We start from the raw sequence: 55074 nt of genomic DNA, 5'->3' as shown, positions 1-55074 counted from the left end.
GGATGCCGAGCGCCGCCTTCATTGCCGGACCGGATGCCCCTGCTTCGGGCACCCGGACGGCGCCGCCGAACGCGCGCAATCCGACTCTCTGACGTATCGCCCCACGGCTGGCATCACGGTAATCCGAAGGCGCGTCGAGCGATGCGAACCCCAACCCGCCGCGCAGTATTGCCGCGCCGATGTCTTCGCGCCCTTCAAGGCAAAACGCCGCAAACGACACGCCATCCTGCATGAACTGCCCGAAACAAGATAGCAGGCGCCCGTCGTATCGCGCTTTAAGCTCGCCCACGGCCCAACGTCCGCAGGCGAATCCATCGCCGCAAACAAGATTGTCGTTCACACTTTCGAGGCCGCGCAGTTGAACGACGGTGTCGCCCACGACGATCCGTGCGCCATCCAGAACCCGCGCGGGCCCACTGATGGCGCGGTCCCCGGCAACGACCGCCCCCGGCAGAGCAAGCGCCACCACGGGCATCAGGATCTTCAGCATTCTTAACATCGCATTAACGTGCGGCGGCGCCGCCGTCCGATCAATGCGTTTCTGAAGTCTTCGTTAACGTTGCCGGGTTTCCCAGTCCGGATGTATCCAGGGCGTTGCCGCTTCGGGCGGGAGCCGTCTGTCCAGCATGTGATCGGCGATCTTCTCGCCCACCATGATCGACGGCGCATTGAGGTTGCCGTTGGTGATGCGCGGGAAGATCGAGCTGTCCGCCACGCGCAATCCCTCCACGCCAATCACGCGCCCCACCGGATCGACCACGGCGTCGACGTCGTCGGCGCGTCCCATCCGGCAGGTGCCGCAGGGGTGATAGGCGCTTTCCACATGTTCCCGTATCACATCGTCAAGTTCGTCGTCGGTCTGTGCCGCCGCCCCCGGCTGAAGCTCGGCCCCGCGGAACGGTGCAAAGGCATCTTGCGCGAAGATTTCGCGCGTCAGCCGGATCGCTGTCCGGAAATCCTCCCAATCCTCCGGGCAACTCATGTAGTTGAACAGGATTTTCGGCGCCTCTTTTGGATCGGCAGACCGCAACGTCACCGCGCCACGCGATGGCGACCGCATCGGGCCGGTGTGCGCCTGAAAACCGTGCCCCTCCGGCGCGATGGCACCATCGTAGCGCACGGCGATCGGCAGGAAATGGTACTGGATGTCGGGATATTGCACTCCGGCGCGCGAGCGTATGAAACCCGCGCTTTCGAATTGGTTGGATGCGCCCGGCCCGGCCCGCCCGAACAGCCACTGCGCACCGACCCAGGCCTTGCCCCACAGGTTCCAGTACTTGGCCAGCGACACCGGCTGGGTGGCCGCCATCTGGACATAGAGTTCCAGATGATCCTGAAGGTTGCGCCCCACACCGGGCCTGTCCGCACGCACTTCGATGCCGTGGTCGGCCAGGTGCGCCGCAGGACCGATCCCCGACAGCATCAGGAGCTTCGGCGAATTGATCGCGCTGGCTGAAAGCACCACCTCGCGCCGGGCGTGGATCACCTCGGTCGCGCCGCCGCGCGATATCTCCACTCCGGTGGCCCGCCCGTCCTCAAAGACCACACGATGGGCCAGACCGCGAACTATGACCGCGCCCATCGCCTTTGCGGGCCGCAGGTAGGCCTTCGCTGCGGACCAGCGACTCCCCTTCCACACGGTCATGTCGAAGGCGCCGAAACCTTCCTGTTGTTCCCCGTTGTAGTCGCCAGTCTCCGGGTAGCCAGCCTGCCGCCCGGCCTCGACGAAGGCCCGGACCAGCGGGTTGTCCCGCCGCCCGCGCGTGACGTGCAGGGGCCCGCCGGAGCCGCGCCAGGCCGGATCGCCGCCATGACCGCCGTGGTGCCAGTCTTCCATGCGCCGGAAATAGGGCAGCACGTCAGAATACCCCCAGCCGTCTGCGCCTTGTTCGACCCAGTGTTCATAGTCCAGCGCATGGCCGCGCACGTAGATCATGCCGTTGATGGAGGACGATCCGCCCAGCACCTTGCCGCGCGGACAGGCCATCCTCCGACCGCCGAGGTGCGGCTCCGGCTCCGTCCGGAAACCCCAGTCGTAACGCTTCATGTTCATCGGAAAGCTGAGGGCGCCGGGCATGTTGATGAAAGGCCCCCAATCGGACCCGCCATGTTCGATCACGATGACCGAGTGCCCGGCTTCCACCAGCCGATACGTCAGCGCACAGCCCCCCGACCCCGCCCCCACAACGACATAATCCGCCAACATGGCCATCTTCCTTCAAGGCTTGCCGGTTTTCGACCGGCAAGGCCGGGCACCCCCGGCGGGGATGTGTTCAATCTAAAGACTTGGCACGTGCGGAACGCGCCTCGGGTGCCGCAAGGGACATCGAATGGACCAGCGCCCGGTGATCGTGCACGTGTTCTTCATCTCCGCCCCTCGGGCCGTCCCTTCATGAGGGCATGCGCCGCCCGGATCACCTCGTCCGCTGCGCCTTCGACGCCGGTACGGGACAGGGCCGCGCGCAGGTAAACACCGTCGATGAGGGCGCCGATCTGATCGGCGACGAGTTCGGGCGCGTCGCAGCGTTCACGGAGCGCATGGCGCAGGTTCGACCTGAGCCGTGCGTGATACATCGACAGGAGGCGCCGCGCATCCGGCTGGCTCTGCGCAAGACCGTAAAAGCTGAGCCAGGCCGAAACTGTCGCCGGTTCGAAGCAGCTTTTCGCGAAATTCGCCTCGATTACGGCCTCCAGCCGTCTGCCCGGTGCCGCAGCGGCCAGCGCGGCGCGCACTTCGGCGGCGTATTCGGAAAGGATGTGCCGCATGGCAGCCAGGAAGATGTCCGTCTTGCCGCCGAAATAGTGGTGCGCCAGTGCCGACGACATGCCGGCGCGCCTGGCGATCTGCCCGACGGTTACGTCAAGCGACCCCCGCGCCCCGATCTCTGCGACCGTGGCTGCCACCAGCGCTTTGCGCCGTATCGGTTCCTGTCCCAGCTTCGGCATGGGGCAGGGTTTGCCTTTTGTTGACTGATGAGTCAATCAAGAAGCGCTGGCCGGTGCGGGTGGCTCTGCTCGGGACGAGCGACCCGCCCGGCGTGCGTTGGTCGAAAGCCCATCCAAGACGCCCGGGGCGGATCGCATGGGGCAGTATATATCGGGCCTGTGCGAACGGTGCGTCGATGCAGGCCCGCCGACCAGCGTCGGCCTGTTCCGCAGGTCCGAAACTCAAACGCTGATGGTGCCCAGAACGCGGTTCTGCGGCAGGCGCGACACCTCGACGCCGATATCCGTGCGGCGCAGGTTGTAGCCGTAGCCCTTCATCCGGAACCGCCATTCCGCATCGGACAAGGCCTTGCCCCGTTCACGCAGCAAGAAGGCTTCGATCTCGGCCATGTTTTCGGTCAACTTGTTCTCTGCAAACATATCACTCTCTCCTGTAGCAAGTTTTCGCTACGTAAAGTGTTGCTCACATATTGCGGCGCGAATGCGCCCGCTCCGGGGATTTTTCGCGTTCGCGCGACAAAGGCCCGCAGATTACACCTTCGTTTCCGAAACGACCGGCGTGATCCGGCGCTTCAGAACGGCCTCGCGCCAAGTGATGAAGATCACCGCCAACATGATGACCGATCCACCCCCGACCACCCAAAGATCGACCGGTTCCGCGAAGAACATCGCGCCGATCAGCACGGACCAGACGAGTTGCAGGAAGGTCACCGGCTGCGTCACCGTCACGGGGGCCTCCACGAACGCAAGCGTCATGGCATAGTGACCGCCGGTCGCGAAACAGGCCACGCAGAACAGCACGGCCAACTCGCCCCAGGTGGGCCAGACCCAGACCGCAAAGGCCATGGGCGCAAGGCCGACGGTCACCGTCAGTGACATCATGGCGACCACGACCGCGGGGCGCACCTCGCTCGACAGGATCTTGGCCAGAAGGTAGGAGCCGGCGAACACGAGGGCCGTCACCAGCATGGCGTAGTGGCCGGGATCGAGTTCGCGAAACCCCGGCCGCAGGATCAGCATCGCCCCGACGAGGGCGGCGATGATCGCGGCAACCCGACGGACGGCAAGGCGCTCCCCCAGGAAAAACACGGCGAGCACGGTCACATAGACCGGGTTCAGGTAGTTCATCGCGGTGACTTCGGCGATCGGAATGCGTGTCATGGCGTAGAACCACAGCGCCACTCCGACCGTGTGCATGATGCCCCGCAACAGGAACAGGCCCCACAGCCTGCGCGTCAGTGTCGCCTCACGCAGATCCCGCCACATCGGGGCAAGAAAGACGAGCCCGAGCAAGTAGCGCAGGAAGGCGGCCTCCACCGCCGGGATCCTGTCGCCTAGCGCTTTCACCAATGCGGTGACGCCGACGAAGCACAGCCCCGTGACCGCCATCCAGAAGATGCCCACACCGGGCCGTGCCGTCTGTTCCATGCTGACAACATGTTTCTCACGGTCGGGAATGTCCATGCCTCACGCATGGCATTTCCCGAAGATGCGACTTCCGGTGCGGGGCAGTCCTGCAATGCGCCGTGGCCCGCCCGCACCACGCCGCGCAGTGTGCAAGACCATCGACCGGACGACGAAAAGGTCCGCCCTTCAAACGCTTGCCTGCCGCATGCCGTCTCAGTTCATCACTAGTGAAACCGCTATGATCAGCATCGTCGAGCCGACCAGGAGGTCGAGCACCCGCCATGCCGAGGGGCGCGCGAACCATGGCGCAAGGCTGCGGGCACCGTACCCCAGCCCAAAGAAGAAAACGAAGCTGGCCGCCATCGCCCCCGTGGCAAACGCCAGCCGGTCCGCATATTGCGCCGACACCGATCCCACCAGCACCACCGTGTCGAGATATACATGCGGATTGAGCCAGGTGAAGGCGAGGCAAGCCAGCACCGCGGCCTTCAGACTCTGCGCCCCCTCGCCGGCCCGAAGCGCCTCTCCGCCGCGCCACGCGGACAGCAGCGTCCGTGCGCCGTACCACGTCAGGAAAAGCGCGCCGAAGATCCGCATGGCCCATTCCAAGCCGGGCACCGCCCGTGTCAGCGCGCCAAAGCCAAGCACACCTGCCGCGATCAGCACGGCATCCGACAAGGCGCAGACCAGCACCACCGGCAGCACATGCACACCGCGCAATCCCTGCCGCAGGACAAAGGCGTTCTGTGCGCCAATCGCGAGGATCAGGGAAAAACCAAGGGCAAAGCCTGCCAATGCCGCGTCCATCCAGACCTCCGTCAGTTCGTGACCTTGCCTAACGCGGGTTGCGGGTGAAGGCGAGTTAATCCATTTTAATCTGATGAAGCACTTCTTAACAGGCGCCTGATGTACGACCCGGCACAGCTTTCGGCCCTTGAGGCGGTCCTGCGGCTTGGCGCGTTCGAGGCCGCCGCCGCCGAACTCAACGTCACGCCGTCGGCCATTTCCCAGCGAATACGGTCCCTTGAGGATCGGGTCGGCGCGCCGCTGGTGCTGCGCCAGTCCCCCGCCAGCGCGACAGAGACAGGCGCACGGCTTGCGCGCCACGCCCGGGAGTGCGCCCTGCTGGACGCGGCATTGGCCCGGGACCTCGGGCGCGCGTCGCAGGCGCGGGTGCGCATCGCGCTAAACGCCGACAGCCTCGACACATGGGCGATCCCCGCGCTGGCGCGCACCGATTTCCTGTACGACATCGCCATCGAGGACGAATCCGTCTCGGATCGGCGCCTTCGCGACGGGGACGTGACCGCCGCCATCACCTCGCGCGTTCAGCCGGTTCAAGGCTGCGACGCGGTTCCACTGGGTGTGATGCGCTACATTGCAACCTGCTCCCCCGCCTTCCGCGACAAGCATTTTCCCGAAGGGCTGACAGAGGACACGCTGAGCAAGGCGCCGATGGTCGACTATTCCGGCAAGGACGTTCTGCAAAGGCGCTGGCTGGCGGACCTCAACGGGCGGCCACTGTCACCACCGACCCACCATTTGCCCTCGACCCACGGTTTTGTCGAGGCGGCCCGCTGCGGGCTGGGCTGGGGTCTCAACCCGCTGCCACTGGTGGCAGACCTGCTTGAGAGCGGCGACCTGATCGCCATGGCGCCCGACCTCCCGCGCGACGTGCCGCTGTACTGGCAGGTGCGCAGCATAACCGCACCGGCGATCCGGCCGCTGACCCGCGCGCTGCGCCGTGCAGCGGCAGACGTGCTTCTTCCGATGCCCTGAAACGACAAACGCGCGCAGGGATGCCCCGCGCGCGCCGTGTGTTCCGAAAGATCCGCAAAGGATCAGGCGTCGAGCTGCTCCATGACCTCGTCGGAGGCCTCGAAGTTGGTGGTGACGCGCTGCACGTCGTCGTCCTCTTCCAGCGCATCGACCAGCTTCATGAGGGAGTTCATGCCGTCGAGATCCAGCTCGGTGGTCGTCGTCGGCTTCCACACCAGCTTTGTCGACTCCGACTCGCCAAGCGCCCCTTCCAGCGCGCTCGAAACATCGTTCAGGTCGGTGTCGGCGCAGTAGATCACGTGCCCGTCCTCGGACGACTCCACGTCTTCCGCCCCGGCCTCGATCGCCGCCATCATCACGTCGTCCGCGTCGCCGGCGGAGGCCGGGTAGACGATCTCGCCCTTGCGCTCGAACATGAACCCGACAGAGCCCGTCTCGCCCAGGTTGCCGCCGTTCTTGGAAAACAGCGACCGCACGTTCGACGCGGTGCGGTTGCGGTTGTCGGTCATCGTCTCGACGATCACCGCCACGCCGTTCGGGCCGTAGCCTTCGTAGCGGATTTCCTCGTAATCCTCCGCATCGCCGCCCACGGCCTTCTTGATCGCGCGTTCGATGTTGTCCTTGGGCATCGACTGCCCGCGGGCTTCCTTCACCGCCAGACGCAGGCGCGGGTTTTTCTCCGGGTCCGGGTCACCCATCTTCGCGGCGATGGTGATCTCCTTGGAGAGCTTGGAAAACACCTTGGCCCGGAGCTTGTCCTGACGGCCCTTGCGGTGCTGGATGTTTGCCCATTTGGAATGGCCGGCCATGATTGCGCCTCTCGTTCCCGACTGTTCGAAATCCGCGCCTCTATAAGCCATGCCCGACGCCTTGCCAAGGACGGCCATTGCGCCCGGTGACGCCCGCGCATAAGCCGGTTTGCATGGCACGATTCCTCCTTCTCCAGCTGCGCCCGGAAACCGAGGCCAGCGATGACGAATACCATGCCTTCCTCGACAAGGGCGGCCTTGCGGAGGGCCAGGTGCGCCGCATCCGTCTCGACCGGGAGGCGTTGCCCGAAGACCTGGACCCGGCCGACTATGCCGGCGTGATCGTCGGGGGCGGCCCCGGCTGCGTGTCCGACGCGCCGCAGGACAAGGACCCGGTGGAGGCGCGCATCGAAGCCGCCTGTCTTTCGCTCATGCCGAAGATCACCGGCGCCGACATTCCCTTCATGGGCTGTTGCTACGGCATCGGCATCCTCGCCCATCACCTCGGCGCCGAAGTCTCCAAGAAACGCTTCGGAGAGCCGGCGGGCGCCGTGACCTGCCATTTGACGGACGATGGCCGCCGCGATCCGCTGACCGCCACCCTGCCCGAGCAGTTCGACGCCTTCGTTGGTCACAAGGAGGCGGTCCAGCACCTGCCGAACGGCGCCGTGCACCTGTTGTCCTCCGCTCCCTGTCCCTACCAGATGATCCGCTACGGCGAGAACGTCTATGCCACCCAGTTCCATCCCGAAGCGGACGCTCGGGGCTTTGCGGCCCGGATCCGCATATACCGGCACAAGGGCTATTTCGCGCCGGAAACGGCGGACGACCTGATCGCCATGTGCCACGAGGCGGACGTGACCCAACCGCAACGCCTTCTTGCGGCCTTCGTCACCCGCTACGCCTGACGCGCGTCAGAGCGGCCAGAACATCGGGATGAACAGCGCCGCCAGCGCCCCGAGCCCGATGTTCAGCGGCAGGCCGACCCGCACGAAATCGGTGAACTTGTAGCCACCCGGCCCATAGACCAGCGTGTTGGTCTGGTATCCGATCGGCGTGGCGAAGCTGAGGCTTGCCGCGATCATCACCGCCACCACCAGCGGACGCGGATCGACGCCGATGGCGGTGCCCAGAGTCACGGCGATGGGCGTCATGACCACCGCCACTGCATTGTTCGAAACACTCTCCGTCAATACGCTGGTCATCAGGTAGACGGCCCAGACGACGGCCCATGCCGGAAGCTGTTCGACGTAGGGCGCGACGCCTCCGACGATCATCTGGACGGCGCCGGAATGCTCCAGCGCCGCACCGACCGCCAGCATCGCGAAGATCAGCGCCAGAAGCTGTCCCTCCACGAAGGAGAACGCCTCGTCCGCGTCGATGCAGCGGGTCAGCAGCACCAGAGCCACCGCCAGCACGGCCAGCGCGAGGATCGGCGCAAAACCCAATGCCGCCAGCAGCACGATGCCTGTCAGCGCCACCAGAGCGATGGGGGCATGACTGCGGCGGAAAGCGCGCGCCGAGGGCTGCGCCACGTCCACGAGCCCCATCTCGTCGGCCAACCGCTTGATGTCCTCGGCACTGCCTTCCAGCAGCAGAGTGTCCCCAACGCGCACGACAAGTTCGTCCAGTTGCCGGCCGATGTTCTGGTTTCGCCTGTGGACCGCCAGCGGATAGACCCCGAACCGACGGCGCAGGCGCAGACCGCCCAGCGACCGCCCCACCATCTTGCACCCCGGTGAAATGAGCACCTCGACGGTACTCGTCTCCTTGGCCGAGACCTGGTCGAGCCGTTTCAGCGACTTGTTGCTTTGCAGCGACAGAAGTTCGGCCATCGGGGTGCGCAGGACCACGCGGTCGCCGACCTCCAGCAACACGCCATCGAGGTTGCGGCGCAGCGATTCGTCGCCCCGGATCACGTCGACCAGCCGCACGCCTTCACGCTTGAACAGTTGCACACCCAGCACTTCGCGGCCGATCAGGTTGCTGTCCGGGGGGATCACCGCCTCGGTGAAGAACTTCATGCGGGATCGGTCCGAAAGCATTCCGGCCATGCTCATCCGGTCGGGCAGCAGCAGTGGCGCGACGAAGAACAGATAGAGCATGCCCGCCCCGACAAGGATCAGCGCCAGCGGCGTGACCTCGAAGATGGTGAACGGCTCCAGGCCCTGCGACCGGGCCACGCCATCGACCAGCAGGTTTGTCGACGTCCCGATCAGCGTCAGCGTACCGCCCATCATCGCGGCATAGCTCAGGGGGATCAGCAGCTTGGAGGGGGCAATGTTCATGACCTTGGCGATCTGGACGAACACGGGCAGCATGACCACCACCACCGGCGTGTTGTTCATCACCGCCGAGGCGAGCACAACGACCCCGAGGATCGCCGCCACAGCCCGCTTGGGACGTGCCGCGACCTGCGCCTGCGCATAGCCTGTAAAGGCATCGAGCGCGCCGGTGCGGACCAGCGCCCCCATGACGATGAACATCGCGGCGATGGTCCAGGGCGCCGGGTTCGACAGCACCGCAAGCGCTGCGTCGTAGGGCAACGCGCCAAACAACAGCAACGCGGCGACACCGCCGATGGCCGTCACCTCGGTCGGGTACGTCTCGCGCACGAAAAGCACGAACATCGCCACGACGACCGCGATCGTCGCCCAGGCCTGTGCCCCCTGACTCAAATCAATCCACTGCATCGCCGGCCCCTTGCTCTTGTGTCAGCCGATCCTCAACCCGACGCATTTTTACGGAGCGTCACGTCGGGTACAAGCGTCTTGGGGCGCGGCTGAACAAACGCCATGCCCAGAAGCATCACGGCCAAAGCGGCCCAGAACCAGCTTGAATAGCCCTCTCCGAGAAAGAGCATCGCCCAGGTCACGCCGAAAAGCGTGACAAGATAACTCACCTGCGCGGCAAAGACGCTGCCTGCAAAACCGACAAGCGCGACATAGCCGGTGTATGCGCCCGCGTGCAGCGCAGTGCTGGCCAGCAAGGCACGGTCCGGGGCCTCCAGCGGCCAGGGCGGCACGATGAACTGGCCCGTCCCCAGCGCCAGCGGAAAAGAGATCGCGGCGCCGATCAGGGAGGCGCCCGCCAGCACCTGCACCGGGTCCAGACCCGCCGTCCCCCAGCGCGCGACGATATTCGCCTCCGAAGCATAGCAGACAGAGGACACCAGTGCGACCGCAACCCAGAAAACCGCCACGTCGCCCCTGAGCCCGCCGTCCGGCAGGACCAGTAACGCCACGCCGGTCAGCCCAAGCACAAGGCCGAGAAGCCGGACCGGACGGAAGCTGTCCTGTCCCAGCGCCAGCGCGATCGGCAGCGAGATCATCGGCACCGAACTGAGGAGCATGGACACCACGCCCGATGGCAGATGCGCGATGGCCTGATAGCTGGTGATGCCGGGCAGGACCGACCCCACCACGGCGATGACCGCGCAGGTCTGCCATTGGTGCCGTTTCAGGCGCAGGCTCCGCCCGCGCAGCAGTGTGATCGCCGCCAGCAGCAGGCCGGTCAGCAAGGTCTGCCAGAAAATCAGGCCGAAGTGACGGTAGCCCTCGGATACGGCGATCTTGGAAAGCGGTTGTGTGCCGCCCCACGCCGCACCGATGACCACCAGCAAAAGGAACGGCCCGAGGCACTCGGTCACGGGAAGCAGGAGGGGCCGCGCGGGCGTCGGCACGTGCCTAGGGCCCCGACTGCGCCAGCCGTCCGCCCTGACGCACCATCGTGACAGAGACGGCCTTGCCGGTGCGGTCGTCGGTCTCCACGAACAGGCCGGACAGCGTGGCTTCGCCGCCCGCGGGCTCGAACCGGCCCTTCGCCATGCCGTTGACAAAGCGCCGGAGCGGCTCTGCCGGCTCCATTCCGATGACGGAATTGTAGTCCCCGCACATGCCCGCATCGGCCATGAAGGCCGTGCCGCCGGGCAGGATCTGCGCATCGCCCGTGGGCACGTGGGTGTGGGTGCCGACGACGATGCTGGCGCGTCCGTCGCAGAAATGCCCCATGCCCATCTTCTCGGACGTCGCCTCGCAATGCATGTCCACGAGGATCGCCTGCGCCTGCCCGCCCAGAGGATGGCGCTTCAGCACGTCCTCGACGGCGGAGAAGGGCGAATCGTAGTTGCGCGACATGAACACCTGCCCCAGCGCCTGCACCACCAGCACCTTGCGTCCGCGCGCGTCCTTGTAGAGCGCGGCCCCACGACCCGGAGCCGCGCGGGCAAAGTTGAGCGGACGCACGATGCGTGTGTCGCTTTCTATATGGGTCAGCATTTCCTTCTGGTCGAAGGCATGATCGCCCAGAGTGATGACATCCGCGCCCGCTTCGAAGATCGCGTTGGCATGGGCTGCGTTCAGCCCGGCCCCGTTCGTCGCGTTCTCGCCGTTGACGACCACGAAGTCGATCCGCCAGTCCTTTCGCAGGCCCGGAAGCCGGTCCGCGATCCCTTGCCGCCCGGCGCGGCCCATCACATCGCCCAAAAAGAGTATTCGCATGGGCAAAAGCCGTAAGACGCGGCGGCGGGAAAGTTAACCCCAGAAATGCGCAAAGGCAGGCGGCGCAAAGCCCCGCCCTACATCGGTCGCAGATTTTGGGCAGGGCCGGCGCATGACCGGCACGTGCGCCGCTGCGGCCAGCGAAGGTCATATCGCCAAACGGATGCCCGGGCCACACGGGGCCGGATCCGGACGCTTGCCAAGCCTTCCCTGTCCATCCCGGGCAGGCAAAGTCAGGCCGCCAGACCGCCGACGCGCTGGTTCGATTGCCCGCAGGCGCAGAGGTCTTCGGGTGCCATCGGCACCGCCGCCAACCGCGCCTCCGCTCAGCGGCAGGCCAGTGCGCCCTCCAGCGCGGCTGAGCCGTAACGTCCGAGATCGCGGGCGGAAAGGTAGCCCGCCTCCAGACGTACCGCCACCAACCGCGACCAGTCTCCGCTGGCCAGCACCATCTCGGGACCCCCACCGCAGTCCCGCAGGCCTCCGGCGATGTGATCCCAGCCGATGCGATGATTGGTCAGGTTCTCCAGGGCACCGATTTCCGTCAGCGTGTCGCCCTCAAGCCGCCAGACCCGCAGCACCTTCGCCAGATGCGGCCGGTCGACATAGGCCACCTCCAGCGTGCCATCGCCGTCGAGGTCCGCCGCCGCGACCGGCGCGAGCCAGCGGTGCGGCTGACCGATGAACGGGGTCGCGGCCAAAAGCCCTGCGCCGGTGTAAAGCGACAGTCGGGCGCCCCGGGACAGGTCGCTCTCGACAACCATGACGGCGCCGGGCGCGCGCGGATCCAGACCGATCAGCCGAGCCTCCACATCCTCGAAGACGCGGCTCTCGGGCAGCCGGATCACCGTCTCCTGCACATCCGTGCGCGCGCAGCCGGGGCAGCTGTCCACCCACAGGCGCAGCGTGCCCCATTCCACCGCGTCGCCAAGGACACCGTGGTCGTAGCGCGTCACCGGTTCTTCAAGCCGCGCATCCAGTATGGCGACGGGCGCGTCCGCGGCCACCGGGGCCCCCACCACAAGCGCCAGCATCGCCGCCGCGCCGCGGGCCGCACGCCTCAATCCGGAACAACGCGGACGCGGCGCCCCGGTCGCCAGGGACACCCGCCGTCGGGTCTCCCTGCCGGACCGGGCCGCGCCGGTCATCAGATCTGCTTCTCGGGCATCTGCACCACCAACCCGTCGAGCGCGTCGCTCACCTTGAGCTGACAGGTGAGGCGCGACCGGGCCAGATCGGGCTCGAAGGCGAAGTCCAGCATGTCCTCTTCCATGTCCTCGCGCGGGGGCAGCTTGTCGATCCAGTCCGGGTGCACGTACACGTGGCAGGTCGAACATGCGCAGGCTCCGCCGCAGTCGGCCTCGATGCCGGGGATGTTGTTGTCCCGCGCGCCTTCCATCACGGTCAGACCGTTCGGCACGTCGACCACGTGCTCTGTCCCGTTGTGCTCGATGTAGGTGATTTTCGCCATTTCACCGCTCCGTTTGTCATCCATCGCAGCATACCTAGACACCCATGCGCCGCGCCGCCAGCCCCGTTTTGCGAACCGGCGCGCCCGGTCGGGGCATCGTGAAGCCCTGCCGCACCGCGAACGTCGCGGACAGGCTTGGCGGCGGGCCAGAGATGTTCCATATATGTTCCCATGACATGGCCACGCCCCCCCTCCGCGACCCCGGCCCGCCTCCTGCGGGAAGTGCCCAACGGCGCGCGGGTGACCGTGGCGGGTCTGGTGATCCTCCGCCAGCGCCCCGGCACGGCGAAGGGCGTGATCTTCGTCACTCTCGAAGACGAGACCGGCGTCATCAACATCGTCGTCTGGCGCACCCTCTACGAACGCTTTCGGCGCGCGGTGATCGCCGGCCGCATGCTGCGCGTCACCGGCAGGATACAGCGCGAGAACGACGTGACCCATATCGTCTCCGAACACATCGAGGACATCTCTCCCCTGCTCGACCGCTTGCTGGACCCAGACCTTCCGCCTTTGCCCGACCGCGCCCACCGGGGCGGGTGACGTCTGCATGCAGACGGCACCCGCGTCCCTTCGGCCACAGGCCATTTCCCACGGCGGGCGAGCGCTTTGATTTCTGACGCGGCTGACTTATAAATGGCCTACGACGACGACCCCGTCCAAGAGGGCCCGAGCAGTCATGACCCGTTTCACCGTCGCCCTGGGCCTTCTGGTCCTCGCCGCGGCCTGCACACATACCGCGTCCGAGAGCGCCTCTCGCGATGCGTTCGAAGATGTGCAACCCGTGGCCCTGTCGCCGGTGTCCCTGCCCGCCCCCGTCATCGCGCTGTCGGACGGCCGATGCCAAGCCCGCGAAACGCTGCCCGCAGTCTATGAACAGGTCATGGGAGAAGTGCAGGTCGTGCAGGCCGAAATCGCGCCGGACGGCACCGTGCTGCGCCCGCCTGTCTATCGCAGGGCCCCCGTGCCCAAGGTCGTCCGCCCCCGCAGCGACGTGATCTTCGACGCGGTGTGCGGCCATCAGATGACCCCGGACTTCATCGCCTCGCTGCAGCGGGCGCTCGCGGCACGCGACTATTTCGCGGGCAACGTCTCTGGCTGGATCGACGCGCCGACCTCTGCCGCGATCCGCAAGTACCAGTCGGAACGCGGCCTCGAAAGCGCGCAGTTGTCGCTGGAAACCGCCCGCAGCCTCGGGCTCATCACCGTCGATGCGGCCCCCGCCCCCGGCGACGTCTGATCCTGCGGGGCGCAACGCCCCCTTGGCATCGGCCCCCGCCCCGCGCAGGCTGAAGCTGACAAGCCAAGGGAGGCAGACATGCAGGGCACCATCGGATTGATCGGAACCGGAATGCTGGGAGAGGCCATCGCACGCGGCTGGCTCGACGCCGGACTGCCGCCCGAAAGGCTCCTCTTCGCCAACCGCAGCGGGAAGGCGCCCCTGCCCGGGATCGAGGTGACCACGCCCGGCGACCTTGCCCGGCGCTGCGAAACCATCCTGCTGTGCATTCCGCCCGCCGCCCTGCCCGGCCTCGACCTTGCGGCCCCGGATGCATTGGTCCTGTCGGTGATCGCGGGGGCCACCCGGGCGCGGCTTCAGGAAACGACAGGCAGCCCGCGCGTCATCCGGGCAATGTCGAGCCCCGCCGCGGCCCGGCGCCTTGCCTATACCCCCTGGATCGGCAGCGCCGCGATCACCGAGGCCGACCGCACACAGGCCAACGCCGTTTTCTCTGCCATCGGCCGTACGGACGAAATCGGGGACGAGGCGCACATCGACCTGTTCACCGCCTTGACCGGGCCTGTCCCGGGCTTCGCGGCCCTGTTCGCCAGCGCCATGGCCCGCCACGCGGTGTCCCAAGGCGTGCCGCCCGATATCGCCGACCGCGCGGTCCGGCAGCTCTTCCTTTCGGCGGGCGAAATGCTGGCCCATGATGCGCACACGGCAGACGCTCATGTGGAGGGGATGATCGCCTACGCTGGCACAACCGCCGCCGGGTTTCTATCGATGCGCGCCGCCGGATTGGAGGAGATCGTCGCAAACGGTCTGCAGGCCGCGACGGACCGCGCGCGCGACATCGGGTGATCCGGCCTGCGCAGGCCCTGGACCGCCCCTCCCCCGCCGCCGGACAAACGAAAAGGGCGCCCCGCGGGGCGCCCTCAGCCTTACCTGCCTGAGCAGAGATCAGTCTTCTTCAAGCCCCAGCGCGACGAAGCGCGGGTCGCCGCCACGGCGCACAAGGAGAAGGATCGACTTGCGGCCCTCGTCACGGGCTTCCGTGATACGATCCTCAAGGTCGGTGACCGACGTCACGGCGCTCTGACCGGCTTCGGTGACGACGTCACCGGCGCGCAGGCCCTTCTCGAACGCCTGGCTGGCTTCGTCCACGGCCATGACCGCCAGACCGTCGGTGCCTTCCGGCACTTCAAGCTCGGCGCGCAGTTCATCGGTGAGCGGCGACAGCGTCAGACCCAGCGTTTCCAGCTCCTGCGGTTCGGCGGCATCCGGACCGGCAGCGGCGGCCGGGATCGCGCCCTCAGCTTCTTCGCGGCGGGACAGCGTGACTTTCAGGGTCTTGGTTTCGCCATCACGGTTGACGACCACGCGAACCGTCTTGCCGACCGGGGTGTTGGCCACGATCCGGACAAGCTGCCGGGTGTCCACGACTTCGGTGCCGTCGAATGTGACGATCACGTCGCCCGCTTCCATACCCGCTTCCATGGCAGGACCTTCCGGGACGTCGCTGACCAGCGCACCCTTGGCCTGCTCCAGGCCCAGGCCCTCGGCCAGATCCTCGGTCACGTCCTGGATACGCACGCCCAGCCAGCCACGGCGCGTCTCGCCGAATTCCTTGAGCTGGTCGACCACGCGGGTCACTACGTTCGATGCCATCGAGAAGCCGATGCCGATGGAACCGCCGTTGGGCGACAGGATCGCGGTGTTCACGCCGATCACCTCGCCGTCCATGTTGAACAGCGGCCCGCCGGAGTTGCCGCGGTTGATGGCGGCGTCGGTCTGGATGTAGTCGTCGTAGGTGCCCGAAAGCGCACGGTTGCGGGCCGAGACGATCCCGGCGGAGACCGAGAAGCCCTGACCCAGCGGGTTGCCCATAGCCATGACCCAATCGCCGACGCGGGCGATGTTGCTGTCACCGAAATTGACGTACTTCAGCGGCTCGTCCGCCTCGACCTTCAGCACCGCGATGTCGGTGTTGGGGTCGGTGCCCACAAGCGTCGCCGGCAGATCGAAGCCCTCGAAGAACTCGATCATGATCTCGTCGGCGCCTTCGATCACGTGGTTGTTGGTGACGATATAGCCGTCTTCGGAAATCACGAAGCCCGACCCCAGTGCCGAAGAGCGGCGCGGACGATTGCCCTGCCCGTTGCGGTCCTGGAATTCGCGGAAGAAATCCTCGAAAGGCGACCCCTCCGGGACGACGCCCTGCGGTCCGGTGCGGCCGGCGACAGTGGTCGAGGTCGTGATGTTAACGACGGCCGGGCTGACGCGCTCCGCGAGTTCGGCGAAACTCTCCGGTGCGCCGCGCGCTTGTGCCATCAGGGATTGGGAAAGGATGAGGACCATCGAGAGCGCTGTCAGCCAGAACAGCCGAAGCGGCGTCGCGTCCTCCCGTGTCAACGCGTGCACTTGCGGTTTCAAAGGAGTCTCCTTGTTGCTGGCAGGTCAGACGCCTCCACCCTCAGGCCACGACTGCCCTGCCTCTTCTTCAGTGTGTCAAACATAGGCTCCATGGCGCAACACCAAAGACCTGTATAGGCTGTCTCACGCCCAAGTGAGACACGGTGACGGAACCGGGAGCGCCCTGGCGGCACGCGGTTCCGCCCCGAAGAATGCCCCACCTAGGCCGCTGTTGCGCGATGTCCGGGGGGACCGTACGCCCCCTGCGCAGGTCGAAGGCATGGTCGCCAAGGCGGGGCCTCAGGGTCGGAAACCGGCGTCGCCGAACGCCCCGCCACTGGCCCCCACTCCACATCGTTGGCGAGACACAAGGACTGGCCCGGCCGTTCCGAGTTGACAGAACGCCGGGCATGCTCGGCCGCGCGGTCAATGCGCCGGATCGGCCGTGGCGGCAAAATCCTCGCGTTCGGTCCAGGCGGCAAACCCGCGACGGGCGCGGATCAGATGATACTTGCGCAGTTGCCTTGCGCGGAGCCGCCGCCAGGCCTCGACAGGTTTCGACGCGGTTCCGGACCCCGCGCTGCCCGAAGCGTCTATTTCGCTGTCGAAGTCGGCCTGAAATACGAGCCGGGCAATCAGCCCGAGGCCCAAGCCGGTGCCGGAATAGATCCGCCGGGCCGCCACGTCGACCGGGTCGAATATCCTGCGCGAGCGGTGGAGGAAGTGCCGTGCGCCCTCCCGGTTCCACAGCAAGGCATGGGTGGTGAGCGGGAAATCGAAGATCCGCGAAACGGCGTTGTCTTCCGCGATGCGCGCAATCGGGGCCGCGAGCGCCGGACGTTTGCTGACGTGGCCCAGATTGACCACCTCCCAGGGTTCCCCGTGCTGTCCGAGCACCTGCGCCAACTCCTGCACCACCGCACCGGTCCCGGGCGTCCAGTCCACGTCATCCTCAAGCACGAGGCAGACCGGTTCGTCGGTTGCCAGAAACTGCCGCAAGCACTTGAGATGCGAGAGGTAGCAGGCAAGCTCGCCCGCTTTGAGGCCGCGTCCAAAGCGCAGGAAGGCCAGCAGCGGGCTGTACAGCGCGCGGTCTTGGGCAGAAAGCGCGCGGCCGTCGACGGCGTTGACGAAGGTATGGGGCCAACTGTCCCGCGCCAGTTTCTCCGTCAGGACCTGCCGACGGTCGACGCTGCGTTCCAGATTGATGACATACGTGAGCATACGCGCGCTCCCAACCGTAAACCACTGACACGGCGTAACTTTACGGCAGGATACGGGAAAATTCAACCGCGTGGACTGAAAGCAATGCCCCGCGCGCGCCTCAGCCCTTCACGGCCCACAGGATCACCACTCCGGTGACCATCGTCAGTAGCCCAAGCGATCTGCGCGCTTCGGGCGGGATCTCCTTCAGCGCTTCCAGCAGGCGCTCCACAAGCGAAGGGGCCAGTGCGTACACCAGCCCCTCGATCACGAGGACCATGGCGATCCCCGTCCAGATGTCGGTCAAAGCCATTCCGGCCTCAGTTTCCCGCGTTCGCCGGATCGTCCCCGGTGTCCGAGGGATCGACCGGTTCGCCGACGGGCGAGGTGTCGGAGGCAGGCGCGTCCGGCACCACCGGGTCGACGGCCTGCGGTCCCGGCGCAGAAGACGCATCCTGCGGCGTTTCGCCCTCGGTCACGTCGTCCGGCAGGTCCTGCGACTGCGGCACCACCGGATCGCGCGGCGCGGGGCGTTGCTCGACCGAGGCAGGCGTCTCCATCGGCACCGGCGAGCCGGCCTCGCCCTCGGACTTGAAGTACGCGAAGAACTGGCTGTCCGGGGTCATGACCATGGTCGAGTTGCCGCCACGCAGGGCGTTCTCGTAGGCCTGCAAAGACCGGTAGAAGGCAAAGAACTCCGGGTCCGCGCCGTAGCTCTCGGCGAAGATGGCGTTGCGTTCGGCGTCGGCCTCACCGCGGGTCACATTGGCTTCGCGATCGGCTTCGGAGAGGGTCTCCACCACCGTCCGGTCAGCCAGCGCGCGCACCCGCTGCGCCGCCTCGTTACCGCGTGCGATCTCGTCGGCGGCCTCCCGTTCACGCTCAGCGCGCATCCGGGCAAAGGTCGCTTCCAGGTTCTGCGTCGGCAGGTTAGTCTGCTTCAGCCGCACGTCGACCACGTCCAGACCCAAGGAGCGGGCTTCGGCCCGTGCCTGGTCGCGGATGCCGATCATCAGCGAACCGCGTTCCTCCGACAGGATGGTGTCGGACGTCACCTGGTCGGCACCCAGAACCTCACGGATCTGCGCGTTCAGGATGCCCTGCAGGCGGTCCTCGGCGACGCGCACGCCGCCCACGCCCACGGCCTGGCGGAACTGGACCACGTCGGCGATCCGGTAGCGCGCAAAGGCATCGACCACCAACCGGCGGTCGTCCGACGGCGTGACCTCGATGGTCTCCGTGTCGAGCGACAGGATGCGGTCGTCATAGCGCACCACTTCGTCCAGCAGCGGCACCTTGAAGCCGAGCCCCGGCTCCTCCTTGACCGCCTTGATCTGGCCGAAACGCAGGACCAGCGCCTTCTCGCGCTCGTCCACGACGAAGACCGACGAAAGGATCACGACCAGCGCCACCACGATGGCAGGCAGAATATACGTTGTCTTACCCATGATGTGTCCTCCCTCAGTTGCCGCTGGACTGTGTCGAGCCGCCGGAGCGCCCCAACTCGTTCAGGGGCAGGTACGGCACGACGCCGCTGCCGCTCTGTCCGCCACCGGCGATGCTTTCATCGAGGATCATCTTGTCCACGTCGCCCAGCACCTTCTCCATCGTTTCGAGGTACAGGCGGCGGCGCGTCACGTCTGGCGCCTGCGCGTATTCCTGCTGCACCGAGGTAAAGCGCGCGGCCTCACCCAATGCGTCGTTCACGACACGGGCGCGGTAGCCTTCGGCCTCCTCGCGCGTCTGCGCGGCCTGACCGCGGGCCTCTGCCACCACGCGGTTGGCATAGGCGTCGGCCTGACGTTCCAGACGGTCACGTTCCTGCTCGGCGGCCTGCACCTCGCGGAAGGCGTCGATCACCTCGCGCGGCGGATCGGCCTCGCGCAGGTTGACCCGGACGATGCGGATGCCGCTTTCGTACTCGTCCAGCGTCATCTGGATGTTGTCGAAGGCCGTGTCGGCGATCAGCCCACGGTCCCGGTTGAGGATCGGGGCGAGGTTGGACGCCGCGATGATCTCGCGCATGGTCGATTCGGACACCGCCTGAACGGTCAGTTCGGGGTCGCGGATGTTGAACAGCAGCTTCGCCGGGTCCGCCACGTTCCAGACCACCTGGAAATCGATGTCGACGATGTTGGCGTCGGTGGTCAGCATCAGCCCGTCGGACCCGCCACGGCCCGAACCGATGGTTTCGGTCCGTTCCGAGGTCACGTTGACCTTCTCGTAGGTCACCAGCGGCCAGGGCGCGAAGTTCAGGCCCGGGTTGCCGGTCGACGAGTATTTGCCGAGGAACAGTTCAACCGACTGCTCTTCGGGCTTGACGGTGTAAAAGCTCGAAAAGGCCCAAAGGCCCGCAAGCACCAACACACCCAAGGCCACGGTGCCGCGTGTCAGTTTCGGCCCGCCGGAACCGCCGCCCGAGCCGCCGCCGGACCGGCCGTTGCCGCCCCGGCCGCCCATGAGCACGCGCAATTGCTCCTGGCCCTTTTTCATCAGCTCGTCGATCTCGGGGATCTGGCTGTCCTCCGGTCGACGCCCGCCACCGCCTCCGCCCGAAGGCGGACGGCTGCCGTTGCCGCCCTGGTTGCCACCGCCGCCCCAGGGGCCGCCGCTGTTTCCTGCCATGAAGCCTTGTCCTTCCCTCAGTCTCGGTCCGTTCTAAACTGTGCATGCTACCCGAAAGTATCAAGGCAGCTTCGTCACCGTTGCCGCGTTACCGCGTCCGCGCCGGGTTGCGCATGGTCACGATTTCTTCCGACATCGTCGGATGCACCGCCACCGTGCGATCGAAATCTTCCTTGGTGGCCCCCATCTTTACGGCGATGCCCGCAAGCTGGATCATCTCGCCCGCACCCGGCGCCACGATGTGGCAGCCCAGCACGGTCCGGTTCGCCTTCGACACGATCAGTTTCATCAGAACACGATCGGGCGCATCCGCAAAGGCCGTCTGCATGGGCCGGAACGAGGTGCAGTAGACCTCGATCTCTTCCTGCTCGGCGGCCTGTTCCTCGGTCAGGCCAACCGTACCCATCTCGGGCTGCGTGAACACCGCGCTCGGGATCAGCTCGTGATCGACCGGCGTGGGGTTGCCCTTGAAGACCGTCTCGACAAACGCCATGCCCTCGCGGATCGCCACGGGGGTCAGGTTGACGCGATTGGTCGCGTCGCCGATGGCATAGACCGAGGGCACCTTCGTCTGGCTGTATTCGTCCACCATGACGGCGCCTTCCCGGCCCAACTCGATGCCAAGCGCCTCCAGCCCCAGATCGTCGGTGTTGGGCACGCGCCCGGTGGCAAAGAACACCGCATCGAAATCGCGGATCGTGCCGTTGGTCGCCTTCACCCGCACCGGGCCGGACCCGGCGCCTTCCTCCTCCGGCTGGCCGTATTGCACGTCGTCCACCGGGGCCTCGCCCATGGCGTCGGCCTCGGGCGTGCCCACGCAGTGCATCTCGACGATGGTGGTGCCGGTGTGCAGGTCGATGCCCCGCCCCTTCATCGCGTCGGCGATCAGCCCGCGCGCCTCGTCGTCGAAGCCGCGCAGGATCTGCGCCCCGCGATAGAACTGCGTCACCTTCACCCCAAGCCCGTGCAGGATGCAGGCGAATTCACAGGCGATGTAGCCGCCGCCGACGATCAGCACGGACTTCGGCAGCGTCTCCAGATGGAAGATGTCGTCGGACACCATTCCGAGATGCGCGTTCGGCATGTCGGGCCGCTGGGGACGGCCGCCCGTCGCGATCAGGATGTGCTTTGCGGTCTTTTCTTCACCGGTCGACAGCTTGACCGTGTGCGCGTCCTTCACCGTCGCGCGCGCATCGAACGTCTCCACGCCGGAACCGGCCAGCAGCTTGCGGTACACCCCTTCAAGCCGGTCGAGCTCCGCGTTCAGCTTGGTGCGGAAGGCCGTCCAGTCGAAACGCCCGTCCGCGATGTCCCAGCCGTAGGCACGCGCGGCAGCCGGCATCTCGTGGTATTCGGAGGCGAAGACCATCAGTTTCTTCGGCACGCATCCCCGGATCACGCAGGTGCCGCCATAGCGGTCCTCCTCAGCCAACGCGACCTTCGCGCCGGTCTCGCCCGCTGCCACCCGCGCCGCGCGCACCCCGCCGGAGCCGCCACCGATGACAAAGAGATCGTAGTCGAATGCGCTCATGACCCGTGCCTTTCATCTTCTCGCGTTGCGGAGGTATTTCACGAAGCCCCGCCGAAGGCCAGAGCCGGAGGGCGGCGACACGAAAGGGTTATGACACCCATCGTGCCCGACAATCTGCCGCAGACGATCCGCCCCGCAGGTCCGTCAAAGACCCCAAGGTCCGGGCCGCGCCGACCGGTCCTCTCGCAGGGCTTGCGGCCCTGCCTCAGATGTCGCGGAAGAGGTTGTCGTCCTCGACGAAATCGAGCTGGGTTTCGGTCACGGTGCCTTCGTTGATGTCGCGCACCTCGACACGTCCGTCGCCGTGACCGATCACCACCTTGTCGCAGATGTCGATGAACAGCCCGTTCTCCACGACGCCGGGGATCTGGTTCAACACCATCGACAGCTGCCGCGGGTTGCCGATCCGGGTCAGGTGCAGGTCGAGGATGTGGTTCGCCTCATCGGTGATATACGGCCGGTCGCCGTTCATCCGGAGCGTCGCCTTGCGGCCCATCACGTCCATGGAGATCAGCATCTCCTCGATCAGCGCCAGGGAGGTCTGCCAGCCGAAGGGGATAACTTCGACCGGCAGGGGGAAGGCGCCAAGGTGGCCGACTTCCTTCGCCGCATCGGCGATCACCACCATCTGGTCAGAGGCGGTGGCCACGATCTTCTCCTGCAGAAGCGCGCCGCCCCCGCCCTTGATCAGCGACAGCTCCTCGTCGAATTCATCGGCGCCGTCGATCGTCAGGTCGAGCCACTTCGCCTCGTCGAGCGAGATCACCTCGATCCCCACGTCGCGCGCCAGTTCCGCGGTGCGGGTCGATGTCGGCACGCCTTTGAACCGCAGCCCTTCCTCGCGCACCAGTTCTCCGAGGCAGCGCACCAGCCATGCGGCGGTGGAGCCGGTCCCCAGACCGACACGCATGCCCGATTCCACGAATTCCGCCGCGCGTTTGGCGGCGACGAACTTGGCCTTGTCGATGGGCGACAGCTCTCCGGACATGTTGGTTCCCCTGTTCAGCAGACGGCGCCCTTATAGCAGCCGCGCGCACCGGCGCGAGGGGCAATTGAGCGAATGCCCTGCCCACTGGGCAATCGTGCTTGAAACGCCTCATATCGTTCGGGAATGGCCGCGCGAGAGAAGCTTGATGCACCACGAGCCGGGCAGCCCGCCACCCGTGGCGCCCCGGGCGGAAACGGACGTTCGTCTGGCAGTTGCAGCGACGCCCCCTTCATGGGTCAACGTACTTGAAACGCCCGAATTCGCGCGCAAACTGCCCATCGGATAGACGTGGACGCAATAGAAAGAGGCATGCCCGCGTTCGTCGACAGCCTCCCCGCGCGCGGCACACGGTCAACCGACAACTGCCCCCCATCGGCCTGCTGGTCGGCGCCTGGGGGTGACGCCGCCCACCCAATGCAAAAGCGCGCTCCGTCCGGACCACGCGCAGACGGATCACGCGCACAGGCCGACGCCCGATCGTGTAAGCCAGACGCCAGAATCCGGAACGTCAGAGCGGGATCGGCACCCCTGCGGCCTGAACCTCGCCCGTGGGCAGGCCGGTGGGCGAGCCGCCCTCCGGTTCGTCCGACACCGCCAGCGTGGCCCCCGGCACACGGGCCGCCATCTCGTCCGACAGGACCACGATGTGATCGCCGCCGGGCGACATCACGCCCAGCGAGATCGGGTCGCTGCCCTCCGGAATAAGCCAGAGCTGCAGCACGCGCCCGTCGGGCAGATCGCCCGCGCGATAGTCGATGGCAACCGTATGCGTCGGCGGATCGATCCGCACGTCGAAGGCCAGATCGCCGGCCACCGGCTCCAGCGAGGCGAGGATTTCCGGACGCCCCTGCTCCAGCACACCGGAGATGAAGACGACCCAGGCCATGGTCGCACCGGCCACGGCACCGACGAGATAGGGCAGCAACTGGCGCCAGACCGGCGGCTGCGGATCGCCGTGCACGGCGGCCTCGATGCGTTTCAGGACAGCCGGCGACGGGGTCGCGGCCGGGATCGGGTCGGTCAGCGTGGCGAAATATTCGGTCCAGGCATCCACGTCCTGCGCGAGGTTCCGGTCGGCCGCCATGCGCGCCTCGAAACCGGCACGCTCCGCCTCCGGCAGAACGCCCAGGGCGTACTCCGCTGCCTCGGCTTCCCAGCCGCCCGGAAGATCGGTATCCTCGTCCGCGCCGGTCATGCGCTCAGGCACTCCCTCAGTTGCATCAGGCTGCGCCGCAGCCACGTCCGCACCGTGTTCAGCTTCACGCCGGACTGGTCGGACAGTTCCTGGTACGTCAGGCCCTGCAGGTAGACCCGCCGGACCATCTCTGCCCGATCTGCGGGCAATTCATCGAGGCAGACGTTCAGCGCCCGCGCCTCGTCACGCATCTCTGCCTGCTGGGCAGGCCCGGGCGCGGTGTCGTACAGCCGCTCCGCGATCTCGACCGGCTCCTGCGCGACACCCTCCCGCCGCGCCTTGCGCAGGCGGTCGATGGCGGCGTTTCGCGTGATCGTGATCAGCCATGTCATCGGCGAATATCCGTTGCTTCGGTACGCGCCGGCACGGTTCCATACGCGGACGTACACGTCCTGCAGGACGTCCTCTGCCGCCGCTTCGTCCTTCAACACACGCAACGCGATGCCAAAGAGTTTCGCCGAGGTCCGCGAATAGAGCGCCCGGAAAGCCTTCCGGTCTGCCATCGCCACACGTGCGATCAGCGCCTCGATCTCCTCCTGCGGTGTCATGGCGCTCCGTTACCCATTCCCCTTGCCCCTCCCCGAGATATGTTGCACCAACGCGGTCAGACAACGGATAAAGGACATCGGCACCATGGCGGACGGCGAGATCGATATCAACGCGAAACCGACGGAAGAGATCTCGGTTCGCGAGGTCTTCGGGATCGACACCGACATGATTGTGCACGGGTTCCCCGAGCGCACGTCTCGGGTGCCCGATCTCGACTCCACCTACAAGTTCGACCCCGACACCACGCTGGCCATCCTCGCGGGGTTCCGCAACAACCGCCGCGTGATGATCCAGGGCTATCACGGCACCGGCAAGTCGACGCACATCGAACAGGTGGCGTCACGCCTCAACTGGCCGGCCGTGCGGGTGAACCTCGACAGCCACATCAGCCGGATCGACCTGATCGGCAAGGACGCGATCAAGCTGGTGGACGGCAAGCAGGTCACGCAATTCCAGGAAGGCATCCTGCCCTGGGCCCTGCGCAACCCCACTGCGATCGTGTTCGACGAATACGATGCGGGCCGCGCGGACGTGATGTTCGTGATCCAGCGGGTTCTGGAAACTGACGGCAAGCTGACCCTGCTGGACCAGAACCAGGTTCTGACCCCGCACAAGTACTTCCGCATCTTCGCCACCGCCAACACGGTCGGGCTTGGCGACACCACCGGGCTGTACCACGGCACCCAGCAGATCAACCAGGGCCAGATGGACCGCTGGTCGCTGGTGGCGACGCTCAACTACCTCAGCATCGACGCCGAAACCAACATCGTCCTGTCGAAGGCGCCGCATTACAACAACGAGAAGGGCCGCAAGACCATCCGTCAGATGGTCACCGTCGCCGATTTCTCGCGCCGCGCATTCATGAACGGCGAGCTGTCGACAGTGATGTCGCCGCGGACCGTGATCGCATGGGCGCAGAACGCCGAAATTTTCCGCAACATCGGTTACGCCTTCCGCGTGTCGTTCCTCAACAAGTGCGACGAGCTTGAACGTCAGACCGTGGCAGAGTTCTACCAGCGCTGCTTCGACGAGGAACTGCCGGAAAGCGCCGCTTCGATCAGCGTCGCCTGATCACTGCATATCGCGAAACGAACTGACGAAGCCCGCATCTGCGGGCTTCGTACGTTTTGGCGTCTCACCATCCGCCATGCGTGCCGCCGCGACGGGAAACGCCTTTGCGAACCGGCGACAACGCTGCCCCGCAAAGGGCTTCCGGCTCAGGAGTCGTCCCGCGCCAACGGGACGCTCGGCAGGGCCAGCAGCAGCGCCTCGGCCTCCAACCGCAAGAGCCTGAACTCCAGTCCGTCGAGACCCGCGTTCACGTCAGCCGCCCTGTCGCCGATCCGCCCGAGCTGCCCTGTCAGCGGCTTGAAACGGCGCGGCATTGCGCCGTGCCGGTCAACATCTTCCAGGAAGTCCCGCATGTTCTGTCCTTGCTCAACGGATCTTGGTCTCTCACGGTCAATACGTCTAAAATTGTAAACACAGCGCTTGGAAGGATCGACAATGCCGACAACACCCCCGACGACCGGCTTTTGCGCGCCATCCCAGTGGCAATGGTGCACGCGATGATCCCGATCCTTCGCGTCGCCCGCCCCACGGACCGGATGGCAGAGCTGATCGCCTTCTACCGCGACGGGCTGGGCCTGACCGTGCTGGGGGACTTCAGGGACCACGACGGCTTCGATGGCGTCATGCTCGGGCATCCGAACGCGCCTTGGCACCTGGAGTTCACGTCCGAAAAAGGCACCAGCGCGGGCAACGCCCCCTCGCCCGAACACCTGCTGACGCTTTACCTGCCGGACCGCGCCGCGTGGCAGGCCGCGAAGGACCGGATGACGGAGGCGGGCCACGCCCCCGTCCGTTCGCACAATCCCTACTGGGACCGGCGAGGCGTGACCTTCCGCGATCCGGACGGGTATCATGTCGTCCTGCAGAACGCCGACTGGACAACATAGGACACGCACGATGCACATAGGACTGATCGGCGGCATCGGGGTCGCGGCAACCGTCGTCTACTACCAGCGCCTGACGGAGGCCGTTGCCCGCAGAGGCAAGACGCTGGACCTGACCATCGTCCACGCGGACGTGCAGGAGTTGATCCGCACCAACCTTGCCGACCTGCGCGAGGAACAGGCCCGTAACTGGCTGCCCCTGCTGACCCGGCTGAAGGCGGCGGGCTGCGACGTGGCCGCCGTCACCTCGCTCGGCGGGCATTTCTGTTTCGACGAGCTTCAGGCGATCTCGCCCCTGCCGCTGATCTCGGCCGTCACGCCGCTGGACGCGTTTTTCGCCGATCATGGCCACACGACCGTCGGTCTTCTGGGCACGCGGGTGGTGATGCGCACGAAGCTGTACGGGCAGCTTCACCGGACCCGCGCCATCGCGCTGGAGGACGAGGTCGACTCGCTGGGCCAAGCCTATCAGGACATGGCGGTGGCGGGCACCTGCACGCCGGAAGCGCGCGCGCTCTTCCGCGACGCCGGGCAAAGGCTGATCGAAGCGGGCGCGTCCGCCGTCGTGCTGGCAGGCACCGATCTCAACCTCGCCTTCGACGGGTCCGAACCCTACCCCGTCATCGACGCGCTGGATGTCCACGTGGATCTTCTGGCACGTCTCGCCACCGGCGAGGCGACACCCTGACGATCCCACCGTGACAATCCGGTGACGCGCCGCAAGAGTTTACAAACAGATTAATTGTCAGGCAGTAAATCCGCGCTAAAGTTCACTTCATGGGCGGTTTGAAAACTTTTCTTCTGACGCTCGCGCTCCTGTTGCCGGCGCAATGGATGACCGCTTCCCCGGCCTTGGCGCTCGCCGAACGCCCCTCCGACATGACGCCGGTCTTCGCCGCCTGCCTCGGACGCTACTCGGCCCAGGTCGAGGATTCGTGGAACGCCTATTCCTCCGACGACACCTCTCAGATCACACGCGCCCGTTTCGAGGGGCTGCTGGACGCCGTGCGCACAGTGTCCGACCTGCCGGGATCGCGCATTCTCCAGATCCGGCTGGAGGCGAAGTGGGCGCAGGCCCGGCTCCTGTCCATCGCGCGATTCGACCGCGATCCCCGGATGCAGCGCCGCGCCCAGGCGCAGGCCAGACTGGCGCTCCGACCCTGCGAGGCGCTCCTGCTGTGACCGACCGCCCGCTCGGGCAACACGATCGTAACCACTCCGCGCTAGGCTGCCCACCCATGATCGCACCGTGCCACCAGACCGGGCGGACGGCCCTGCTGATCCTGGGCCTCCTCCTTGCTCCCTACGCCGCCCGTGCCGCCACGGACCGGCCCGCCCCGTCCGAAGAGGCGCTGACTCTCGCCACGTGCCACGGCCGCTACACCGCAGCCATGGAACATGCCCGGCTGATGGGTGACGGGGCCGATGCCGCCGCGTTCCGGCGCGACTGGCTTGAGGCGTTGATGAACGCCCACCTGGCGGAATTCGCGGACGACCGCGCCTATTCCATCGCCCTGATGAGCCATCGGGTCAACGCGCGGGCGGAACTGCGCACGCTCTTCGCCATCGCCGCCTTCAATGGCGATCAGCGGCGCCGCAGCCTTGCCGCCGGCGGCATCCAGCGCCAACTGGCCGCCTGCGACAGCCTCGTGATCGGGCGCCGTTACACCGGCATGTGACGAAACCCGAACGGCAGACGCCGCGACCTGTCCGCCTTTGCCCTTGCCAAGCCCCGGTCATCGGTTCAAATCTGCGGTCATGAGCAAGCCCAGCGACAACCCCGCCGATCCCTTCAAGAAGGCCCTCGCCGAGGCCACCAAGGTCATGGCCGACGACCCCGACCTGACGGTCAGCTACTCGGTCGATCCGTCGGGAGTGTCCGGCGACGCCATGCGCCTGCCGCAGGTCTCGCGCCGCATGACAAAGGACGAGGTCCTGCTGGCACGGGGCACCGCCGACGCTCTGGCACTGCACCGCCGCTACCACGACGCGACCACCCACAACCGCTACCTGCCCCAGGGCGAGATGGCGCGCGACCTCTATGAGGCGATGGAAACCGCGCGTTGCGAGGCGATGGGCGCCCGCGACATGCCCGGCACCGCCAAGAACATCGACGCCAAGATCGGGCACGAAGCGGTCCGCCGCGGCTACGGCCAGATCCGCGACAAGGCGGAGGCGCCGCTGCCCGTCGCCGCGGGCTACCTGATCCGGCACCTCGCCACCGGGCGCGATCTGCCGTCAGAGGCGACCAACGTCATGGACCTCTGGCGCGGGTTCATGGAGGAACAGGCGGGCGTGACGCTCGACGACCTCCAGACCAAACTGTCGGACCAGTCGGCATTTGCGAAGTTCGCGCGCCAGATCATCACCGATCTGGGCTATGGCGACCAGCTTGGGGACGACCCCGACAATCTCGACGACGAGGCCGAGGACGACGGTGAACAGGAAGGCGCGGAGGAAGAGGACCAGCCCGATTCCACCGGCAACGACGAGGCCGATTCCGAGGAATCCGATGCCTCGCCCGAGCAGTCCCAGGACGAGACGCAGGACCCCTCCCAGGCGCAGGTCACGATGGACGACCTCGCGGATCAGGAGCTCGGCGAAGAGGCGGAGATGCCCGAGGGCGAAGCCCCGATGGAGCCGCCCGCCCCCGCCCCGATCTCCGAGGCCGACCCCGACTACAAGGTCTATGCCACCGACCACGACGAAGAGATCGAGGCGCAGGACCTCGCCGAACCGGTGGAGCTGGAGCGCCTGCGCGCCTATCTCGACCAGCAGCTCGAACCGCTGAAGGGCGCGGTCAGCCGTCTGGCGAACAAGCTTCAGCGCCGCCTTCAGGCGCAGCAGAACCGCAGTTGGGAATTCGACAAGGAAGAGGGCGTGCTGGATGCCGGCCGCCTAGCCCGCGTCGTGGCCAACCCGACGACGCCTTTGTCGTTCAAGGTCGAGAAGGACATGGAGTTCCGCGACACAGTCGTGACGCTGCTTCTGGACAACTCCGGATCGATGCGCGGACGACCGATCTCCATCGCGGCGATCTGCGCCGACGTTCTGGCGCGAACGCTGGAACGCTGCTCCGTCAAGGTCGAGATCCTCGGCTTCACCACCCGCGCGTGGAAGGGCGGGCTGGCGCGCGAGGCGTGGCTGAACGCGGGCCGCGAACAGCAGCCCGGCCGCCTGAACGACCTGCGCCACATCATCTACAAGAAGGCCGATGCGCCCTGGCGGCGGACCCGCGACAACCTCGGCCTGATGATGAAGGAAGGTCTTCTGAAGGAGAACATCGACGGCGAGGCGCTGGAGTGGGCGCACCGCCGCATGGTGAACCGTCCCGAGGCGCGCAAGATCCTGATGGTCATCTCGGACGGTGCCCCGGTCGACGATTCGACCCTTTCGGTGAACCCGGCCAACTACCTCGAAAAGCACCTGCGCGATGTGATCGCCATGGTCGAGCGCAAGAAACAGGTGGAGCTTCTGGCCATCGGCATCGGCCACGACGTGACTCGCTACTACGACCGCGCGGTGACGATCACCGACGTGGAACAGCTGGCGGGTGCGATGACCGAACAGCTTGCCTCGCTCTTCGATTCAGATCCCCGTGCCCGGGCCCGCGTCATGGGGATGCGGCGCGTCGCGTAACGCGCCACGGGCAGAGGCCTGCACCAGCACGCGATTGTGGACGTCCGAATCCGCAATCGCGTACTGGGCGAACCACACCCCCCAGCGCCCCGCGACAAGGCGGATCTCGGTGTAGACCATGTAGGGTTCCCGCTCCAGCCGGTGGCCGTGCTGCACCAGCCGCGACTCGTAGGCCGAGACGATCATCGTGTCGCTCCGGTACGAGGCAGAGATGCAGAACCGCTGCATATCGGTCACCCCGATGATGTCGTAGAAATCCACGTTCCGGTTGAACCAATCGCGCATGGACGCTTCGGTCTCGATCCGCAGGCGGCCCTCGAAGGTCTCCACCACGAAGGGCAGACAGACGCACTCCGCGAAACGCTCAAAGCAGCGGTCGGCGATCGCTAATCCCGTTCGTTCGAGAAGGTCCTCGACAATTATCTCTGCAGGCGGACGCATATCTCTCCGCTAATCAAACCGGACACAATCGTTTTGTCCGAATGCACTCTGCGCCAAAACCGTGGGGCAGCATAGGCGCGATTTTGTTTCGGCCACATCTGGCGCCGACCTCCTTCGGCGGCACGGCTGCCACAATTCGCGTGCCCGCCGCATGCCCGCACGTCCGTCAGCGGCGGCCGGGGATCCGGCCAACCGGCGCGTGGCAAACGGAAAACCCGGCAGGCATGACCCCCTTGGCCTCTGCCGCGCGCAAAGATACGGTCTCCGCAAAGGAGTCCCCGCATGTTCCAGACCTTCACGGAAACCGCCTCTCCCGACCAGGGGCCTGCCCGCCTGTCCGCCCTTCAGGACCTCATGCGGACCGAAGGCGTCGACGGCGTGCTGGTGCCCCGCTCCGACGCGCACCAGGGCGAATACGTCGCGCCGCACGACGACCGGCTGGCATGGCTTACCGGCTTCACCGGCTCGGCGGGCTGGGCCATCGCCCTGACCGACCGCGCCGCGATCTTCACCGACAGCCGCTACACCGTTCAGGTCAAGGCGCAGACCGACACCGTCTTCGAAAAGGTCGACTGGCCGGGCACTTCGCTGGCCGACTGGCTGGCCGAGGCGCTGCCCGAAGGCCGCCTGGCCTACGATCCGTGGCTGCTGACCGTGGCCGAGCGCCGCCGCCTTGCCGAAAAGCTCCCGAAGCTCACGCTCGTGCCGATGGAGAACCTGATCGACCGCCTGTGGGAGGATCAGCCCGCGCCGCCGATGGGCGCCGTCTTTGCCCAGCCGCTGGAACTGGCAGGCGAAGCGCATGAGGACAAGATCGCCCGCCTGTCGAAGACGCTCGCCCCGGTGGAGGCCGCCGTGATCACCCTGCCGGACAGCCTTGCGTGGCTGCTGAACATCCGCGGCTCGGACATTCCGAAGAACCCGGTGCCGCACGGCTTTGCCCTGCTGAACGCCGATGCCACCGTCGACCTGTTCATCGCCCCCGAAAAGCTGACCGATCTCGGCGACCACCTCGGACCTTCGGTCCGCACCCACGCGCCCGACGCATTCATCCCGGCGCTGAAAGCCCGCGAGGGTATGGTGCGCATCGACCCTGCCTCCTGCCCCGTCGCGGTGCACGAAGCGCTGGCGCAGCCCGTGGAGGGCGAAGACCCCTGCATCCTGCCCAAGGCCTGCAAGAACGCGGCGGAACTCGACGGCACCCGCGCCGCCCACCTGCGCGACGCCTGCGCCATGGTGCGGTTCCTCGCCTGGCTCGATGCACAGGCCCCCGGGTCGCTGACCGAGATCGCCGTCGTCAAGAAGCTGGAGGCCGAGCGCGCCGCCACCAACGCGCTCCGCGACATCTCCTTCGACACCATCGCCGGGACCGGCCCGAACGGCGCCATCGTGCACTACCGCGTGACCGAAAAGACCGACCGCACGGTGGAGGACGGGCACCTCCTGCTGGTCGATTCCGGTGGGCAATACGTCGACGGCACCACCGATATCACCCGCACCATCCCCATCGGCAAACCCACCGCCGAGCACAGGGAGGCGTTCACCCGCGTCCTGAAGGGCATGATCGCGCTCTCGCGCCTGCGTTTCCCGAAGGGCATGGCGGGCCGCGACATCGACGTGCTGGCCCGCGTGGCGTTGTGGGAGGCCGGGCTCGACTATGGTCACGGCACCGGCCACGGCGTCGGCTCCTATCTGTGCGTGCACGAAGGACCGGCCCGCATCGCGCGCACCGGCACCGTGGCTTTCCAACCCGGCATGATCCTGTCGAACGAGCCGGGCTTCTACCGCGAAGGTGCCTTCGGCATCCGGATCGAGAACCTCATCGTGGTGGAGGAGGCCCCCGAACGCCCAGGCCAGACCATCCCGCAGATGTACCGCTTCGAGACGCTGACCCTGGTGCCCATCGACCGTCGCCTGATCGACACGGATCTGCTGTCCGAGGCCGAACGGCAATGGCTCGACGGCTATCACGCCCGGGTGCTGGACACACTGCGCCCGCATGTAGATGATGCCGCAGGTGACTGGTTAGAGCTTGCGTGCCAACCGCTCTGACATGTCTATGTTACAATCGTCGTGCCAAGGAACGGGCACGGACGATGACCTAAGAAAACGACAATCGGAAAATCGAGAGACAGGGGGAAGACAGAAATGACCACGCCCATAACGATCGCGCCCGCCGTGGGCACGTGGGTGGTGCGCGCCGGCGGGGCCGTCCTCGGCGAAAGCTCCCGCGCGCTGGAACTTCGCGAAGGCGATCTGCCGCCGGTGATCTACTTCCCGCGCGAGGACATCGGCATGGCCTTCCTCGACGCCACCGACCACAAGACCACCTGCCCCCACAAGGGCGAGGCGTCCTATTTCTCCATCATGTCCAAGAGCCGCACCTACCAAAACGCGGTCTGGTCCTACGAGAACCCGAAGGACGAGGTGGCGCAGATCAAGGACCACCTCGCCTTTTATGCGCAGGACGGCGTCGACGTCGAACAGGTCTGACAGCGCCGGGACCGCGCAGTCCGGAAGCATCCCGAGCCATTCAAGACGGCGCCCTCCCCGGTGGGCGCCGTTTCACGTTGGCCAGCAGGACGCCGCCGCGCCCGCATCAAGCGCCACACGGATCGCTTGCCGGGCATCGGCCAGGCATCACTGGCGTACGGTCACTGGTCGAGGTATCCGGTCAACCCTTCGGGCACCGGCAACTCCGCCTCGAAACTGCGCTGCAACTCCAGCGCCATCCCCGCGTCCGGTGCAAAGATACCCTCGCCCAGCTTCGGCTTCGGCGTGATGACCGCCCACCCGTCAAGGATATCCGACCGCCGCACGTAGCCGAGGCTCAGCACCAGCCGCGCGGGCGTGCCCACATGCTCGCCCGGCGTCACCGGGCCGCCGTAGGCGGTGAACCGGGCGACGGGCAAGGGCAGGACGATGCTGCGCTCTGCCGTCTCCCCGGTCTCCACCCGAGAGGCATAGGGCGTTTCCGGCTCTTCCAGACGCATGCCCGGCGGCATCGGCTGAACCGCGCGCTGCAAGACCAGCGTGTCGCCATCGAAGAACCTGTAGCTTTCGTCCGGCAGCAGGGTGAACCCCTTCTCCGCCACCGTCCAGAACAGGTCGAAGAGGTAGATCGGACTGTCGTCCGGGTTCGTCACCCGGTAGTCGACCCGAAGCGCATCCTGCGCCACCTCCACTCGGTTCAGTTCGATCATCTCGGCCTCGTGCGTGTCTATCAGTAGAAGGGACGCTTCTCTTCGCCCATCTCTTCGCGGATCTTGTTCTCGGTGAACGGGTCGTCTTCGTAATCGCCCAGCCCGACCGCCTGATGCTCATAGCCCGGAGCGGTGCGGTTGTCGCCGTTCAGATCCTCGTAGGGCAAGGGGTTGCGCCCGTCGTTGGTGCCGTTCGCGTCGTGCAGACTGTGGATCAGCTCGTGCCCGAGGGCAACGGCGGGGTCGCGATTGTGCCAGCCCTCCGACCCGTCCTTGATCTGCTTCTTCTCGGGGTTGAACTTCACCACGCTGGTCGTGCCCGGCCCCGGCTGATCGTTCACCCGGTCATAGGTGCCATCCGCCATGCTGGCCGGGTTCTCGCTGTTGCCGCCGGCGGTCTCGACGATCTCCACCGACTTGCCGGTCTTCTCAAGCTCCAGCAGCAAACCCAGTCCGGTCGGCGTCTTCGACAGCTTCTCCAGCGAGGCATAGGCCTTTTCCTTGAACTCGTCGCTGCCGCTGACGGTGATCGAGGACTCGCCGTTCTTGATGCGCGCCATCAACTCGCGGCGCTTGACCTCCTGAAGGACGGCGCAGATGGCAAGCAATGCAAGCATCGTCCCGCCCCCTCAGCCCGCGACCGAGGCGGCCCAGCGCCGCGTCACTTCGAACATCTTCGCCGCGCGCTCCACACGGCTGACCTCCAGCACGGCGGACAGGACGTGCCGCCACTGCGGATCGGCGAAACAGCCCACCCCCATGAACAGTTGCGCAAGGCAGGCAGGCGCGACGCCCTGCGGCCCGGTGCGATAATGCTCCGCGACCGCGTTCGCCGCCCGCAAAAGCCCGTTCAGGTACAGCTTGTTCTGCTTGGCATAGAGTTCCGGCCACATCTCCGCGACCAGCCGCCAGAAGGCATCGGCGTCCTGCGTCGCATCGGGCAGCGCCCCCGGCTCCAGCGCCGCCAGACGCGTGCAGGCGGCAGGCCGTGCGGCCATGACCGCCGTCTCGTAGCGGTCCAGCCCGGTCCGCAGGTTGGTCAGCCGCCGCGGCAGCGCCAGTTCCTCCGCCGCAAGGTTGGCACCCGCCCAGGGCACCCGCCGGTCGCGGTCGAACTCCAGCCCGAGCACCAGCACCGCGTCGAGACAGAAGTCCATGGCGCGCGGGTCCTCGAAGCCGAAGGCCCGGGCACGCGCCACGATATGGGTGACAAGCTCGTCGGCGCCGCCCGGCCCCATGCGCAGGGTCAGTTCGGGCTGCTCTTCCCGCAGGCGCCGCATCAGGCGCCCGTGCTCGGCCCTGCGCGCCATATCGGCAAAGCCCTGCATCTGGTCGTTCGAAACTCTGAACATCGGAAAATATCCTGTTCTGCAATGGAACGAAGGGTAAGCACGGCTTTGCCACCGGGCAAGCGCCAAAGCCGGACAAGTTCCGTCAAGCCCCTTGTTTCCCTACCTCTCCGGCCACCCGCAGACGCCCGGAACAATCGCTGACAAGGCCGCGTTATTGCATAACAGGGGCACCCGTCCACATGTTGACGGCGTCCGCCATTCGACCCGATGCCACCGGAGACCCGCCCATGACCCGCCTGATCGCCCTGTTCATCGCCTTCTTCACCGCCAGCCAGGCCGCCGCGCTGCAGGCCTGGGTCAATGCTCCCGAAGACGGCTTCCTCAACCTGCGCACCGGCCCCGCGACCTCTTACGAGGTGGTGCGCGAGATGCCGCACGGCTCGCTGGTGACCGTGCTGGAGGATGGCAACTGGTTCAGGGTGCGCGACGCCTACGGCAACACGGGCTTTGCCGCCGCCCGCTACCTGTCCGCCACCGAACCGCGCCCGCGCCGCACCGACGATGCGAACATCGCCTCCCGCGGCGATCATTCGCTATATTCAGGCGAGATCGACCGCGGCGCCGGCACCTATCAGGGCCGGGACGGCACGCGCTACCGCAACGCCGACCGGCGCCATGCCGACGTGCCGCTGGACCGGCTGCCGCAGCTCTACATCAACGCGCCGCAGGCCGGAGCCCTGAACCTGCGCGACGGACCGGGCACCGGCTTCCCGGTGATTGACACCATGACCCAGGGCAGCAGCGTGCGCGTGCTCGACGACAGCCAGACCTGGTACTTGATCCGCCACGAGGACGGTCAGACCGGCTATGCCCACTCGAAGTACCTCTCGCAGACCCGCCAGCCCCTCGCGCCGCGCCCGGACCCGCAGCCCCGCCGTCAGCCCCAACGCCACAACGGCTCCATCATCGTCGAGGCAGAGGACCTTCCCCGCATCCTCGCCAACTGCGCCTTCGTCCGCATCGACCGGCTCGACGCATGCATCATCGACACCATGCGCCGCTGACGGGTCGCCGCCCCGGTCAAGGGCATCTCCCCGAAGGCACCATGCCCCTCATCCGGCCGTTGCCCCCGCAGACCCCTGCGGGGGCATCGTCCTGAACCGGGGATCGGCTCCACCGACCGGGCAGGCAACGATCATGCTTGCACTCGGGAACCGAACCCGTATTTCTTGCGGCACGTCAAACTGGCAGAAGACCCGATGAAATCGACGGACCGAACCATCTGAATACCGCCCTGCGCCAAAGCGCGGGGCCGTTGCGCGCCGCGATCCGCGGCCGCGCCGTATTGTTGCGCATGCAGAGCCGCGCCGCCTCGTTGCGCATGCAGACAAGCCGAACATTCAGAGGTTTCAAATGGAAAACGCCTTCGAGAGCCCGTTCCGCGGCATCACCCTGGACAAACAGGTCACCAATCCCAACATCCGCGTCGGACGATACAGCTACTATTCCGGCTATTATCACGGCCATGGCTTCGACGACTGTGCCCGCTACCTGCCACCGGACGAAGGCGCAGACCGCCTGCTGATCGGCAGCTTCTGCTCCATCGGATCGGGTGCGGCCTTCGTCATGGCCGGCAACCAGGGCCACAGGAACGACTGGATCAGCACCTTTCCCTTCTACTGGATGTCCGAAGTCCCGGCGTTCACGGGCGCCGCAAACGGTTACAGCCCGGCGGGCGATACCATCGTCGGCAACGATGTCTGGATCGGCTCGGAAGCCATCGTGATGCCCGGGATCAGGATCGGCGACGGCGCCGTCATCGGCACGCGCGCAGTGGTGACGCGCGATGTCGCGCCCTACGCCATCGTCGGCGGAAACCCCGCAAGGGAAATCCGAAAACGGTTCAGCGCGCACCGGATCGACCTCCTGCTCGAAATGCGCTGGTGGGCGTGGTCCGACGACCACCTGCACATCGCGATGCCGATCCTGACCAGCAGCGACATCGAAGCGCTGCACGCATACTGGACAGCGCACGTCCGCCCCCCGGCAGAGGCGTAGCCCCGGACCCTCGCCAAGTCTCCCATGGCGAGGGCCAACCTCCGTACGCAAAGCGCACAAAGCGACCCGCCGCCTGTTCCGGTCGGACCGGCCGCCAACACCCGCTTGTCTTGCAGCACCCCAATCCCGAAAGCCCCGCCGCACGCCGCCGCCCCTTCATCTTGGCCCAAATACCTTCGGGGGGACCGGGGGGCAGACAGCCCCCCCGCGCCGGGGGCGCAGCCCCCGGCGGATCGCCTGCCGGAGGCAGGCGAAACCGCACGGCCGCTCTTCAGGAGTGCTCTTCCTCCGCCGTCGCCGCCAGCGCCCGGTTGTAGGCCTTCAGCGCGTCGACGTGGAACAGGGCGCCCTGCAGGACGGGTGCGCCGTCCTCCATCTTCACCACCGGCAGGAAGGCCACGCCCGACCGGTCGAACATGGGCAAGGCCGTCTCCAACGTCGCCGTGGCCTGCACGAACAACTCGCGCTCGATCATCCGCAGGCAGGCCTCCTCGTCGGCGGCGCGCTCGTCGTTGGGCCGGCGCATCACCCCCTGCACCCGGAACATCGCCAGCAGGTAGGCCTGCGGTCCCGCCGCCAGTTGCACCTTGCGCCGCGCAAGCTGCGTCAGGAAGAACGACCGGTCGACCACCCGGCTGGCCAGCGCGGTCGACATCGACACCGACACCATGACCGCCAGCCCGGTTTGCCAGTCGCCGGTCAGCTCGAAGACGATCAGCGTGGTCGAGATCGGCGCCCCCAGCACCGCCGCGGCCACGCCGCCCATCCCGGCCAGCGCATAAAGCGTGAAGGCCGAGGACATCTCCGGTGCCAGCCCGGTGGCGATATGGCCGAACGCCAGCCCCACCAGCGCCCCCACCATCAGCGACGGAGAGAAGATCCCGCCCCCCATGCGCCCGGCCATGGTGATCGACACGGCCGCCACCTTGATCACCGCAAAGACCATGGCCTCGCACATCGTCAGGCTGCCGGTCAGCGCGCGCGAGGTCGTCTCGTACCCCACGCCGATGATATGCGGATAGAAGATCGCGATGGCGCCCAGCAGCAACCCGGCCACCGCGGGCCGCAGCCAGTACGGGAGCCCCAGCTTCTTCTGCAACGCCGTTTCCACGTCGTCGGCAAAGAAGATCGCCCGCATCATCACCACCGCGACGATGCCGCAGACCAGTCCCAGCAGGAAGAACGCCGGCAGTTCGAGGTAGAATTCCACCACCGTCGTCCCCGGCAGGGCGAACTCCGTCACGTCCCCATAGACCAGCCGGTTGATGACCGTTCCCGCCGCGCTGGCCACCACGATGGGCGCGAAGGCGTGCAGCGCGAAGTGCCGCAACACGACCTCCAGCGCAAAGAGCGCCCCGGCGATCGGCGCGTTGAACGAGGCAGAGACCGCGGCAGCGACCGCGCAGCCCAGCAGGTCGCGCCCGGTGATGCCGTCGACTTTCAGCCGGTTGGCGACCCATGTGGCGGCGAGCGAGGCCATGTGCACCACAGGCCCTTCCCGCCCGGTCGACCCACCGGTCGACAACGTGATCCATGAACACACCACCGACACCACGCCCGCGCGCCGCTCGACCCGGCCGTCGTTCAGCGCCGCGCCTTCGATCACGTCGCCGACGGAGCGCACGCGCCCGTCGGTGGTGAATTTCTGCAACAGCGCGCCCACCGCGATGCCGCCCAGCACCGGGATCACCAGCACCCAGGCCCAGTGCAGCTCTCCCGCCCAGCTCGCCAGCATGTTGACGTCGCGGGTGCCGTAGACCGCCGCCTGCAAGGTCTCGACGGCATATCGGAACCCGATGGCGGCAAAGCCCGAGACGAGGCCAAGGAACAGCGCGATGAACCAGAAGCTCACCTGCCCCGGACCATTGTGACGGATCATGTCCCAGCCGCGCGAAAAGTCGCCCTTGATGGTGGCAAGGTGTTGCGCGAATACGCCCGGCACGTCCGTCTCCTCCGATCCGGCGGGTTTCCCCGCCCTGTGTCGCCCGCTAAGATGGCCCACTGTCACTCACCGGAGACCAAGATGCCTATCGAACAGGCGCTCGACGACTTGCAGGCCTTCCTAGGCGAACGTCTAAGCCGGTCCAAGCCCGATCTCGACGCCCATGCCGGATCGGAGTCGTATTTCCCGCCCATAGCCCCCGATGCGGTCGCCTATCCCGAAAACACTGCCGAAGTTTCGCGCATCGCGCAGATCTGCCACGCGCAGGGCGTGCCGATGGTGGGCTTCGGCGCGGGCACCTCGCTCGAAGCGCAGACCCAGGCGCTTCGTGGCGGCGTCTGCGTCGACTTCACCCGCATGAACAGGGTGACCGGGATCCGCCCCGCCGACATGGACGTGACCGTGCAGCCCGGCGTCACGCGCGAGGCCCTGAACGAAGAACTGCGCGCCACCGGCCTGTTCTTCCCGGTCGATCCGGGCGCCAATGCCTCGATCGGCGGCATGGCGATGACCCGCGCGTCCGGCACCACCACGGTCCGCTACGGCACCATGCGCGACAACGTCCTCGCGCTCGAGGCGGTGCTGGCCGACGGCACCGTGATTCGCACCGGCACGCGGGCGCGCAAGTCCTCTGCCGGCTATGACCTGACGGCACTTCTTGTCGGGTCGGAAGGCACCCTCGCCCTCGTCACCGAACTGACCCTCAGGCTCCACGGTATCCCGGAATCGATCTCTGCGGGGATCTGTGCCTTCCCCGACATGACCTCCGCCGTGACCGCCGTGATGGAGACCATCCAGATGGGCCTGCCGCTTGCGAGGATCGAGTTCGCCTGCGCCGCCACCGCCCGCGCCTTCAACGCCTACGCGGGCACCGACATGGCCGAGCAGCCGCACCTCATGGTGGAATTCCACGGCTCGCCCGAAGCGACCGCCCAGGACGCCGAACGCTTCGCCGAGATCGTGGCCGACCACGACGCCTCCCCCTTCCGCTGGTCCGCGAAGACCGAGGAGCGCAACGCGCTCTGGGCCATGCGGCACAACGGCTATTACGCGATCCTCGCCTCGCGCCCCGGCGCGCGCGCCGTGGTCACCGACATCTGCGTGCCGATATCGGAGCTCGCCCGGGCGGTGGAGGAAACGCAGGCCGACATCGCCGCCTCGAACATCGCCGGGCCGATCCTCGGCCATGTCGGCGACGGCAACTTCCACGCCATCCTGCTTCTGGACCCCGAAAAGCCCTCCGACCTCGACGAGGCCAAGGGGATCTCCGCCCGCATGGCCGAACGCGCCCTGCGACTCGGCGGCACCTGCACCGGAGAACACGGGGTCGGCGTTGGCAAGAAACCCTTCATGGAAGCCGAGCACGGCGCCGCCTGGGGTGTCATGGGCACGCTCAAGGCCGCGCTCGACCCCACCGGCATCCTGAACCCCGGCAAGCTGGTGCCCGACACCTGACGCAGGGGCGATGCGCGCGGCGTCAGGCGGCCAGGCGGAAGATCAGCGCCTCCGCCCGCGCCGCCCGTGCCGCCCGCGTGTCGGCGTCCGGGGGGGCCAGGGCCCCCGTGACGCAGCGCACCTGCAGGTCGCCCACCAAAAGGTCGATCCAAAGCGTGGCCACCTCCTCCGCCGGCCCGGACAGGCGTCCATCCGCGACCAGCCGCGCAAAGGCGCCCGCCACGCGGGGAAAGACGGCCCCCCGCCCGGCCTCCGCCAGAACGCTCCCCAACTGCCCCGAGACGTCCGAGGCCGCCGCCCGGTTCAGCGCCAGCGCCTCGGGCGACAGCAACATCTCCAACAGCGCCTCCCCCAACCGCTGCAATCCGTCGTCCCCGGCGGTCAACCCGTCCAGCCGGGTGAGCACACGGTCGGCATTGCGCGCGATCAGCATGGCGAACAGGCCCGTCTTGTCGCCGTACCAGCGATAGAGCGTCTCGTTCGACGCCTTCGCGCGCTTGGCCACGGCCAGCATAGACATGCCCTGCGCGCCCTTCTCCGCCAGCAGCGCATAGGCCGCGGCGGCGATCTGCGCTTCGCGCGCCTCCCTGTTTTCCGCCTTCATGCACGCCCCCGCAAAGTGTCTTGACGATAACCGTACACATGATTACGGAATTAAGCAAGCGTACACCAAATTACGGAAAGGACACGGCATGGCCGATACCGCCCCCACCCGCGCCGCGCTCGCCGCGCTGATCGCCATACACGGATTGATGCTCTTCGCGCTTTACACGCAGACGCCGCCGCATCCGCCGCTGGACACACCGCTTTTCGCTCTGGGACCTTTCCTGACGGCCACGCTGGCCGCGTGCGTCGCCGCATGGATCATGGCGGACCGGCCGCGCGGCGGCCCCGTCCTGCAGGTCGTGGCGGCGCTGCTCGCGCTGATCTCTCTCGGACCGCAAAAATACGTGGACCCGGCCTTCCCCGGCATCTGGCCGGCGGTGATCGCGGGGCAGATCGCCATAGCCACCTTGCTGGTGCAGGCCGCGCGGGCGTTCAGGATCGGGAAGGACAGCGCGCCCCGATGACCGGGGCGTGGCCGGGAGGGTGGGCCGCCGGGGACCGCAAGGGCCCCGGTCAGGGCGCGCCCGGAGGCCGCGCCTAGCCCGCCAGAAGCGACCGGGCGGCGGCACGCGCCGCGTCAGTGACCGTGTCGCCGGACAGCATCCGCGCCAGCTCCGTCTCGCGCGCGCCAGCGTCCAGCGCCACGACCTCCGACAGGGTCATGCCATCCTCGACCCGTTTCGCCACGCGCCAATGGTGCGCGCCAAGCGCCGCGACCTGCGGCGAATGCGTCACCACCAGCACCTGCCCGTCCTCCGCCAGCGCCTTGAGCCGCCGCCCCACGGCATCGGCGGTGGCCCCGCCCACGCCACGGTCGATCTCGTCGAAGATCATCGTCACGCCCTGCCCCGCCTGCACATGAAGCGCGACTTTCAAAGCCAGAAGAAACCGCGACAATTCCCCGCCCGAGGCGATCCGGTTCAACGCTCCCGCAGGCGCGCCCGGGTTGGTGGCCACGCGGAAGGTCACCGCGTCGCGCCCCTCCGGACCGGGCGTGGCCTCCGCCACCTCCGTTTCGAACACCGCGCGGCCCATCTTCAGCGGTTCAAGCTCTGCCGCCACCGCTGTGTCCAGCCGCCGGGCCGCATCGCGGCGCAGGGCGGTCAGCCGACCCGACGCATCGTCGAAACGCGCCTCCGCCTCGCGGATCGATTTGGTCCATTCGCCCAGCCGGGCCTCGCCCGCGTCCAGCGCTTCCAGCCGCTCCGACAAGGACGCGGCCAACCCCGGCAACTCGTCGGACATCACCTGATGTTTCCGCGCCAGCCCCCTGATCGCGAACAACCTTTCCTCGCAGGCTTCAAGCTCTGCCGGGTTGAAGTCCAGCGCGTCGAGGCACTCCGCGACACCGCGCGCCGCCTCGTCCAGTTCCGCCATGGCGCGGGCCAGCGCCTCGATCGGTGCGTCCAGCCGGCCCGACGCCTTGTCCGCCGCGCCGTCCAGCCAGCGCAGCGCGCTCGACATCGCGCCTTCCGCGCCCTCGTACCCCAAAGCCGCCGAGGCCTGCACGATGTCCTCGCGGATCTTCTCGGCAGCCTGCATCATCCGCCGCTGCGAATCCAGCGCCTCCTCTTCGCCCTCTTCGGGTGCGAGCGTCTCCAGTTCGGCCACCGAATGCCGCAGGAATCCCTCTTCGGCGCGCACCGCGTCCATCGCCTTCTGCGCGTCCGCCAGCCCCTTCCGGGCGGTGGCCAGGGCACGCCAGGCGTCGCGCACCTCGGCCTGCAGGTCCCCGGCCACGGCGTAGTCGTCCAGGATCGCGCGATGGCCCTTCGGATCCAGCAACCCCTTGTCGTCGTGCTGTCCGTGCAGCTCCACCAGCGTGTCCGACAGGCGCCGCAGCACGTCGCCCGACACCCGCCGGTCATTGGCCCAACCGGTCTTGCGCCCGTCCGCCGTGTTCACCCGCCGCAAAATCAGCTCGTCGCCCGCAGGCAGCCCCGCTTCCTCCAGCACGCCCCGCGCGGCATGGTCCGGTGCAAGGTCGAAGACCGCAACGACCTCTCCCTGCTCGGCGCCCGCGCGCACCAGCTCGGCGCGGCCACGCCAGCCCAGCACAAACCCCAAGGAATCCAGAAGGATCGACTTGCCTGCCCCGGTTTCACCGGTCAGCACGTTGAGACCCGGCTGGAAGTCGAGATCCAGCCGGTCGATGATCAGCATGTCGCGGATTTCAAGCGCCCGAAGCATGTCCAGCCGTAGGGTGGGTGTTCAGCCCACCATCCCTCAAAGCCACTGGCCGCGCACCATCTGGCGATAAACCTTGCCCAACCAGTTGTTGTCGAACGCGCGCGGTTCCAGCCCCTGCTTCGTGAGAAGCTGGTAGCTGTCCTCGTACCACTCGGTCGATTGGTAGTTGTAACCGAGGATCGCGGCGGCCGTCTGCGCCTCTTCGACAAGACCCAGCGACAGGTAGGCCTCAACCAACCGGTGCAGCGCCTCCGGCGTATGGGTCGTGGTCTGGAAGTCTTCCACCACCACACGGAACCGCGAAATCGCCGCGCCGAAGTGGTCGCGCTTCAGATAGTAGCGTCCGATCTCCATCTCCTTGCCCGCGAGGTGATCGAAGGCGAGGTCGAATTTCAGGATCGAGGAACGCGCGTATTCGCTGTCCGGATACCGTTCGATCACCGCCCGCAGCGCCTGCAACGCCTGGAACGTCAGGCCCTGGTCGCGGCCCACCAGTTCGATCTGGTCGTAATAGCTCAGCGCCAGAAGGTACTGTGCATAGGCCGCGTCGTCATCGGACGGGTAGAAATCGATGTAACGCTGCGCCGCGCCGCGCGCGTTCTCGTAGTCCTTGTTCTTGTGGTAAGAATAGGCCTGCATGATCAGCGCGCGCTTGGCCCAGTCAGAGTACGGATACAGGCGCTCGACCTCGCCGAAGTAGAAGGCGCCGTCCTCGTAGTCCTTGCGCGACATCTCGTATTCGCCGCGCTCGTAGATCTGCTTGGCCGTGTAGGTCTCCAGCGGCTGGCCGTCCGGCCCGACATCCTTGCGCTTGAGTTCGCCGCAGCCCGACAAAAGCAGAGCCGCTACGCTCACCCCGAACACCAAAGCCCGCGATCTGCCCCCTGTCATCACACCGTCCTTCGTTCTTCTCGAACCCTTTGCGCCCACTTGCATAAAGGCCCCGTTGCGCAGGGTCTAGCACAGAAAATCGGCGGGCAAAACGCCCTATTGGCCCCCGGCCTGTCAATCCATCGCAAGATATTGCCGGTCGGCACCAGAGCGTTCCACAACATGTGGAAAGCGCCGGTTTCAGCAACCGGCGCAATACACATATCTGTCATAACTCATGTGGATAAGCGGATCAGGCGACCGCGGGAATCTCGTCCTGGACCACACCTGCACCCGGCAGGGTTGCAGCGGTCGCCGTGTCGCACTCCACGATGCGCCAGGCATCGGCGTCTTCGAACAGCGCGTGCAGCAGCGCATTGGTCATGGCGTGACCGGCCTTGTGGCCTTCGTAAAGGCCAAGGATCGGCGCACCGGCCAGCGCCAGATCCCCCAGCGCATCCAGCATCTTGTGGCGCACGGCTTCATCGGCATGGCGGAAACCGCCGGGCGACAAGACCTTGTCGCCATCGACCACGACCGCGTTCTCGTAGGTGCCGCCAAGCGCCTTGCCCGCCTTCTGCATCGCGTCCACGTCGGAGGCGCGGCAGAAGGTGCGGCAATCGCTAAGTTCCCGCACGAACGTCCCGTTGGCCAGGTTCAGGCGTTTTTCCTGCACGCCAATGGCTCGGTCGGCAAAATCGATGCGGAACACCATGTCCAGCCCCTGCCCGGTCTTCGACGGCGACAGGCGCGCCCAGCCACCGTTCGTTTCCACGGTGACGGGCTTCAGGATCTCGATCGCGCGCACCGGGGCGCCTTGCACACGCAAGCCCGCGTCGAGGATGCCGCGCACGAACGGCACGCTCGACCCGTCGAGGATCGGCGCCTCGGGTCCGTCGATCTCGACCAGCGCGTTGTGCACGCCGCAGCCGGCCAGCGCCGCCATGACGTGTTCTACGGTCGATACGGACACACCGGCCCGGTTCTGGATCAGTGTGCACAGCGGAGAGCGCACGACCGCATCCCAGCGCGCCGGGATCATCGTGTCGCCAAGATCGACGTCGGTGCGTTTGAACCAGATGCCACGGTGCGCCACCGCCGGACGGATGGTCAGGCGGGCGGGCCGGCCGGAATGCAGGCCGATGCCGTCGAAGCTGATCGCTGAGCGGATGGTGGTTTGCACGTCGACTTCCCGAATTTGTGATGCGCACCGTCTGACAGGCGCGTCGTTGTTCAATGGGATAAAGCGCGGGTGGCCAAGGTCTCAAATCAAAGTTTGTAACCGAGTGAAACATCCCCCCGCCGCCCTAGGCGCCCCCCCGCCTCCGCGCATGGGCACCTCAGGCAACCCGTTGGAATACTTTAATAAACGCACCGTCCCTACCAGGGAAAAAACAGGCGCTATCCACAGCAATGTGACCGCATTTTTCCACCTTTGTGGCAAAAGCCGCGTGTTGCAGGACGACAAAGACAGGATGCGCCCCTCTGTTATCTCCCTGCAGGTCACCCGTGTCAGACCGACACGATTCCCCAAGCACCATCGGGGGAAGGCCATGAACGATCAGGGATTTAGGCGCCGTCCTTCGCGTTAACGCGCCCCTGTCGGGCCACCTGCCCGCCCACACAAAGGTAAAGGAAAAGGAAAGGCGCCCCCTGTTGCCAGAGGGCGCCGTCCACGAGGGTCTCGGGCAAGCCGAGGGTAGTAGCGTGTCCGCCTCAGTTCGCCTGACGGCGCAGGAAGGCCGGGATTTCGATACGGTCTTCTTCCGGATCCGCCTCGGGTGCCGGGGCCGGAGCGGGGCGCTGCGCCTGCATCGGCGGCTGGCGGCGCGCCGGCTGCGATTGCGGCTGAGCGGCCTCGGAGCCGTGCCCGGTCATGCGGCCGATCAACGAATTGACGCTGAAGCGCGGCTTGTCTTCCGATGCGTGCGCCGGGATGGCGCCGTGCTGGCGGACGGTTTCTTCGCGGGTCCGGGCAGCGGCCGCCTTCAGGCGATCCAGCGTGTCCGGGCTCGGCACGCCCGGGGCGGGCTTGCGCGGTGCGATGAAGTCGTTCGGATCGGCTTCGATGCTGTCGGGCTGCGGGCGGAAATCGGCAACCTGCGGCTGGTAGGCCGGCGGCGGCAGGCCGTCGTCCTGCGTCGCCGGAGCGGCCGGAGTCTGCGCCTCGTCCTCGAAGATGTCCTCCATCTCGTCCTGGGCCGCGGCGCGTTCCGCGTCCAGCTCGCCGAACAGCGGTGCCTGCACCGGCTGCGCGGCGGGTGCGGTCTTTGCGACAACAGGTTCCGGAGCGCGCTGCTGCGGTGCGGGGGCCGGTTCGGCCTCGGCTTCCTGCTGGCGCAGCGGCTGGGACAGCTTGCGGCGCGGCACCGGCATGTCGCCGACGTTGTCGGACGCGTCGATCCCGGTCGCCACGACGGACACGCGCATCAGGCCGCCCATGCCTTCGTCCAGCGTCGAGCCGACGATGATGTTGGCGTCCTGGTCCACTTCCTCGCGGATGCGGTTCGCCGCCTCGTCCAGCTCGAACAGGGTCAGGTCGGCACCGCCGGTGATGTTGATCAGCACGCCCTTGGCGCCTTTCAGGCTGATCTCGTCCAGCAGCGGGTTCGCTATAGCCTTCTCGGCCGCCTGGATTGCGCGATCTTCGCCCTCGGCCTCGCCGGTGCCCATCATCGCCTTGCCCATCTCGTCCATCACCGCGCGCACGTCGGCGAAGTCGAGGTTGATGAGACCCGGACGGACCATCAGGTCGGTCACGCCCTTGACGCCCTGATAGAGCACGTCGTCCGCCATCGAGAACGCTTCGGTGAAGGTCGTCTTCTCGTTGGCGAGCCGGAACAGGTTCTGGTTCGGAATGATGATCAGCGTGTCGACCATCTTCTGCAGCGTGTCGACGCCTTCCTCGGCCTGGCGCATCCGCTTGGCGCCTTCGAACTGGAAAGGTTTCGTGACCACACCGACGGTTAGCACGCCAAGTTCACGCGCTGCCTGAGCAATGATCGGCGCCGCACCCGTCCCGGTGCCGCCGCCCATGCCCGCCGTGATGAAGCACATGTGCGCGCCGGCGAGGTGATCCACGATCTGTTCGATCGACTCTTCGGCGGCCGCAGCGCCAACCGACGCCCGCGCCCCTGCGCCGAGACCCTCGGTCACTTTCACGCCCAGCTGGATGCGGCTCTGAGACATGCTCTGCTGCAGCGCCTGCGCGTCGGTGTTGGCCACCACGAAGTCCACGCCTTCGAGGTTCTTTTCGATCATGTTGTTGACGGCGTTGCCGCCTGCCCCGCCCACGCCGAAGACCGTGATGCGCGGCTTCAATTCATCCTGTCCGGGCATGGATAGGTTCAGTGCCATGGTGTCGTCCGCCTGTGTTCTTGTCGTGTGTGTCTTTTCGACCCGTCCAGGCACGTCGTCGGCCTGTTAGGGTTCAGTTTACTCACTGCAAGCCCGATCGTCACGCAAAAATCAGCAGATTCCCACCAAATATGCCACATTTCCGCCCAGTTTCCGCGAGTATTCGCCGAAAGCGCGATATCCAGTGGTCCGCCGCATCCTGGGCACAAGCACGACAAAGCCACCACCCGCGGGGCGGCGACTCGAATTCGGTGTTTCAAGGATCCTGCCCGATCCTCCTGCGGCGGTTCTCCCGCGCTTATGCACTGATTTGTTAACAGGACCGCGCGGCGGCGTCACGCGAAAAAACACGCCTGCGGCCAAAGAGCTCCGGCACCTGCGGAAACGCCTGGGCGCCGAGCCTGCCATCCGCTGATGCCCTGAAACTCCCGCGAGAAAATCCGGCTGTCGCCCGCTCGGGCGCGCGCCCGAGGCAACAGGGTTTTCGACGAAAATCCTCAACCCGCCGCCATCAACGGCGCCGTGCCGGTGTCACGTTTCCTGACGGGAACATGACCTTCCGGACGTGACAGGATTTTTCGGAGAAAATCCGCGACCTGCCGCCAACAACGGCGCCGTGCCGGTGTCACATTTCCTGACGGAAACATGACTTTCCGGCCGTGACAGGATTTTTCGGAGAAAATCCTGTCACCAGTTGTCGCGGAACCATTGTACTGCGCGCTTGAAGGAGCGCGCCGGGTAGCGATCCACGGGGATCTCGAAATCCCACCATTCATCCTGCGGATGCGCCGCGAAGAGGCACAGGCCCACTGCCCCGGCAAAGCCCGGACCTGTCGCGGCCTGCGGCAGTCCATGGACCCGCAATGGACGGCCCAGACGCACCTGCTGGCGCAGGATCTTCGACGCCAGCCCGTCGAGCCCGGGGATCTGCGAGGCCGCGCCGGTCAGCACGATCTGCTGCGACGGCAGATGGTCGAACCCCGCCGCGTCCAGCCGCACCCGCACTTCCTCCAGAATCTCCTCGACCCGCGGGCGCATGATGCCGATCAGTTCGGCCCGGCTGACCGTCCGGCGGTCGTGTTCCCAGTCGCCGGTTTCGCCGCCGCACTCGATCATCTCGCGGTCGTCCATGCCCGTGGCCTCGACACCGCCGTAGAAGGTCTTGATCCGCTCGGCCGTCGCCATCGGCACCTGCAGACCCATCGAGATGTCCGAGGTCACGTGGTCCCCACCCATCCGCACGCTGTCGGAATAGATCATGTGCTTCTTGATGAAGATCGAAATGCCGGTCGTGCCGCCGCCCATGTCGATACAGGCCGAGCCCAGCTCCTGCTCGTCCTCCACCAGCGCCGCGATCCCCGAAACATAGGCCGAGGACGCAAGCCCGGCGAGTTCCAGGTCACAGCGCTTCACGCAATGCGCAAGGTTCTGGATCGCCTGCGCGTCGACCGTCAGCATGTGCATGTCGCAGGACAGCTCCGTGCCGATCTGACCGCGCGGATCGATCAGGCCGGATCGGTGGTCGAGCGCGAAGTTCACCGGCTGGGCGTGCAGCACCTCTCGGCCATGGCCGAAGTCCGGCACGTCGCAGGCCGACAGCACGCGCGCCACGTCCTGTTCGTCCACGGTGACGCCCATCACCTCCACCTGCCCGGCCAGCCCGTAGCTCCGCGGATCGGCGCCCGAGAAGGCCGCGATCACGTGGTCGACACGGATGCCCGCCATCTTCTGCGCCGCCTGCACCGCGGTGCGGATCGCGCGCTCGGTCTCGCCCATGGCGCTGATCTCGCCGAAACGGACCCCGCGCGACCGCGTCGTCGCGGCCCCGATCACCCGGAACCCGGACTGCCCGGCAAGCGGTCCGATGCCGTCGTCGCGCGTCTCCGTCCCGTCGAACCGCAGGACGAGGCAGGCGATCTTGGACGTGCCCACATCCAGGATGGCGATCACACCCCGCTGCATCGCCGCGCGACGCATGTTCCGCATCGCCCGCTGGGACTCGTACAGTTCGATCATTGCCCATCATCCTCCGAAATCAGCCGGAACATCATTGCTGGCCTGCCTCTATCAACTTGATACGCCACATCTCTTGTGTGGCATGTTCGGTCATGCGGATCGTCGGCCGCCGGGGCAGCCGCAGGTCCACCGCAACCAGATCGCGCGCCAGCAGGTCCACCTGCGGCGCCATGGCCATCGCGATCACCCGTTCGAAGGCCTGGACGGCCCCCTTGTCGGGCAACATGATCCGCTGGTCGCGATCGAGGACCACGTCCCAGCGCCGCGCGCCCATCCGCTCGAACCCGCGCAGCCGCTCCTTCAGCGGGCCCGCCACGGCCCAGAGCCGCAGCGCTTCGGGCACCGCCTCTTCCGCCGCCTCGCCCGCGATCACCGGCAGGTCCACATGCTCTGCTCGGGACGCCGCCGGTCCGACCGTCATGCCGGTCTCGTCCAGCATGACCAGCCCTTCGGGGCCGCGCCACAGCACCGCCGGGACGCGCTCGATCACGTCGATCTGCAGGACGCCGCCCTGCCTTATGCGCAGGTCGACCTTCCGGACCGCGTCCAGCGCGCCCGCCTTGAGCTGCATCTCGTCGAGATCCATGTCGAAGCTCGACATCGGCAGGTTCAGCGCCAGTTCCGCGCGGATCGCTTCGGCCACCGCGTCGGTCGCGCCGTCGATCGCCATCAGCTTCACCTGGAATTCCGGGCGGTTCTGCACCGCCGCCTGCACGTCCGCCACCATCAGGGTAAACGCCATGCGGTTCGCCTCGACCGAGAACCACGCCGTCACGCCGCCAAAGGCCAGCGCGAAGGGCAGAACCACCCGCAGCGAGAACCGGAACAGCGGCGTCAGCATCAGCCGCTCCAGCCGGTACTTCATCCGGCTCATGCGCGGGTCCAGCCGCGCCATCCCGGTGTCGGTCTCGGGCACGTTTATCTGTCGCATGAGGCGTCCTCCACCATCCACGCGCAGAACTGGCCAAAGCTCATGCCGACAAGCTGCCCGTGTTCCGGAGACAGCGACGTCGGCGTCATCCCCGGCTGGGTGTTCGTTTCAAGCAGCCGCAGCCCTGCCAGCTCCTGCGTGTCGTCCCAGCGGAAATCGGTACGCGACACGCCCCGGCAGCCAAGCGCCGCATGGGCGCGCAGCGCGTAGTCCAGACAGGCCTCGGTTATGTCCTGCGGCAGCTCCGCCGGACAGATGTGCCGCGACCCGCCCGCCTTGTACTTCGCGTCGTAGTCGTACCAGCCGTCGGTCAGGATCTCCGTCACGCCAAGCGCACGCCCGCCCATGACGGTCGCGGTCAGCTCCCGCCCCGGCACGAACTGCTCGACCATGACCACCTCGGGCATCGTCTCGTCCAGCACCGGCGGCCCGTTGGCCTCTTCGTGGACGAGGTAGACACCGACCGACGAACCCTCGTTGTAGGGCTTCACCACGTAGGGCGGCGCCATGACATGCGCGGCCATGACGTCGCTCTTTCTTGCGAGAGAGCTTTCCGCAACCGGGAGGCCGGCCGTCCGATAGGCCGCCTTGGTCTTTTCCTTGTCGATGGCCAGCGACGACGCCAGCACACCGGAATGCGTGTAGGGCAGCCGAAGCCACTCCAGCATTCCCTGGATGCAACCGTCCTCGCCCCAGCGCCCGTGCAATGCGTTGAAAACCACGTCCGGGGCGATCTCCTTCAGACGTTCGGCCACATCCGGCCCCGCGTCCAGTTCGATCACCTCGTACCCTTCGCCCCTCAGAGCGGCGGCACATTCCCGTCCGGAAACCAGCGAAACCTCGCGCTCCGCCGAGGGTCCGCCTTTGAGCACCGCCACTTTCGGGAGTGTCCTGCTCGACATCCCAAAACTGCCTTTTTCCCGGGGGTTCACCCCCATGTTTGTAATGCAACCTGCCTGTGGTCGCGCTCCGCCGGTCCGCTTTTATTGTCTCGACCGCCGGAAATGTCCGCCTTTGGCGTGGGCGCAACAGCCCCGCAAGTTCCGAGTGTAACGTCTTTGTTCGGGCTTGGAAAACTCTTTTTCACGGATACCGCATCACGATTCGGTCCCATGTTGCCGAAAAGGATGCGGCAAACTCCGCCCGCCCGGTACGATCTGCCCTGAAAGGCCCGAAAGGGTGCGGGATCAGCCCGGATCGCCGATCCGGATGACCTCCCAGACCAGCTCGATCCCCGACTGGTCGCGCACCTTGGCCCGCACGTCTTCGCCCAGCCCTTCAAGGTCCGCCGCCGTTGCACCGCCGGTGTTCACGAGGAAGTTCGAATGCTTCGGAGACATCTGCGCCCCACCCCGCGTGGCGCCCCGCATCCCGGCGTCGTCGATCACCTTCCACGCTTTCAACTCATGCGTGTCGTCCGCCCGCCCGGTCGAGGAAAACCCCGCCGGGTTGCGGAAGGTGCTGCCCGCCGAGCGGTCCTTGACCGGCTGGGTCGCGTCGCGCTTGGCCAGTTGCTCTTCCATACGCGCCTCCAGCACCTCCGGATCGCCCGCCGCACCTTCGAAGACCGCCTCGACCAGAACCCAGCCATCCGGCAGGTTGCTCGACCGGTAGCCAAAGGCCAGCGCGTCGGGCGACAGGCTCACAAGTTTGCCGTCCCGCGTGACGGCCCGCGCTTCGACCAGATGGTCGGCCACGTAGGACCCGTAGCATCCCGCATTCATCCGGACCGCGCCGCCGATGCTGCCGGGGATGGTGCGCAGGAAGGTCAGGTCGACCCCCGCCTGCGCCGCCCGCTTCGCCACATGCGCATCCAGCGCCGCCGCGCCGCAGGTTACCCGCGTGCCGTCGACCGATATGCCGTTGAAGCCCCGCCCCAGCCGGATCACCACCGCCCGCACCCCGCCGTCGCGCACGATCAGGTTCGACCCGACCCCCATCGGAAAGACCGGCACGTTGGGATCGAGCGCACCCAGGAACGCGCAAAGGTCGTCGTGGTCCGCCGGCTGGAAGAACCAGTCCGCGGGGCCGCCGACGCGCAGCCAGGTCAGATCGTTGAGGGGCCGGTCGGGCGTCAGCCGCCCCCGGGTTTCGGGCAGGGCATAAGTCATGACGACCTGCTACCGTCGGCGCGGCGCCTGTGCAACGGGGCTTGCAACCGGATGCGCGCACGGCGGGCAAATACCGGCCCATGGCCGCGACAAACCCGCCCGTTAACTAGATTTCCGGCGCGCAACACGCCCCGCCCGGCAATAGGTTACCAACCGGCCGTTTCGACACCCCGAACCGGCTGGTTTGCCGGTAACGCGGGGCGCGCTGGCGTTAACGATCTGAAGGGGTGTCGTGTGTGGGCCGTCCGGTGCCACCACATCTGGTGCCACGCGGCCCTGCGTACGGTGGATCAACCCGACCGCGCGCATCCTTAAACAGGCAAGACCGCCCCAACGGACGGTGCCTTAAGGGTGAAACGTCAAGTGACCGCGCGGATCACTCCGTCCGCCACATCACGCGGCGGCCCCAGCTTGCGAGGTAAAACACCGGCCAGCGCAGAAGGCTCATCCCGGCCACCAGCGTGGCCAGCCCGATCCACGGACCATTCTCGTAGGTCACATACCCGACAAGCGGGATTCCGACCGCGATCAGCACGTATGCGCGGGCCCAGTGATTGTCGGAAGATGGGATCATCGCCGCGATGTTCGCGGCCACCGCCCAGAGGCACGCGAGAGTCAATGAGAGCGTCATGGCTCCTACTCCTTTTTGCCCCCGCAGGCCCCTTGAGTGTGCCCGGATCCGCTGCAATGCGCAAGCCTCCGGGCGCAAACGACATCGTGAAATGCAACGAAAAGGGCCCCACGCGGGGGCCCTTCGAATATGCCGGCCCGAAATCGACCGCACCCATCCATCTGAAGAAAAAGGCTTATTCCCGACGCAGGCCGGTCACTTCGCCAGTCGCGCGGCCAGCCCGTTCGCCCAGGCGGAAATCGTGCCCGCGCCAAGGCAGACCACCATGTCGCCCGGCTGCGCCTGCTCGCGGACCAGCCGCTCCAGGTCGTCCTCGTCGCGCAAGGCCCGCGCGTGGCGGTGGCCGTGACGCACAAGCCCTGCCACCAGATCGTCGCGTGTCGCCCCCTCGATGGGGGTTTCGCCGGCGGCATAGACCTCCGCGATGGCGACGACATCGGCCTCGTTGAAGCAGGAGCAGAACTCCTCGAAATGGTGGTGCAGACGGGTGTAGCGGTGCGGCTGGTGCACGGCGATCACCCGCCCTTCGGAGGCCTGGCGCGCCGCCTTCAGCACCGCCGCGATTTCAACCGGGTGGTGACCGTAATCGTCGATGATCGTGACCCCGTTCACCTCGCCCACCTTGGTGAAACGCCGGTTCACACCGCCGAACGCCGCCAGTGCCGCCCGGATCTCCTCGCCCGTCATACCGAGGTGGCGCGCCACGGCGATGGCAGACAAGGCGTTGGAAACGTTGTGATCTCCGGGCATCGGAAGGGTCATTCCCTCGATCACCTCACCCGACACCTGGAAGTGCACGTCGAAATGCGCCACGCCTTTTTCGTAGCGCAGACCCATGGCGCGCACGTCCGCCTGCGCGTTGAATCCGTAGGTCACCACGCGGCGGTCGGTCACGCGACCAACCAGCGCCTGCACTTCCGGATGGTCGGTGCAGCAGACCGCCAGGCCGTAGAACGGGATGTTCGACACAAAGTCGTAAAACCCCTGCCGCAGGTTCTCGATCGAGCCCCAGTGTTCCATGTGCTCCGGGTCGATGTTGGTGACGATGGCGATGGTCGCGGGCAGGCGGTTGAAGGTGCCGTCGCTCTCGTCGGCCTCCACCACCATCCATTCGCCCTGCCCCATCCGCGCGTTGGAGCCATAGGCATGAATGATGCCGCCGTTCACCACCGTCGGGTCGAAGTTGCCGGCATCCAGCAACGTCGCGACCATGGTCGTCGTGGTCGTCTTGCCATGGGTCCCGGCGATGGCAATGTTCGACTTCAGGCGCATCAGCTCGGCCAGCATCTCGGCCCGGCGGACCACCGGCAAACCGCGGCGCCGTGCCTCGTCCAGCTCCGGGTTGCCCGGCTTGATGGCCGAGGAAATCACAACGACATCAGCACCTTCTAGGTTCTCGGCCCGCTGGCCTTCGAACACCGTCGCACCCATCCCGGCCAGCCGTTCGGTGATCTTGGATGTCTTCAGGTCAGAGCCCTGCACCGTGTAGCCGTGGTTCAGCAGGACCTCGGCGATGCCCGACATGCCGATGCCGCCGATGCCGACGAAATGGATCGCGCCCACGTCGCCGGGCAGCTTCGTCGCGCCGGTCATGCAGGCGCTCCGCTCAATGGTCAAATCCTTCATGTCCCGCCTCGTCTTCCTTTTCTTGTGTCCTGTAGCCCGCCAGTTCTTCGACCAGCGAGGCCAGATGTTCGGCCGCTTGCGGTTTCGACACCGAAAGAGCCGCCTGCCCCATGCGGATCGCGCCCTGTTCATCCGACAGGATCGCCTCGATCGAGTCCCTGAGGCTCTCGATGTT

At 66.7% G+C, this 55074-nt stretch carries 56 protein-coding genes (2 of these 56 cut by a window edge); 17 read left to right on the top strand and 39 right to left on the bottom strand.

Features of this window, described 5'->3' with window-relative positions; all coding sequences use genetic code 11:
• The 6 genes from ABFK29_RS08365 to ABFK29_RS08340 form a co-directional block, all read right to left on the bottom strand.
• Positions 1 to 490, bottom strand: the 5' portion of a protein-coding gene (locus ABFK29_RS08365; RefSeq protein ID WP_005856959.1) for a hypothetical protein. It extends 29 nt beyond the left edge of the window; only the first 490 of its 519 coding nucleotides appear in the window; the start codon lies at positions 488 to 490; the stop codon falls past the left edge of the window.
• A 63-nt stretch (positions 491 to 553) separates the two neighbouring features.
• Complete coding sequence (betA, locus tag ABFK29_RS08360) at positions 554 to 2206, bottom strand: choline dehydrogenase (RefSeq protein ID WP_040604270.1); 1653 nt, start codon at positions 2204 to 2206, stop codon at positions 554 to 556.
• A gap of 158 nt (positions 2207 to 2364) precedes the next feature.
• A complete protein-coding gene (gene betI / locus ABFK29_RS08355) occupies positions 2365 to 2946 on the bottom strand; it encodes a choline-binding transcriptional repressor BetI (RefSeq protein ID WP_005856955.1) in 582 nt (193 codons plus the stop codon).
• Positions 2947 to 3168: 222 nt separating this feature from the next.
• Entirely contained in the window at positions 3169 to 3366 is a 198-nt protein-coding gene (locus tag ABFK29_RS08350) for a hypothetical protein (protein ID WP_005856953.1), read from the bottom strand.
• 111 nt (positions 3367 to 3477) lie between these two features.
• A complete protein-coding gene (locus ABFK29_RS08345) occupies positions 3478 to 4410 on the bottom strand; it encodes a DMT family transporter (protein WP_005856951.1) in 933 nt (310 codons plus the stop codon).
• Positions 4411 to 4566: 156 nt separating this feature from the next.
• Positions 4567 to 5160, bottom strand: a complete 594-nt coding sequence (locus ABFK29_RS08340; RefSeq protein ID WP_005856949.1) for a LysE/ArgO family amino acid transporter — start codon at positions 5158 to 5160, stop codon at positions 4567 to 4569.
• A gap of 99 nt (positions 5161 to 5259) precedes the next feature.
• Between ABFK29_RS08340 and ABFK29_RS08335 the strand changes: the two genes are divergently transcribed.
• A complete protein-coding gene (locus ABFK29_RS08335) occupies positions 5260 to 6132 on the top strand; it encodes a LysR family transcriptional regulator ArgP (RefSeq protein ID WP_005856947.1) in 873 nt (290 codons plus the stop codon).
• Positions 6133 to 6194: 62 nt separating this feature from the next.
• Here the strand turns inward: ABFK29_RS08335 and ABFK29_RS08330 are convergent, their stop codons facing one another.
• Entirely contained in the window at positions 6195 to 6941 is a 747-nt protein-coding gene (locus tag ABFK29_RS08330; protein WP_005856946.1) for a YebC/PmpR family DNA-binding transcriptional regulator, read from the bottom strand.
• Between the two features lie 113 nt (positions 6942 to 7054).
• Between ABFK29_RS08330 and ABFK29_RS08325 the strand changes: the two genes are divergently transcribed.
• Complete coding sequence (locus ABFK29_RS08325) at positions 7055 to 7789, top strand: glutamine amidotransferase (protein WP_005856944.1); 735 nt, start codon at positions 7055 to 7057, stop codon at positions 7787 to 7789.
• A gap of 6 nt (positions 7790 to 7795) precedes the next feature.
• Here ABFK29_RS08325 and ABFK29_RS08320 read toward each other — a convergent pair whose 3' ends face one another.
• From ABFK29_RS08320 to ABFK29_RS08300, 5 genes are all read right to left on the bottom strand, one after another.
• Positions 7796 to 9574, bottom strand: coding sequence for an SLC13 family permease (locus ABFK29_RS08320; RefSeq protein WP_005856942.1), 1779 nt, complete (start codon positions 9572 to 9574; stop codon positions 7796 to 7798).
• A 32-nt stretch (positions 9575 to 9606) separates the two neighbouring features.
• Positions 9607 to 10563: a DMT family transporter gene (locus ABFK29_RS08315; protein ID WP_347100317.1), complete on the bottom strand. Its 957-nt coding sequence runs from the start codon at positions 10561 to 10563 to the stop codon at positions 9607 to 9609.
• 4 nt (positions 10564 to 10567) lie between these two features.
• A complete protein-coding gene (locus ABFK29_RS08310) occupies positions 10568 to 11380 on the bottom strand; it encodes a TIGR00282 family metallophosphoesterase (RefSeq protein ID WP_040604268.1) in 813 nt (270 codons plus the stop codon).
• Positions 11381 to 11706: 326 nt separating this feature from the next.
• On the bottom strand, positions 11707 to 12528 hold the full coding sequence (locus tag ABFK29_RS08305; RefSeq protein ID WP_347100315.1) for a VCBS repeat-containing protein: 822 nt from the start codon (positions 12526 to 12528) through the stop codon (positions 11707 to 11709).
• On the bottom strand, positions 12528 to 12851 hold the full coding sequence (locus ABFK29_RS08300; RefSeq protein ID WP_040604267.1) for a 2Fe-2S iron-sulfur cluster-binding protein: 324 nt from the start codon (positions 12849 to 12851) through the stop codon (positions 12528 to 12530). The genes ABFK29_RS08305 and ABFK29_RS08300 overlap by 1 nt, the downstream gene beginning before the upstream one ends.
• A gap of 171 nt (positions 12852 to 13022) precedes the next feature.
• Here ABFK29_RS08300 and ABFK29_RS08295 point away from each other — a divergent pair, with 171 nt between their 5' ends.
• The 3 genes from ABFK29_RS08295 (at position 13023) to ABFK29_RS08285 (ending at position 14934) form a co-directional block, all read left to right on the top strand.
• Positions 13023 to 13391, top strand: a complete 369-nt coding sequence (locus ABFK29_RS08295) for an OB-fold nucleic acid binding domain-containing protein (protein WP_005856932.1) — start codon at positions 13023 to 13025, stop codon at positions 13389 to 13391.
• A 136-nt stretch (positions 13392 to 13527) separates the two neighbouring features.
• A complete protein-coding gene (locus tag ABFK29_RS08290) occupies positions 13528 to 14088 on the top strand; it encodes a peptidoglycan-binding domain-containing protein (RefSeq protein WP_005856930.1) in 561 nt (186 codons plus the stop codon).
• A 78-nt stretch (positions 14089 to 14166) separates the two neighbouring features.
• Positions 14167 to 14934, top strand: a complete 768-nt coding sequence (locus tag ABFK29_RS08285) for a pyrroline-5-carboxylate reductase family protein (protein ID WP_005856928.1) — start codon at positions 14167 to 14169, stop codon at positions 14932 to 14934.
• Positions 14935 to 15033: 99 nt separating this feature from the next.
• Here the strand turns inward: ABFK29_RS08285 and ABFK29_RS08280 are convergent, their stop codons facing one another.
• The 9 genes from ABFK29_RS08280 to ABFK29_RS08240 form a co-directional block, all read right to left on the bottom strand.
• A complete protein-coding gene (locus ABFK29_RS08280) occupies positions 15034 to 16506 on the bottom strand; it encodes a Do family serine endopeptidase (RefSeq protein ID WP_040604266.1) in 1473 nt (490 codons plus the stop codon).
• A gap of 405 nt (positions 16507 to 16911) precedes the next feature.
• The gene (locus ABFK29_RS08275; protein ID WP_005856924.1) at positions 16912 to 17709 is read right to left on the bottom strand and encodes a glycosyltransferase family 25 protein; all 798 of its coding nucleotides are present in this window, start codon (positions 17707 to 17709) and stop codon (positions 16912 to 16914) included.
• Between the two features lie 100 nt (positions 17710 to 17809).
• Complete coding sequence (locus ABFK29_RS08270; RefSeq protein WP_005856922.1) at positions 17810 to 18001, bottom strand: DUF2065 domain-containing protein; 192 nt, start codon at positions 17999 to 18001, stop codon at positions 17810 to 17812.
• A 7-nt stretch (positions 18002 to 18008) separates the two neighbouring features.
• The gene (locus ABFK29_RS08265) at positions 18009 to 19136 is read right to left on the bottom strand and encodes a protease modulator HflC (protein WP_005856920.1); all 1128 of its coding nucleotides are present in this window, start codon (positions 19134 to 19136) and stop codon (positions 18009 to 18011) included.
• Between the two features lie 13 nt (positions 19137 to 19149).
• Complete coding sequence (gene hflK, locus ABFK29_RS08260; protein ID WP_005856918.1) at positions 19150 to 20313, bottom strand: FtsH protease activity modulator HflK; 1164 nt, start codon at positions 20311 to 20313, stop codon at positions 19150 to 19152.
• A gap of 88 nt (positions 20314 to 20401) precedes the next feature.
• Positions 20402 to 21844, bottom strand: coding sequence for an FAD-dependent oxidoreductase (locus ABFK29_RS08255; protein ID WP_005856915.1), 1443 nt, complete (start codon positions 21842 to 21844; stop codon positions 20402 to 20404).
• A gap of 205 nt (positions 21845 to 22049) precedes the next feature.
• Positions 22050 to 22832, bottom strand: a complete 783-nt coding sequence (gene rpiA, locus ABFK29_RS08250; protein WP_005856913.1) for a ribose-5-phosphate isomerase RpiA — start codon at positions 22830 to 22832, stop codon at positions 22050 to 22052.
• Between the two features lie 508 nt (positions 22833 to 23340).
• The gene (locus ABFK29_RS08245; protein ID WP_005856912.1) at positions 23341 to 24027 is read right to left on the bottom strand and encodes an anti-sigma factor; all 687 of its coding nucleotides are present in this window, start codon (positions 24025 to 24027) and stop codon (positions 23341 to 23343) included.
• Positions 24024 to 24575, bottom strand: coding sequence for a sigma-70 family RNA polymerase sigma factor (locus tag ABFK29_RS08240; RefSeq protein ID WP_005856910.1), 552 nt, complete (start codon positions 24573 to 24575; stop codon positions 24024 to 24026). Before ABFK29_RS08240 ends, ABFK29_RS08245 begins: the two co-directional genes overlap by 4 nt.
• Positions 24576 to 24660: 85 nt before the next feature.
• On the opposite strand from ABFK29_RS08240, the gene cobS reads away from it, so the two are divergent.
• Positions 24661 to 25647, top strand: a complete 987-nt coding sequence (cobS, locus tag ABFK29_RS08235; RefSeq protein ID WP_005856908.1) for a cobaltochelatase subunit CobS — start codon at positions 24661 to 24663, stop codon at positions 25645 to 25647.
• A gap of 146 nt (positions 25648 to 25793) precedes the next feature.
• On the opposite strand, the gene ABFK29_RS08230 is transcribed toward cobS, so the two are convergent.
• The gene (locus tag ABFK29_RS08230; protein ID WP_005856907.1) at positions 25794 to 26000 is read right to left on the bottom strand and encodes a hypothetical protein; all 207 of its coding nucleotides are present in this window, start codon (positions 25998 to 26000) and stop codon (positions 25794 to 25796) included.
• Between the two features lie 144 nt (positions 26001 to 26144).
• Between ABFK29_RS08230 and ABFK29_RS08225 the strand changes: the two genes are divergently transcribed.
• From ABFK29_RS08225 to cobT, 5 genes are all read left to right on the top strand, one after another.
• The gene (locus ABFK29_RS08225) at positions 26145 to 26534 is read left to right on the top strand and encodes a VOC family protein (protein ID WP_040604321.1); all 390 of its coding nucleotides are present in this window, start codon (positions 26145 to 26147) and stop codon (positions 26532 to 26534) included.
• A 10-nt stretch (positions 26535 to 26544) separates the two neighbouring features.
• Complete coding sequence (locus ABFK29_RS08220; protein ID WP_005856903.1) at positions 26545 to 27219, top strand: aspartate/glutamate racemase family protein; 675 nt, start codon at positions 26545 to 26547, stop codon at positions 27217 to 27219.
• 146 nt (positions 27220 to 27365) lie between these two features.
• Positions 27366 to 27713, top strand: coding sequence for a hypothetical protein (locus ABFK29_RS08215; protein WP_157136418.1), 348 nt, complete (start codon positions 27366 to 27368; stop codon positions 27711 to 27713).
• A gap of 56 nt (positions 27714 to 27769) precedes the next feature.
• Positions 27770 to 28210 (top strand): hypothetical protein, encoded by a 441-nt coding sequence (locus ABFK29_RS08210; RefSeq protein ID WP_005856900.1) that lies wholly within the window; start codon positions 27770 to 27772, stop codon positions 28208 to 28210.
• A gap of 79 nt (positions 28211 to 28289) precedes the next feature.
• Positions 28290 to 30170 carry a cobaltochelatase subunit CobT gene (gene cobT, locus ABFK29_RS08205; RefSeq protein ID WP_005856898.1) on the top strand — a complete coding sequence of 627 codons (1881 nt, stop codon included), beginning with the start codon at positions 28290 to 28292 and terminating at the stop codon, positions 30168 to 30170.
• Here the strand turns inward: cobT and ABFK29_RS08200 are convergent.
• On the bottom strand, positions 30120 to 30611 hold the full coding sequence (locus tag ABFK29_RS08200) for a hypothetical protein (RefSeq protein ID WP_005856896.1): 492 nt from the start codon (positions 30609 to 30611) through the stop codon (positions 30120 to 30122). The two genes, cobT and ABFK29_RS08200, sit on opposite strands and share 51 nt — an antisense overlap.
• Positions 30612 to 30893: 282 nt before the next feature.
• Between ABFK29_RS08200 and ABFK29_RS08195 the strand changes: the two genes are divergently transcribed.
• Together ABFK29_RS08195 and ABFK29_RS08190 are read left to right on the top strand one after the other, a co-directional pair.
• On the top strand, positions 30894 to 32663 hold the full coding sequence (locus ABFK29_RS08195) for an aminopeptidase P family protein (protein ID WP_005856894.1): 1770 nt from the start codon (positions 30894 to 30896) through the stop codon (positions 32661 to 32663).
• A gap of 96 nt (positions 32664 to 32759) precedes the next feature.
• A complete protein-coding gene (locus ABFK29_RS08190) occupies positions 32760 to 33104 on the top strand; it encodes a DUF427 domain-containing protein (RefSeq protein WP_005856892.1) in 345 nt (114 codons plus the stop codon).
• Positions 33105 to 33265: 161 nt separating this feature from the next.
• Here the strand turns inward: ABFK29_RS08190 and ABFK29_RS08185 are convergent, their stop codons facing one another.
• The 3 genes from ABFK29_RS08185 to ABFK29_RS08175 are packed head-to-tail and all read right to left on the bottom strand — an operon-like array spanning position 33266 to position 35166.
• Entirely contained in the window at positions 33266 to 33814 is a 549-nt protein-coding gene (locus ABFK29_RS08185; protein WP_005856890.1) for a hypothetical protein, read from the bottom strand.
• A 20-nt stretch (positions 33815 to 33834) separates the two neighbouring features.
• Positions 33835 to 34431 carry a M91 family zinc metallopeptidase gene (locus tag ABFK29_RS08180; protein WP_005856888.1) on the bottom strand — a complete coding sequence of 199 codons (597 nt, stop codon included), beginning with the start codon at positions 34429 to 34431 and terminating at the stop codon, positions 33835 to 33837.
• Positions 34432 to 34443: 12 nt separating this feature from the next.
• Positions 34444 to 35166 carry a hypothetical protein gene (locus ABFK29_RS08175; protein WP_005856886.1) on the bottom strand — a complete coding sequence of 241 codons (723 nt, stop codon included), beginning with the start codon at positions 35164 to 35166 and terminating at the stop codon, positions 34444 to 34446.
• Between the two features lie 227 nt (positions 35167 to 35393).
• Here ABFK29_RS08175 and ABFK29_RS08170 point away from each other — a divergent pair, with 227 nt between their 5' ends.
• Together ABFK29_RS08170 and catB are read left to right on the top strand one after the other, a co-directional pair.
• The gene (locus ABFK29_RS08170) at positions 35394 to 36170 is read left to right on the top strand and encodes an SH3 domain-containing protein (protein WP_040604265.1); all 777 of its coding nucleotides are present in this window, start codon (positions 35394 to 35396) and stop codon (positions 36168 to 36170) included.
• Positions 36171 to 36519: 349 nt separating this feature from the next.
• Complete coding sequence (catB, locus tag ABFK29_RS08165; RefSeq protein ID WP_005856882.1) at positions 36520 to 37164, top strand: type B chloramphenicol O-acetyltransferase; 645 nt, start codon at positions 36520 to 36522, stop codon at positions 37162 to 37164.
• A 271-nt stretch (positions 37165 to 37435) separates the two neighbouring features.
• Here catB and ABFK29_RS08160 read toward each other — a convergent pair whose 3' ends face one another.
• Complete coding sequence (locus tag ABFK29_RS08160) at positions 37436 to 39043, bottom strand: chloride channel protein (protein ID WP_083803428.1); 1608 nt, start codon at positions 39041 to 39043, stop codon at positions 37436 to 37438.
• Between the two features lie 144 nt (positions 39044 to 39187).
• On the opposite strand from ABFK29_RS08160, the gene ABFK29_RS08155 reads away from it, so the two are divergent.
• Positions 39188 to 40561 (top strand): FAD-binding oxidoreductase, encoded by a 1374-nt coding sequence (locus ABFK29_RS08155; RefSeq protein ID WP_040604264.1) that lies wholly within the window; start codon positions 39188 to 39190, stop codon positions 40559 to 40561.
• A 22-nt stretch (positions 40562 to 40583) separates the two neighbouring features.
• Here the strand turns inward: ABFK29_RS08155 and ABFK29_RS08150 are convergent, their stop codons facing one another.
• Complete coding sequence (locus tag ABFK29_RS08150; protein WP_005856876.1) at positions 40584 to 41165, bottom strand: TetR/AcrR family transcriptional regulator C-terminal domain-containing protein; 582 nt, start codon at positions 41163 to 41165, stop codon at positions 40584 to 40586.
• Between the two features lie 88 nt (positions 41166 to 41253).
• Here ABFK29_RS08150 and ABFK29_RS08145 point away from each other — a divergent pair, with 88 nt between their 5' ends.
• A complete protein-coding gene (locus ABFK29_RS08145) occupies positions 41254 to 41631 on the top strand; it encodes a hypothetical protein (protein WP_005856874.1) in 378 nt (125 codons plus the stop codon).
• A 73-nt stretch (positions 41632 to 41704) separates the two neighbouring features.
• Here the strand turns inward: ABFK29_RS08145 and recN are convergent, their stop codons facing one another.
• From recN to murG, 11 genes are all read right to left on the bottom strand, one after another.
• Positions 41705 to 43357, bottom strand: a complete 1653-nt coding sequence (gene recN, locus ABFK29_RS08140) for a DNA repair protein RecN (protein WP_005856872.1) — start codon at positions 43355 to 43357, stop codon at positions 41705 to 41707.
• 36 nt (positions 43358 to 43393) lie between these two features.
• On the bottom strand, positions 43394 to 44248 hold the full coding sequence (locus ABFK29_RS08135) for an outer membrane protein assembly factor BamD (RefSeq protein ID WP_040604263.1): 855 nt from the start codon (positions 44246 to 44248) through the stop codon (positions 43394 to 43396).
• 232 nt (positions 44249 to 44480) lie between these two features.
• Positions 44481 to 45410, bottom strand: coding sequence for a UDP-3-O-acyl-N-acetylglucosamine deacetylase (gene lpxC / locus ABFK29_RS08130; protein WP_005856868.1), 930 nt, complete (start codon positions 45408 to 45410; stop codon positions 44481 to 44483).
• Between the two features lie 533 nt (positions 45411 to 45943).
• Positions 45944 to 47584, bottom strand: coding sequence for a cell division protein FtsZ (gene ftsZ / locus ABFK29_RS08125; protein ID WP_005856864.1), 1641 nt, complete (start codon positions 47582 to 47584; stop codon positions 45944 to 45946).
• A 687-nt stretch (positions 47585 to 48271) separates the two neighbouring features.
• Positions 48272 to 49600, bottom strand: coding sequence for a cell division protein FtsA (gene ftsA, locus ABFK29_RS08120; RefSeq protein ID WP_005856862.1), 1329 nt, complete (start codon positions 49598 to 49600; stop codon positions 48272 to 48274).
• A 31-nt stretch (positions 49601 to 49631) separates the two neighbouring features.
• Positions 49632 to 50531 carry a cell division protein FtsQ/DivIB gene (locus ABFK29_RS08115; protein ID WP_005856860.1) on the bottom strand — a complete coding sequence of 300 codons (900 nt, stop codon included), beginning with the start codon at positions 50529 to 50531 and terminating at the stop codon, positions 49632 to 49634.
• Positions 50519 to 51433: a D-alanine--D-alanine ligase gene (locus tag ABFK29_RS08110; RefSeq protein ID WP_040604262.1), complete on the bottom strand. Its 915-nt coding sequence runs from the start codon at positions 51431 to 51433 to the stop codon at positions 50519 to 50521. Before ABFK29_RS08110 ends, ABFK29_RS08115 begins: the two co-directional genes overlap by 13 nt.
• Before the next feature lie 285 nt (positions 51434 to 51718).
• Entirely contained in the window at positions 51719 to 52642 is a 924-nt protein-coding gene (murB, locus tag ABFK29_RS08105) for a UDP-N-acetylmuramate dehydrogenase (protein WP_005856855.1), read from the bottom strand.
• A gap of 376 nt (positions 52643 to 53018) precedes the next feature.
• A complete protein-coding gene (locus ABFK29_RS08100; RefSeq protein ID WP_040604261.1) occupies positions 53019 to 53273 on the bottom strand; it encodes a DUF2484 family protein in 255 nt (84 codons plus the stop codon).
• A 195-nt stretch (positions 53274 to 53468) separates the two neighbouring features.
• Positions 53469 to 54866, bottom strand: coding sequence for a UDP-N-acetylmuramate--L-alanine ligase (murC, locus tag ABFK29_RS08095; protein ID WP_005856851.1), 1398 nt, complete (start codon positions 54864 to 54866; stop codon positions 53469 to 53471).
• A gap of 13 nt (positions 54867 to 54879) precedes the next feature.
• On the bottom strand, positions 54880 to 55074 hold the 3' portion of the coding sequence (murG, locus tag ABFK29_RS08090) for an undecaprenyldiphospho-muramoylpentapeptide beta-N-acetylglucosaminyltransferase (RefSeq protein WP_040604260.1). 948 nt of this gene lie beyond the right edge of the window; the window shows 195 of its 1143 coding nt (coding positions 949–1143); its start codon lies beyond the right edge, outside the window; it ends in the stop codon at positions 54880 to 54882.

It is taken from the genome of Sagittula stellata E-37, from assembly GCF_039724765.1.
Taxonomy (GTDB): Bacteria; Pseudomonadota; Alphaproteobacteria; order Rhodobacterales; family Rhodobacteraceae; genus Sagittula; species Sagittula stellata.
The sequence above is the reverse complement of the archived record's forward strand: the minus strand, read 5'-3'. Positions and strand labels throughout refer to the sequence as shown.

Bases quoted from the DNA above. Each gene is read 5' to 3' on its own strand.
- betA (WP_040604270.1), bottom strand. From the start codon at position 2,206: ATGTTGGCGGATTATGTCGTTGTGGGGGCGGGGTCGGGGGGCTGTGCG.
- betI (WP_005856955.1), bottom strand. From the start codon at position 2,946: ATGCCGAAGCTGGGACAGGAACCGATACGGCGCAAAGCGCTGGTGGCA.
- ABFK29_RS08350 (WP_005856953.1), bottom strand. From the start codon at position 3,366: ATGTTTGCAGAGAACAAGTTGACCGAAAACATGGCCGAGATCGAAGCC.
- ABFK29_RS08345 (WP_005856951.1), bottom strand. From the start codon at position 4,410: ATGGACATTCCCGACCGTGAGAAACATGTTGTCAGCATGGAACAGACG.
- ABFK29_RS08340 (WP_005856949.1), bottom strand. From the start codon at position 5,160: ATGGACGCGGCATTGGCAGGCTTTGCCCTTGGTTTTTCCCTGATCCTC.
- ABFK29_RS08335 (WP_005856947.1), top strand. From the start codon at position 5,260: ATGTACGACCCGGCACAGCTTTCGGCCCTTGAGGCGGTCCTGCGGCTT.
- ABFK29_RS08330 (WP_005856946.1), bottom strand. From the start codon at position 6,941: ATGGCCGGCCATTCCAAATGGGCAAACATCCAGCACCGCAAGGGCCGT.
- ABFK29_RS08325 (WP_005856944.1), top strand. From the start codon at position 7,055: ATGGCACGATTCCTCCTTCTCCAGCTGCGCCCGGAAACCGAGGCCAGC.
- ABFK29_RS08320 (WP_005856942.1), bottom strand. From the start codon at position 9,574: ATGCAGTGGATTGATTTGAGTCAGGGGGCACAGGCCTGGGCGACGATC.
- ABFK29_RS08310 (WP_040604268.1), bottom strand. From the start codon at position 11,380: ATGCGAATACTCTTTTTGGGCGATGTGATGGGCCGCGCCGGGCGGCAA.
- ABFK29_RS08305 (WP_347100315.1), bottom strand. From the start codon at position 12,528: ATGACCGGCGCGGCCCGGTCCGGCAGGGAGACCCGACGGCGGGTGTCC.
- ABFK29_RS08300 (WP_040604267.1), bottom strand. From the start codon at position 12,851: ATGGCGAAAATCACCTACATCGAGCACAACGGGACAGAGCACGTGGTC.
- ABFK29_RS08295 (WP_005856932.1), top strand. From the start codon at position 13,023: ATGACATGGCCACGCCCCCCCTCCGCGACCCCGGCCCGCCTCCTGCGG.
- ABFK29_RS08290 (WP_005856930.1), top strand. From the start codon at position 13,528: ATGACCCGTTTCACCGTCGCCCTGGGCCTTCTGGTCCTCGCCGCGGCC.
- ABFK29_RS08285 (WP_005856928.1), top strand. From the start codon at position 14,167: ATGCAGGGCACCATCGGATTGATCGGAACCGGAATGCTGGGAGAGGCC.
- ABFK29_RS08275 (WP_005856924.1), bottom strand. From the start codon at position 17,709: ATGCTCACGTATGTCATCAATCTGGAACGCAGCGTCGACCGTCGGCAG.
- ABFK29_RS08270 (WP_005856922.1), bottom strand. From the start codon at position 18,001: ATGGCTTTGACCGACATCTGGACGGGGATCGCCATGGTCCTCGTGATC.
- ABFK29_RS08265 (WP_005856920.1), bottom strand. From the start codon at position 19,136: ATGGGTAAGACAACGTATATTCTGCCTGCCATCGTGGTGGCGCTGGTC.
- hflK (WP_005856918.1), bottom strand. From the start codon at position 20,313: ATGGCAGGAAACAGCGGCGGCCCCTGGGGCGGCGGTGGCAACCAGGGC.
- ABFK29_RS08255 (WP_005856915.1), bottom strand. From the start codon at position 21,844: ATGAGCGCATTCGACTACGATCTCTTTGTCATCGGTGGCGGCTCCGGC.
- rpiA (WP_005856913.1), bottom strand. From the start codon at position 22,832: ATGTCCGGAGAGCTGTCGCCCATCGACAAGGCCAAGTTCGTCGCCGCC.
- ABFK29_RS08245 (WP_005856912.1), bottom strand. From the start codon at position 24,027: ATGACCGGCGCGGACGAGGATACCGATCTTCCGGGCGGCTGGGAAGCC.
- ABFK29_RS08240 (WP_005856910.1), bottom strand. From the start codon at position 24,575: ATGACACCGCAGGAGGAGATCGAGGCGCTGATCGCACGTGTGGCGATG.
- cobS (WP_005856908.1), top strand. From the start codon at position 24,661: ATGGCGGACGGCGAGATCGATATCAACGCGAAACCGACGGAAGAGATC.
- ABFK29_RS08230 (WP_005856907.1), bottom strand. From the start codon at position 26,000: ATGCGGGACTTCCTGGAAGATGTTGACCGGCACGGCGCAATGCCGCGC.
- ABFK29_RS08225 (WP_040604321.1), top strand. From the start codon at position 26,145: ATGATCCCGATCCTTCGCGTCGCCCGCCCCACGGACCGGATGGCAGAG.
- ABFK29_RS08220 (WP_005856903.1), top strand. From the start codon at position 26,545: ATGCACATAGGACTGATCGGCGGCATCGGGGTCGCGGCAACCGTCGTC.
- ABFK29_RS08215 (WP_157136418.1), top strand. From the start codon at position 27,366: ATGACCGCTTCCCCGGCCTTGGCGCTCGCCGAACGCCCCTCCGACATG.
- ABFK29_RS08210 (WP_005856900.1), top strand. From the start codon at position 27,770: ATGATCGCACCGTGCCACCAGACCGGGCGGACGGCCCTGCTGATCCTG.
- cobT (WP_005856898.1), top strand. From the start codon at position 28,290: ATGAGCAAGCCCAGCGACAACCCCGCCGATCCCTTCAAGAAGGCCCTC.
- ABFK29_RS08200 (WP_005856896.1), bottom strand. From the start codon at position 30,611: ATGCGTCCGCCTGCAGAGATAATTGTCGAGGACCTTCTCGAACGAACG.
- ABFK29_RS08195 (WP_005856894.1), top strand. From the start codon at position 30,894: ATGTTCCAGACCTTCACGGAAACCGCCTCTCCCGACCAGGGGCCTGCC.
- ABFK29_RS08190 (WP_005856892.1), top strand. From the start codon at position 32,760: ATGACCACGCCCATAACGATCGCGCCCGCCGTGGGCACGTGGGTGGTG.
- ABFK29_RS08185 (WP_005856890.1), bottom strand. From the start codon at position 33,814: ATGATCGAACTGAACCGAGTGGAGGTGGCGCAGGATGCGCTTCGGGTC.
- ABFK29_RS08180 (WP_005856888.1), bottom strand. From the start codon at position 34,431: ATGCTTGCATTGCTTGCCATCTGCGCCGTCCTTCAGGAGGTCAAGCGC.
- ABFK29_RS08175 (WP_005856886.1), bottom strand. From the start codon at position 35,166: ATGTTCAGAGTTTCGAACGACCAGATGCAGGGCTTTGCCGATATGGCG.
- ABFK29_RS08170 (WP_040604265.1), top strand. From the start codon at position 35,394: ATGACCCGCCTGATCGCCCTGTTCATCGCCTTCTTCACCGCCAGCCAG.
- catB (WP_005856882.1), top strand. From the start codon at position 36,520: ATGGAAAACGCCTTCGAGAGCCCGTTCCGCGGCATCACCCTGGACAAA.
- ABFK29_RS08160 (WP_083803428.1), bottom strand. From the start codon at position 39,043: ATGATCCGTCACAATGGTCCGGGGCAGGTGAGCTTCTGGTTCATCGCG.
- ABFK29_RS08155 (WP_040604264.1), top strand. From the start codon at position 39,188: ATGCCTATCGAACAGGCGCTCGACGACTTGCAGGCCTTCCTAGGCGAA.
- ABFK29_RS08150 (WP_005856876.1), bottom strand. From the start codon at position 41,165: ATGAAGGCGGAAAACAGGGAGGCGCGCGAAGCGCAGATCGCCGCCGCG.
- ABFK29_RS08145 (WP_005856874.1), top strand. From the start codon at position 41,254: ATGGCCGATACCGCCCCCACCCGCGCCGCGCTCGCCGCGCTGATCGCC.
- recN (WP_005856872.1), bottom strand. From the start codon at position 43,357: ATGCTTCGGGCGCTTGAAATCCGCGACATGCTGATCATCGACCGGCTG.
- ABFK29_RS08135 (WP_040604263.1), bottom strand. From the start codon at position 44,248: ATGACAGGGGGCAGATCGCGGGCTTTGGTGTTCGGGGTGAGCGTAGCG.
- ftsZ (WP_005856864.1), bottom strand. From the start codon at position 47,584: ATGGCACTGAACCTATCCATGCCCGGACAGGATGAATTGAAGCCGCGC.
- ftsA (WP_005856862.1), bottom strand. From the start codon at position 49,600: ATGATCGAACTGTACGAGTCCCAGCGGGCGATGCGGAACATGCGTCGC.
- ABFK29_RS08115 (WP_005856860.1), bottom strand. From the start codon at position 50,531: ATGCGACAGATAAACGTGCCCGAGACCGACACCGGGATGGCGCGGCTG.
- ABFK29_RS08110 (WP_040604262.1), bottom strand. From the start codon at position 51,433: ATGTCGAGCAGGACACTCCCGAAAGTGGCGGTGCTCAAAGGCGGACCC.
- murB (WP_005856855.1), bottom strand. From the start codon at position 52,642: ATGACTTATGCCCTGCCCGAAACCCGGGGGCGGCTGACGCCCGACCGG.
- ABFK29_RS08100 (WP_040604261.1), bottom strand. From the start codon at position 53,273: ATGACGCTCTCATTGACTCTCGCGTGCCTCTGGGCGGTGGCCGCGAAC.
- murC (WP_005856851.1), bottom strand. From the start codon at position 54,866: ATGACCGGCGCGACGAAGCTGCCCGGCGACGTGGGCGCGATCCATTTC.